Origin of the sequence: Microbacterium sp. IEGM 1404 (assembly GCF_030056775.1) — a bacterium.
Taxonomy (GTDB): domain Bacteria; phylum Actinomycetota; class Actinomycetes; order Actinomycetales; family Microbacteriaceae; genus Microbacterium.
Map to the genome: position 1 here is coordinate 115,344 of NZ_JASHKP010000003.1, position 57,671 is coordinate 173,014.

44 protein-coding genes (1 of these 44 only partly in view) are annotated in these 57,671 nt (G+C 70.2%); 32 read left to right on the plus strand and 12 right to left on the minus strand.

The window, feature by feature from the left end; genetic code table 11:
• A protein-coding gene (gene rpoC, locus QM517_RS11210) for a DNA-directed RNA polymerase subunit beta' (protein ID WP_077050681.1) crosses the window boundary here: on the plus strand, window positions 1-1,342 show its 3' portion. Its footprint begins 2,534 nt before the window's first position; only the last 1,342 of its 3,876 coding nucleotides appear in the window; its start codon lies off the left edge, out of view; it ends in the stop codon at window positions 1,340-1,342.
• 174 nt (window positions 1,343-1,516) lie between these two features.
• Window positions 1,517-2,116: a hypothetical protein gene (locus QM517_RS11215; protein WP_283287486.1), complete on the plus strand. Its 600-nt coding sequence runs from the start codon at window positions 1,517-1,519 to the stop codon at window positions 2,114-2,116.
• A gap of 185 nt (window positions 2,117-2,301) precedes the next feature.
• On the opposite strand, the gene QM517_RS11220 is transcribed toward QM517_RS11215, so the two are convergent.
• Window positions 2,302-2,898: a hypothetical protein gene (locus tag QM517_RS11220; protein ID WP_077050679.1), complete on the minus strand. Its 597-nt coding sequence runs from the start codon at window positions 2,896-2,898 to the stop codon at window positions 2,302-2,304.
• A gap of 127 nt (window positions 2,899-3,025) precedes the next feature.
• Here QM517_RS11220 and QM517_RS11225 point away from each other — a divergent pair, with 127 nt between their 5' ends.
• The 16 genes from QM517_RS11225 (at window position 3,026) to QM517_RS11300 (ending at window position 26,821) form a co-directional block, all read left to right on the plus strand.
• Window positions 3,026-4,069, plus strand: coding sequence for a hypothetical protein (locus tag QM517_RS11225; protein WP_077050678.1), 1,044 nt, complete (start codon window positions 3,026-3,028; stop codon window positions 4,067-4,069).
• Between the two features lie 11 nt (window positions 4,070-4,080).
• Window positions 4,081-4,566 (plus strand): hypothetical protein, encoded by a 486-nt coding sequence (locus QM517_RS11230; protein WP_283287488.1) that lies wholly within the window; start codon window positions 4,081-4,083, stop codon window positions 4,564-4,566.
• A 53-nt stretch (window positions 4,567-4,619) separates the two neighbouring features.
• Complete coding sequence (locus tag QM517_RS11235; protein ID WP_077050676.1) at window positions 4,620-5,282, plus strand: spermidine/putrescine ABC transporter substrate-binding protein; 663 nt, start codon at window positions 4,620-4,622, stop codon at window positions 5,280-5,282.
• Between the two features lie 100 nt (window positions 5,283-5,382).
• A complete protein-coding gene (locus QM517_RS11240) occupies window positions 5,383-6,519 on the plus strand; it encodes a serine/threonine-protein kinase (RefSeq protein WP_283287490.1) in 1,137 nt (378 codons plus the stop codon).
• Window positions 6,516-12,485 (plus strand): Ig-like domain-containing protein, encoded by a 5,970-nt coding sequence (locus QM517_RS11245; RefSeq protein WP_283287492.1) that lies wholly within the window; start codon window positions 6,516-6,518, stop codon window positions 12,483-12,485. The genes QM517_RS11240 and QM517_RS11245 overlap by 4 nt, the downstream gene beginning before the upstream one ends.
• 35 nt (window positions 12,486-12,520) lie before the next feature.
• Window positions 12,521-13,486: an AAA family ATPase gene (locus tag QM517_RS11250; protein ID WP_077050673.1), complete on the plus strand. Its 966-nt coding sequence runs from the start codon at window positions 12,521-12,523 to the stop codon at window positions 13,484-13,486.
• Window positions 13,487-13,530: 44 nt separating this feature from the next.
• The gene (locus QM517_RS11255) at window positions 13,531-14,907 is read left to right on the plus strand and encodes a DUF58 domain-containing protein (RefSeq protein WP_283287493.1); all 1,377 of its coding nucleotides are present in this window, start codon (window positions 13,531-13,533) and stop codon (window positions 14,905-14,907) included.
• Window positions 14,904-17,399, plus strand: coding sequence for a transglutaminase domain-containing protein (locus tag QM517_RS18670; RefSeq protein ID WP_283287495.1), 2,496 nt, complete (start codon window positions 14,904-14,906; stop codon window positions 17,397-17,399). The genes QM517_RS11255 and QM517_RS18670 overlap by 4 nt, the downstream gene beginning before the upstream one ends.
• Window positions 17,396-18,970, plus strand: a complete 1,575-nt coding sequence (locus QM517_RS11265; protein ID WP_283287497.1) for a DUF5684 domain-containing protein — start codon at window positions 17,396-17,398, stop codon at window positions 18,968-18,970. The genes QM517_RS18670 and QM517_RS11265 overlap by 4 nt, the downstream gene beginning before the upstream one ends.
• Window positions 18,967-19,770 carry a hypothetical protein gene (locus QM517_RS11270; protein ID WP_283287499.1) on the plus strand — a complete coding sequence of 268 codons (804 nt, stop codon included), beginning with the start codon at window positions 18,967-18,969 and terminating at the stop codon, window positions 19,768-19,770. The genes QM517_RS11265 and QM517_RS11270 overlap by 4 nt, the downstream gene beginning before the upstream one ends.
• 295 nt (window positions 19,771-20,065) lie before the next feature.
• Entirely contained in the window at window positions 20,066-20,434 is a 369-nt protein-coding gene (rpsL, locus tag QM517_RS11275; protein WP_013584051.1) for a 30S ribosomal protein S12, read from the plus strand.
• Window positions 20,435-20,439: 5 nt separating this feature from the next.
• Window positions 20,440-20,910 (plus strand): 30S ribosomal protein S7, encoded by a 471-nt coding sequence (gene rpsG / locus QM517_RS11280; RefSeq protein ID WP_022878284.1) that lies wholly within the window; start codon window positions 20,440-20,442, stop codon window positions 20,908-20,910.
• A gap of 87 nt (window positions 20,911-20,997) precedes the next feature.
• Window positions 20,998-23,112 carry an elongation factor G gene (gene fusA / locus QM517_RS11285; RefSeq protein ID WP_283287505.1) on the plus strand — a complete coding sequence of 705 codons (2,115 nt, stop codon included), beginning with the start codon at window positions 20,998-21,000 and terminating at the stop codon, window positions 23,110-23,112.
• A gap of 160 nt (window positions 23,113-23,272) precedes the next feature.
• Window positions 23,273-24,466, plus strand: a complete 1,194-nt coding sequence (tuf, locus tag QM517_RS11290; RefSeq protein ID WP_077050668.1) for an elongation factor Tu — start codon at window positions 23,273-23,275, stop codon at window positions 24,464-24,466.
• Window positions 24,467-24,554: 88 nt separating this feature from the next.
• The gene (locus QM517_RS11295; RefSeq protein ID WP_283287507.1) at window positions 24,555-24,839 is read left to right on the plus strand and encodes a hypothetical protein; all 285 of its coding nucleotides are present in this window, start codon (window positions 24,555-24,557) and stop codon (window positions 24,837-24,839) included.
• A gap of 71 nt (window positions 24,840-24,910) precedes the next feature.
• Window positions 24,911-26,821, plus strand: coding sequence for a DUF4012 domain-containing protein (locus tag QM517_RS11300; protein WP_283287508.1), 1,911 nt, complete (start codon window positions 24,911-24,913; stop codon window positions 26,819-26,821).
• A gap of 30 nt (window positions 26,822-26,851) precedes the next feature.
• On the opposite strand, the gene lepB is transcribed toward QM517_RS11300, so the two are convergent.
• Both lepB and QM517_RS11310 read right to left on the minus strand, forming a co-directional pair.
• Window positions 26,852-27,571 carry a signal peptidase I gene (lepB, locus tag QM517_RS11305; RefSeq protein WP_283287509.1) on the minus strand — a complete coding sequence of 240 codons (720 nt, stop codon included), beginning with the start codon at window positions 27,569-27,571 and terminating at the stop codon, window positions 26,852-26,854.
• Complete coding sequence (locus tag QM517_RS11310) at window positions 27,568-28,650, minus strand: ATP-binding cassette domain-containing protein (protein ID WP_283287510.1); 1,083 nt, start codon at window positions 28,648-28,650, stop codon at window positions 27,568-27,570. The genes lepB and QM517_RS11310 overlap by 4 nt, the downstream gene beginning before the upstream one ends.
• A gap of 352 nt (window positions 28,651-29,002) precedes the next feature.
• On the opposite strand from QM517_RS11310, the gene QM517_RS11315 reads away from it, so the two are divergent.
• A complete protein-coding gene (locus tag QM517_RS11315; RefSeq protein ID WP_283287511.1) occupies window positions 29,003-30,550 on the plus strand; it encodes a polysaccharide biosynthesis tyrosine autokinase in 1,548 nt (515 codons plus the stop codon).
• A 6-nt stretch (window positions 30,551-30,556) separates the two neighbouring features.
• On the opposite strand, the gene QM517_RS11320 is transcribed toward QM517_RS11315, so the two are convergent.
• Both QM517_RS11320 and QM517_RS11325 read right to left on the minus strand, forming a co-directional pair.
• Complete coding sequence (locus tag QM517_RS11320) at window positions 30,557-30,874, minus strand: PqqD family protein (RefSeq protein WP_283287512.1); 318 nt, start codon at window positions 30,872-30,874, stop codon at window positions 30,557-30,559.
• A complete protein-coding gene (locus tag QM517_RS11325; protein ID WP_283287513.1) occupies window positions 30,871-31,779 on the minus strand; it encodes a nucleotidyltransferase family protein in 909 nt (302 codons plus the stop codon). The genes QM517_RS11320 and QM517_RS11325 overlap by 4 nt, the downstream gene beginning before the upstream one ends.
• A gap of 329 nt (window positions 31,780-32,108) precedes the next feature.
• Between QM517_RS11325 and QM517_RS11330 the strand changes: the two genes are divergently transcribed.
• The 8 genes from QM517_RS11330 (at window position 32,109) to QM517_RS11365 (ending at window position 43,954) form a co-directional block, all read left to right on the plus strand.
• Window positions 32,109-36,215: a CBM96 family carbohydrate-binding protein gene (locus QM517_RS11330; protein WP_283287514.1), complete on the plus strand. Its 4,107-nt coding sequence runs from the start codon at window positions 32,109-32,111 to the stop codon at window positions 36,213-36,215.
• A 227-nt stretch (window positions 36,216-36,442) separates the two neighbouring features.
• Complete coding sequence (locus tag QM517_RS11335) at window positions 36,443-36,877, plus strand: hypothetical protein (RefSeq protein WP_283287515.1); 435 nt, start codon at window positions 36,443-36,445, stop codon at window positions 36,875-36,877.
• Window positions 36,874-37,785, plus strand: coding sequence for a hypothetical protein (locus QM517_RS11340; RefSeq protein WP_077049597.1), 912 nt, complete (start codon window positions 36,874-36,876; stop codon window positions 37,783-37,785). The genes QM517_RS11335 and QM517_RS11340 overlap by 4 nt, the downstream gene beginning before the upstream one ends.
• 9 nt (window positions 37,786-37,794) lie before the next feature.
• The gene (locus tag QM517_RS11345) at window positions 37,795-39,231 is read left to right on the plus strand and encodes a phytoene desaturase family protein (protein WP_283287516.1); all 1,437 of its coding nucleotides are present in this window, start codon (window positions 37,795-37,797) and stop codon (window positions 39,229-39,231) included.
• On the plus strand, window positions 39,231-40,136 hold the full coding sequence (locus tag QM517_RS11350) for a glycosyltransferase family 2 protein (RefSeq protein WP_077049595.1): 906 nt from the start codon (window positions 39,231-39,233) through the stop codon (window positions 40,134-40,136). Before QM517_RS11345 ends, QM517_RS11350 begins: the two co-directional genes overlap by 1 nt.
• Before the next feature lie 11 nt (window positions 40,137-40,147).
• Complete coding sequence (locus QM517_RS11355; protein ID WP_077049594.1) at window positions 40,148-41,212, plus strand: hypothetical protein; 1,065 nt, start codon at window positions 40,148-40,150, stop codon at window positions 41,210-41,212.
• Window positions 41,202-42,650, plus strand: coding sequence for a lipopolysaccharide biosynthesis protein (locus QM517_RS11360; protein WP_160897641.1), 1,449 nt, complete (start codon window positions 41,202-41,204; stop codon window positions 42,648-42,650). The genes QM517_RS11355 and QM517_RS11360 overlap by 11 nt, the downstream gene beginning before the upstream one ends.
• Entirely contained in the window at window positions 42,647-43,954 is a 1,308-nt protein-coding gene (locus QM517_RS11365; protein WP_077049592.1) for an O-antigen ligase family protein, read from the plus strand. Before QM517_RS11360 ends, QM517_RS11365 begins: the two co-directional genes overlap by 4 nt.
• Before the next feature lie 24 nt (window positions 43,955-43,978).
• Here the strand turns inward: QM517_RS11365 and QM517_RS11370 are convergent, their stop codons facing one another.
• From QM517_RS11370 to QM517_RS11400, 7 genes are all read right to left on the minus strand, one after another.
• Entirely contained in the window at window positions 43,979-45,019 is a 1,041-nt protein-coding gene (locus tag QM517_RS11370; RefSeq protein ID WP_283287517.1) for a glycosyltransferase family 4 protein, read from the minus strand.
• Window positions 45,016-46,185 (minus strand): glycosyltransferase family 4 protein, encoded by a 1,170-nt coding sequence (locus QM517_RS11375; protein ID WP_283287518.1) that lies wholly within the window; start codon window positions 46,183-46,185, stop codon window positions 45,016-45,018. Before QM517_RS11375 ends, QM517_RS11370 begins: the two co-directional genes overlap by 4 nt.
• Entirely contained in the window at window positions 46,182-47,336 is a 1,155-nt protein-coding gene (locus QM517_RS11380; protein WP_283287519.1) for a glycosyltransferase, read from the minus strand. Before QM517_RS11380 ends, QM517_RS11375 begins: the two co-directional genes overlap by 4 nt.
• Before the next feature lie 36 nt (window positions 47,337-47,372).
• Window positions 47,373-48,290, minus strand: coding sequence for an NAD-dependent epimerase/dehydratase family protein (locus QM517_RS11385; RefSeq protein ID WP_283287520.1), 918 nt, complete (start codon window positions 48,288-48,290; stop codon window positions 47,373-47,375).
• Complete coding sequence (locus QM517_RS11390; protein ID WP_283287521.1) at window positions 48,287-49,288, minus strand: GDP-mannose 4,6-dehydratase; 1,002 nt, start codon at window positions 49,286-49,288, stop codon at window positions 48,287-48,289. The genes QM517_RS11385 and QM517_RS11390 overlap by 4 nt, the downstream gene beginning before the upstream one ends.
• A 185-nt stretch (window positions 49,289-49,473) precedes the next feature.
• The gene (locus QM517_RS11395) at window positions 49,474-50,058 is read right to left on the minus strand and encodes an arsenate reductase/protein-tyrosine-phosphatase family protein (RefSeq protein WP_283287522.1); all 585 of its coding nucleotides are present in this window, start codon (window positions 50,056-50,058) and stop codon (window positions 49,474-49,476) included.
• Window positions 50,055-51,479, minus strand: coding sequence for a polysaccharide biosynthesis tyrosine autokinase (locus QM517_RS11400; protein WP_077049586.1), 1,425 nt, complete (start codon window positions 51,477-51,479; stop codon window positions 50,055-50,057). The genes QM517_RS11395 and QM517_RS11400 overlap by 4 nt, the downstream gene beginning before the upstream one ends.
• Before the next feature lie 534 nt (window positions 51,480-52,013).
• Between QM517_RS11400 and QM517_RS11405 the strand changes: the two genes are divergently transcribed.
• The 5 genes from QM517_RS11405 (at window position 52,014) to QM517_RS11425 (ending at window position 57,249) form a co-directional block, all read left to right on the plus strand.
• Entirely contained in the window at window positions 52,014-53,003 is a 990-nt protein-coding gene (locus QM517_RS11405) for a hypothetical protein (RefSeq protein ID WP_283287523.1), read from the plus strand.
• A gap of 105 nt (window positions 53,004-53,108) precedes the next feature.
• A complete protein-coding gene (locus QM517_RS11410) occupies window positions 53,109-55,106 on the plus strand; it encodes an acyltransferase family protein (protein ID WP_283287524.1) in 1,998 nt (665 codons plus the stop codon).
• 263 nt (window positions 55,107-55,369) lie between these two features.
• Window positions 55,370-56,098 (plus strand): helix-turn-helix domain-containing protein, encoded by a 729-nt coding sequence (locus QM517_RS18675; RefSeq protein ID WP_077049583.1) that lies wholly within the window; start codon window positions 55,370-55,372, stop codon window positions 56,096-56,098.
• 162 nt (window positions 56,099-56,260) lie between these two features.
• The gene (locus QM517_RS11420; protein ID WP_077049582.1) at window positions 56,261-56,884 is read left to right on the plus strand and encodes a hypothetical protein; all 624 of its coding nucleotides are present in this window, start codon (window positions 56,261-56,263) and stop codon (window positions 56,882-56,884) included.
• A gap of 149 nt (window positions 56,885-57,033) precedes the next feature.
• Window positions 57,034-57,249, plus strand: a complete 216-nt coding sequence (locus tag QM517_RS11425) for a hypothetical protein (protein WP_077049581.1) — start codon at window positions 57,034-57,036, stop codon at window positions 57,247-57,249.
• Window positions 57,250-57,671: the final 422 nt, after the last annotated feature.

Consider the following 57,671-nt stretch of genomic DNA (forward strand, 5'->3'; position numbering starts at 1 on the left):
CACGGCTCTCCGTACGGCCGACTCGGGTTACCTCACGCGTCGTCTGGTGGACGTCTCGCAGGACGTCATCATCCGCGAGGAGGACTGCGGTACGTCGAAGGGCCTCGAGCTCCCGATCGCCGCGGTCGACTCGACCGGCACCCTGGTCAAGGACGCCAACGTCGAGAACTCGGTCTTCGCCCGTACGCTCGCCACGGCGGTCGTCGACGCGCAGGGCACGGTTCTGGCCGAGGCCGGCGACGACGTGGGCGACGTGCTCATCGACAAGCTGGTCGCCGGTGGCGTCGAGACCATCAAGGTCCGCTCGGTCCTCACGTGCGACTCGGCCGTCGGTGTCTGCGCGAAGTGCTACGGCCGTTCGCTCGCCACCGGGAAGATCGTCGACATCGGCGAGGCCGTCGGCATCATCGCGGCCCAGTCGATCGGTGAGCCCGGTACCCAGCTGACGATGCGTACCTTCCACACCGGTGGTTCCGCGTCGGCCGACGACATCACGCAGGGTCTGCCCCGCGTGCAGGAGCTGTTCGAGGCCCGTACCCCCAAGGGTGCGTCGCCGATCGCCGAGGCCGACGGCCGCATCACGATCGACGAGACCGACAAGGCCAAGAAGGTCATCCTCACGCCCGACAACGGCGACGAGCCCGTGGTCTACCCGGTCCTGAAGCGTGCGACCCTCCTCGTCGAGGACGGCCAGCACGTCAAGGTCGGCGAGCCCCTCCAGGTCGGAACGCTCGACCCCAAGGAGGTCATGCGCGTGCAGGGTGCCCGCGAGGTGCAGAAGTACCTCGTGAACGGCGTCCAGGGCGTGTACCGCTCGCAGGGTGTGCCGATCCACGACAAGCACATCGAGGTCATCGTGCGCCAGATGCTGCGCAAGGTCACCGTCGTCGACCACGGCGACACCGACCTGCTGCCCGGCGAGCTGGTGGACTTCAAGCGCTACCAGACCATCAACCGCGAGACGGTCGGCGAGGGCAAGCGCCCCGCGTCGGGTCGTCCCGAGCTGATGGGTATCACGAAGGCGTCGCTCGCGACCGAATCGTGGCTGTCGGCGGCATCGTTCCAGGAGACCACCCGCGTCCTGACGCAGGCGGCCATGGAGGGCAAGAGCGACCCGCTCGTCGGCCTCAAGGAGAACGTCATCATCGGAAAGCTCATCCCCGCCGGAACCGGTCTTGCGAAGTACCGCAACGTCACGGTCGAGGCGACGGAGGAGGCCAAGAGCGAGCGGTACCCCAACCGCATCTTCGCCTCGGACGGCGCCTACAGCGACGCCGACCTGAGCTACGTCGACTTCGACAGCTTCTCGACGGACGACTTCACGCCCGGTACCTATAACTGAGTGAGACGGATGCCACGCCTCGGCGCGGCATCCTGATCCCCGAAGGCCCCCGGCTCGCGCCGGGGGCCTTCGTCGTGCCCGGCGCGTTTCCGACGGGTGACGTGTCGAGGCGCGCGGCGTGTCGCCGCGCCGACGCGCCGGGGTCGGTCGCCTACCGTGGACGGGGAGGAACGGATGGCTCGAGTCGCGGGACGCAGCGTCTGGATCGCATGGCCGGTCGGCGTGCTGTGCGCGGCCGTGGTCGCGGTGCTCGCGTTCCTCGCTGCGCCGGGGGTGCCCGGAGCGGTGAGCTTCGTCGGCGATACGCTGCGGGCCGGCTCCACGACGACGCCGTGGACGGACGCCCCGCGCGTCCCCGGGCCGGCCACCACGTGCCGTGACCTGTACACGCAGCCGATGTGGTCGGAGTTGGTGTGGTCGCCCGAGGCGCTGCTGACGCAGCGGCACAGCGCAGCCTCGTCGACACCCGAGGCGGTCGCGGCGGCCGCCGGCACGCCCGTCATCACCTGCCACTGGCGCGGCGAGTCGGGCCGGTGGCTGGAGACGAGCGTCGCCACGGTTTCGGCGGAGGGGGCTGCCGCCGTGGTGGCGACGCTGACCGGTCAGGGCTTCGCGTGCACGACCGCGGGGGACACCGAGCATTGCGAGCGCACGGCCGGAGACGTCGTGGAGGTGCACGACGTCCGCGGCGACCGGTGGGTGTCGTCGACCTTCGACGGATGGATGCCGGACGGGTACGTCGCGGTCGTGGCATCCCGCGCCTTCGGCGAGTAGTCTGAGGCGCCGTCCCCGGCACGCATAAACGCGATCCGCACGTATAAACACGGGGAGAACGCGTTTATGTGTGCGAATCGTGTTTATGCCTGTGACGACTCCCGGCCCCGCGGCCGTACCCCGCACCCGGCGCGCACGGACCCCCTCCGCGCCGGAGCGCCGCCCCGGCCGGGCGCGGTGACGCGTCAGCCGTAGATCGCGGAGATGATGCTCGCCGTGTAGCCCGTGGGGGCGAGGTTGGAGTACTGGGTGTCGATGAGGACGTCGTCGCGCCAGAACAGCGTGCGCCCGTCGTTGACGGCGTACGTGGTGTTGATCCAGGTCTTCTCGCAGCGGGTGCCGTCGTCGGGCGTGTAGCAGCTGAACCCCTGGGTGTTGACGAGGTCGTTGAGCATGTCGAGGGCGGGACCCCGGTCGATGCGCGTGATCGTGGTCATGAGGCCGGTCGTGTCGGCGCCGGGGTCACGCCAGATGCAGATGAGGGATCCATCGGGCTGGACGCCCGAGGGGCCCGCCGCCGGATCGTTCAGGGGGATGGACCCGAGCTGCGACAGCACGTCGGGCGTGAGGATCGCGCGGCAGTCGGTGGGGATCGCCGCCGGGGCGACGGTGGGGGTGATCGTGGGGATCGGGGTGCCACCCGGGGTGCCGGACGCACTCGGGGAGGCGGCGGTGGGCGCGGGCTCCGCGGTGCCCTGCTCGGGAGCGCACCCGCTCAGCGCGAGCGCGGCGGTCAGCGCGAGCACCGCGGCGAGGGCCGCAGCGGGGGGTCGACCGGTCATGTCGCCCACCCTAGGCGGACCCGCCGACACGGTCGAGACCGACACACGACGGCACGCCTCCGCCGCGCGGGCCGTGGCGCGGGTTAGCCTGGCGCCGCACCATATCTGCGCGCGTGAGGAGACCCCGATGAGCGACCCCCAGTCGTACGGCGACCCCGTCGACGAGCCCAAGGAAGAGGCGCACGACGTCGTCGGCCGTGCCCACGAGGGGCTCGCCGACGCCGAGGCCGCCCGCCGCGACGCGGTCGACCCGGAGGAAGCGGCCGCGGCCTGGAACGAGCGCGAGGGCGGTCACGACTCGGCGGCCCCCGCCGCCACGACCACCGTGCACGACGCCTCGCCCGTCGAGCCGCGCAGCCAGACCCCCGTCTCGGCTCCCGCCGCGCACCGTTCCGTCGATCTCGAGGACGAGGACGCCCGGTGGGCGGCCTACGCCGCGTCGGCCGAGCCGGAAGCCGGCGCTTCGCACACCGCCACCGCCGAGCCCGTGCGCGAAGAGCACCGTGCCGACGCCGCCCCCGCCGCGGGCGCCGCGGCAGCGGGTGCCGCGTCGGCGACCGCCGTCGCTCCCGCCTACGCGGACGAGACGCGGCCCGTCGGTGCCGCGCAGCCGATCTTCGTCCAGGCCCCCGAGGCTCCGCGTCCCCGGGGCAACCGCGGTGCGGCCGGTGCGATCGGTCTCCTCGCGACCCTCGTCTTCGCCGTCCTGTACCTCGCCGCGACCCTGGGCCTCGGGCTGCTGCTCGGCACGATCCAGACGTCCGACCTGGCAGACGCCGCACTGGCGGCCCTCACCACGTGGAGCCTCTGGGTGCCCACGGTGGCCTTCTTCGTGGGCTTCTGGTTCCTCGGCGCGATCATCAACCGCGGCGGATGGGGCCACTGGGTGGTGTGGGGCCTCCTGGTCGGCGTCATCAGCTGGGGCGGCTACCTCCTGGGAGCCCTCTTCGCCGCGCCGTTCTGGATGCTCACGAACCGCCAGGGCGTCGACCTCCTGCAGGAGAGCGTCCTCGCGCCGCTCGCCATCGTAGCCTTCGTCCTCGGCCGCGAGCTCACCATCTGGTTCGGGGCGTGGGTCGCCCGCCGCGGACGCCGCGTCACGGAACTGAACGACGAGGCGCAGCGCGAGTACGAGCGCACGCTCGAAGCCGGACCCCTGCTGGCCCGCTGAGACCGGATGCCATGACAGACGCGTCGCGACCGGCGGGGGTGACCCCGCCGGTCGCCGTCGTTTTCGCGACGGCCGTCTTCCTCGCGCTGGCCATCGCCGCTCTGGGCGTGGCGAGCCTTGCCCTCGACGCCGATGTGATCCCGGTGCGCGGGCTCGGGCCGCTGCCCGGGGTGGCGGGGATGCTCCTGGCCCTGACGGTGTTCGCCGGCGTGCTGCTGTGGGGCCTGCGAGCCGTCCCACCCGGTTACCTGACGGCGGTGCCGTGCGCGCTCGGTGCGTACGTGGGGGAGACCGTGGGGATCGCCGTCGGCGCTGCGGTCACCGGAGGTGACGCGGCGCGCGGGCTCGCCGCCGCGGGGGCGGTGGCCCTCGGGTGGCCGGGTGCGGTCGTCGCGGTCTCGGCCCTCGTCGCCGGGGCGTTCGGAGTCCTGCTCGTCCGCAGCGGCGGGGAGCGCCCGCACTGGCGCTGGGAGCGCGAAGACGACGAAGATCGCTGATCCGGGGGCCGTGGCATCCGCCGCTCGGGGGTCTGTCGCACTAGCGTAGGAGCGTGGAGCGGTCGCTCGAGACCCAGGTCGGCCAGGCGGTGGACGCCTGGCTCGCGTGGCTGCCCCGATGGGAGCCGGCGAATCATCGCGGGCGCGTCGCCCCGTGCCGTCGGTGCTTCGGTTCGCCGGTGCTGTCGGCGGCCGGCCTCGGGTCCGATGTCCCGCACGGCGTGCAGCACGGCCTCTCGACGCGCGTGAAGTCGATCGTCGACCACGCCGTCGCCGAGTACACGTCGCGGAACCTCCCGATGCTGCAGACCGAGCTCGACCAGCAGGCGGCCCGCAACCGCCGTCGCTCGTACCGTCCCGCCGAGGGCCTCGAGCCCGAGTTCGAGGGGATGCCGCTGGACCCGGAGCCCGAGCCCGGTGCGCCGTTCCTCTTCACGCTGACGGGTCTGGCCGCCGAAGAGGACGCCGCGATCCCCGCGCTCCCGCCGCTGTCGGATGCCGCGAAGGCGGCGCTGCGGCAGGAGGTCGGCCTCGCCGACGACTACGCCAACATGATCGGGCGGGAGGTGTGCGCGGTGCTGCTGCATCATCGGCTGCGCATCCAGGCGGCCGTGGCGGAGTACGTCGAGCCGCAGGTCGCGGCGATGCTCGACGATCTCTCGCGCTCGCTCGACGCCCCGTTCGATCCGCGCGACCCCGGACCGTTGGCATCCTGAGCCCTCTCCACAAGCCCGCGACCGGATCGGGGGGCTTTGTTAGAGTTGCCGGGTTGTCCGCGCGAGGTGTGGCGGACGCGAGTTCCGGGGAGGGGGCACAATGCCGCAGCGCCTGCCCTCGTCACCCCCGATCCTGCCGGGGCTCGCCTACATCCGACCCCTCGGTTCCGGTGGTTTCGCCGACGTCTTCCTCTACGGGCAGGACATGCCCCGTCGCGACGTCGCGGTGAAGGTGCTGCCGAGCGATGTCCGCGACCCCGACCTTCTGCGCATGTTCAACGCCGAGGCCGACGTCCTCGCCCACCTCTCGGCGCACCCCTCGATCGTCACGGTCTACCAGGCCGGGATCTCGGCCGACGGTCGGCCCTACATCGTCATGGAGTACTGCCCCGGTTCGCTCGCGCAGCGGTATCGGGTGGAACGGATGCCGGTGGCCGAGGTGCTCTCGATCGGGGTCCGCATGGCCGGCGCCCTCGAGTCGGCGCACCACGCCGGCCTCGTCCACCGCGACGTGAAGCCCAGCAACATCCTCGTGACGACGTTCGGAGCGCCGGTGCTCGCCGACTTCGGCATCTCGTCGTCGCTGGTGCGGCAGGGGGCCGACGAGATGCTCGCGATGAGCGTCCCGTGGAGCGCCCCCGAGGTCATCGCCGAGCAGACGGCCGGCACGGTGTCGAGCGAGGTCTGGAGTCTGGGCGCGACCGTGTACTCGCTGCTGGCCGGCCACAGCCCGTTCGAGCGACGCGAGCGCGGGCAGAACTCCCGCGAGCAGTTGCGCCGCCGCATCGCCCGCGCGTCCTACACCGAGATCGCCCGCGCCGATGTCCCGCCCGCGCTGCAGGCGGTCCTGGCACGGTCGATGTCGCGCAGCCCCGCGGACCGCTTCGCCAGCGCCCGCGAGGTGGGCGAGGCTCTGCAGAAGGTGCAGTCCGAGCTCGGGCTCCCCGCGTCGCCGCTCGAGGTGCCGGCGGCCGAATGGGCGCCCGCAGCGCGCGCGGTCGACTTCGCCGACGGCGCGCTGCGCGGCCCCGCACGCTCCCGGGTCGAGCGCGAGAGCGTCCGCAAGCTCCGCGACCCGTCCGGGGTCGCGGGCCTCGCCCGTGACGAGGACACCGACATCTCCGCGCCCACGCGTTCGGCCCACCGCGTCCTGCCGTGGGTGCTCGCCGGGGCCACCCTGGTCGCCTCCGCCGCGGTCGTCGTCGTGGCACTGCTGGCCACCGGGATCCTCCGATGAAGCGTCGGACCATCGCGGGGCTCACCTCGACCCTCGTCGCGGCGGCGCTCGTCGTCACCGCCAGCATCGTCTGGCCCGGTCTCGACGCGCAGGAGACCCCCGAGGTCGACACCGCGGTCTGGGCCCTCCAGACCGGCGAGGGGCAGCGCTACGCCCGGGTCAACACCACGGTCGGCGAACTCGACACGGTGCGCACCGCCGGCAACCCCAGCCAGGTCGCGCAGGGTCCGGAGGGCGCCTACCTCTTCACCGACGGCTACAGCAAGATCGCCCGCATCGACGAGGCTCAGCCGGTCGACCTGCAGGAGGAGCAGCTCGATTCCGCTCCCGACACCCCGCCGGGGACCACCTCGGTCGTGACGGCGGGCGACTTCGTCGTCTACCGCACCGACAGCGGAGCCCTGTACGCGAGTCGGCTCAGCCGGGCCGGGCAGTCGGTCACCGAGCTCGACCCGTTCGGGACCGCGGGCGACGAGGACGCGCGCACGTACACCGCGGATGCCGTGACCGTCGATGCCCGCGGCATGCTGTTCGCCTACTCGTCCGTGGACGCCTCGGTGATCCGGTACGACATCGAGGCCGACGAGCTGAAGGGGCGCGACGCCCTCGAGGTCGATGTGACCTCCCCGGTGATCACCGCCGCGGGGGATCAGTGGGTGCTCGTCGACGCCGACGCGGGCCGCGTGTGGGTGCGCGGCCACGACCCGGTCGACCTCGACACCACCGAGCAGCTCATCGTGGGCGACCCCGACCCGCGCGGCAGCTCCGTCTACCTCGCCGACGACCAGTCGCTGTGGAGCATCCCCGTCGACGGCGGCGAACCGCGGCGCGAGGTCGGCGCGGGCGGCAACGTGCTCGGGCAGCCGGCCAAGCCCGTGCAGCACGACGGAGTGGCGTACGCCGCGTGGCTCCTGCCCGGCGACGCCCGCGGAACCCTGTGGCGATCGGATGCCGGCGAGACCGATCTCCCCTACGGCGGGGCGACCATGCCCGATCAGCGCAGGCCCGTGTTCGTCGCGACCGACCACGCCGTGATCCTCAACGAGACCCGCACCGGATGGGTGTGGACCGTTCCGGACGGCACGCTCCTCGCGTCGAGCCAGAGCTGGACGCTCGACGACCGCACCGAAGAGGCCGCGGTCCAGAGCGAGGAGCAGCTGAGCGTCGTGCTCGACCCGAAGCCCCCGATCGCCGAGCCCGACAGCTTCGGCGTGCGTGCCGGTCGGCTGATCACCCTGCCGGTCCTGCTGAACGACCACGATCCCAACGAGGACGTCCTGAGCATCGTCGGCGAGAGCGTGACGGGCCTCGACCCCGGGTTCGGCAGTCTCTCCGTCACCGACGACGGTCAGCGGCTCGCGGTCCGGGTCGCTCCGGATGCCGCCGGCTCGGCGACGTTCTCGTACGCGGTGACCGACGGCACCGCCGCCGACGGTCTCACCTCCCCGTCGACGACGGTGACCCTGTCGGTCGCCCCCGACGATTCCAATGCCGCCCCGGTCTGGTGCGGTGTCGAGAAGTGCCTCCAGGCCTGGCCCACGCCCGAGGTCGCGCGCGGCGGCACCATCACCGTCCCCGTCCTCCCCGGTTGGGTCGATCCGGACGGCGACCCGCTGCTGCTGCTGTCGGTCGACAACCCGAGCGGCATCGGGAGCGTGGCATCCACTCCGGCCGGCGAGGTCGTCTACCAGCACTCCGACGACGGGTCCGGCGGCGAGCAGACCGTCCAGCTCGACGTGACCGTGGCCCACACCCGCGGCGCGACGACGACGAAGCCGCTGCTGATCCGCGTGGCGCCCGACCCGGCGCTCGCGGTGCAGTCCTTCGCGGTCGTCGACACGGCCGGCTCGGCACTGACGGTCGACGTCGGCCCCCACGTGACCGGCACGGCGGGCGACGTGACCATCGGTTCGGTCCGCGTCCTCGACGACGCGCAGGCGACCGCGACCGTCGTCGGCGGCACGACGACGTTCGACTTCTCGGCGTCGCAGCCGGGCGTCTACCGCGTCGACTTCACCGTCACCGGGGCCGGACGCGACGCCACCGGCACCGCGCGGATCACGCTGCTGCCCGGTGACGCCCCCGCCCAGCTGTCGACCGCACCCGTCGTCGCCTTCGTGCGGCCGCAGGAGGACGCCACGCTCGACGTGTTCGCCGCGGTGTCCAACCCGACCGGGCGCGTGCTCCTGTTGAGCGACGTCGTCGCGTCCGCGGAGGACGGCGCGTCCCTGACGGTCGACACGGTCGGCCAGAACGACCTCCGGGTCTCGGGATCCACCGCCGAAGGCGGCCCGGGTCTGCTCGGAACCGTCGCCTACACCGTCAGCGACGGCACCGACGACGAGGGTTCGCGCGTCGGCGGCGAGGCCACGGTCTACCTGCTCCCTCCCGCTCCCGAGATCGCCCCGATCGCCGTCGACGACACCGTCACCGTGCGCGCCGGTACCCAGGCCGACATCCCGGTGCTCGACAACGACGTGTCCCCGGCCGGCGGGCGTCCCACCCTCGACCCGGCATCCGTGCAGGCCACTCCGTCCGTGGACGGGCTGGCGTTCGCCTCCGGCGGTGTGCTGCGCTACCTCGCGCCGACGACGCCGGGATCCTACGAGGTGACCTATCGCGTCTACACGACGGGGACGCCGTCGCTGTGGGACGAGGCGACCGTGCGCATCACCGTCCTCGGTCCCGAGGCCAACCGCGCCCCCGTCCCCGACACGCTGCAGGGACGGGTCCTCAGCGGCGGCACGACGACCGTGCCGTTCCGCAGCTTCGGCGCCGACCCCGACGGCGACGCGGTGGTGCTCGACCGCATCGTGACGCAGCCCGATCGGGGGACCGCCTCGATCTCCGCCGACGGCTCCTCCATCGTGTACTCCTCCGTCGCCGGCGACCGGGGGCAGGTCTCGTTCCGCTACCGCGTGTCCGACCCCTCCGGCGCGACGGGCGAGGGAACGGTCCGCATCGGAGTCCTGGATGCCGAGGCCAACCCGAGTCCCATCACGTTCACCGACTACGTCCAGGTGCAGGCCGGCCCCGACAGCCGCATCCGCGTGAGCCCGCTCGCGAACGACATCGACCCCACGCAGGGCCGCCTGAAGCTCACGGGCGTGCGACCGGATCTGCCGAAGACCCTTGTGGACGGCAGCGACAATCCCGAGTACGCGCGGCTGGACGCGATGGTCGAGAACGTCTCCGAGACGGGGGTCGTGATCCGCGCCGGCGAGGCCTCCGCGACGATGTCGTTCCTCTACGACGTCGAGTCGGACTCGGGGAACACCGGGCGCGGCCTGGTCGTGGTCAAGGTCGTGCGGGAGAGCGTGCCCGACTATCCCGTGGTGTCCGACACCGTCCTCACGCTCGAGGACCGCGACCAGTTCGTCTCGGGCGTCGACGTGCTCGACGGCCGCGCGACCTGGTCGGGGGGCGATGTGGGCGACCTGCGCGTGTCGCTCTGGGGCGAGCCGACCGGTGTCCGCGTCGACGGCCGACGGGTCTCGGGAGAGCTTCCCGCCACGCGGCGCGTCATCCCGTTCGCCGTGACCGGTACCGTCGGCGGCCAGGAGGTCACGACGTACGCCTTCGTCCGGGTCCCCGGCGACGACGACCTCACTCTGGCACTGCGGCCCGGGTCCGCGCAGCGCGTCGACGAGCTGGCATCCGTGGAGTTCGACATGGCGGCCCTCGTCGCCGTCCCGCGGAGGGCGACCCTGGAAGTCGGTCCCGCCGTCACGACGACCGGCGTGCGCCCGGACGGACGCTGCAGCGTCACCGGCACCGTCGTCCGCTACGACGCGGGCAGCGGTTCGCCGTGGACCGACGCGTGCCAGGTGCCGGTGCGCGTCGCGGGCACGGAGGAGTGGACGGTGCTGTCCGTGCCGATCGGCGTCGTGGCGCGCGAGCCCCAGCCGGAGCTGCGTCCCGGCTCGCTCACGGTGGGACCGGGCGAGACGGCGACGTTCGACCTGCGCAACATGACCGGCTGGCAACTGGGTCGCGAGGACTGGGCCGGCATCCGGTACGCGCTCGAATACTCGGGGTCCGCGTTCTCGTCCGTGACGCTCGACGGCTCGATCATGACCGTCACCGGCGCCGACCGCGCCGTCCCGGGCAGCGAGAACGCCGCGATCGTGTCGGTGACGAGCCACAAGGCGGTCGCGCCCGGGCGTCTTCTGCTGCGCGTCGGTGCCGCCCCGTCGACCCTTCCGCAGGGCGGGACGACGACGCTGCAGTGTTCGCAGGCATCCGGCTCGAGCTGCACCATCGACGCGGTGGGGCTGCCGGGCGAGGTGAATCCGCTGCCGCGCACCCCGCTCGAGGTCGTGAGCGTGCGTCCCACGAGCGCGTGCGTCGGGGTCGGATTCGACGTCGTTTCGTCGGCGAGCGTGCGGGCCTCGTGGACGGCCGACGCGCCGGGCGCCACGTGCGCGGCCACGGTCACGCTCAAGGACGCCCAGGGGCGCTCGACGGCCGGGACGCGCGACGCCCGCGTGGTGCTGGATCTCCAGGGCTTCCCCCGCGCGCCCGCGAGCGTCCGCCAGACGGCCTACGCCGACGGATCGCTCACCTTGCGGATCGACCCCGGAGAGGCCCGACGGGCGTATCCCGCGCTGACCGGGTTCCGCGTGCGCTTCGGTGGGCAGGTCGTCGCCGAGTGCGGACCCGACGGGTCGTGCCCCTCGATCAGCGCCCCCAACGGGGAACAGCGCGAGTACGTCGTCACCGCGGTGAACGCGGTGGGCGAGTCGAGCGGCTCGGTGCGCACGAACGGGTGGGCGTACGATCCGCCCGCGCAGCCCCGATCCGGGGAGTTCACCCCCGTCGTCACGCGCGGTGGCGAGGGCAACGTCGCCGACCTCGTCATCCGAGGTGTGGAGTCCGCCGAGACCGGGCAGCTCGAGATCCGCAGCGCGGCCGGTGAGACGCGCACCGTCAGCGTGGGGCGCAACCAGAACGATGTGCGGGTCGACGGGTTCCAGGTCGGCAGCAACTCGAGCACGCAGATCACGGTCACCCCGACGTCGCGTTTCCAGGTCCCGGCGGGACTCGGCGGTTCGGCGCAGGGCGGCGCGCTCACCTTCTCGGCGCACGGTGTGGGGGCGCCGCTCGAGCCGAACATGACGATCACCTCGCGCTCCACCGGCGACGGGGTCTCCACCGTGACGGTCGAGGGAACCGCGCGGCAGAACGGCACCGACTCGAAGCTGCGGTACGGCATCGTCGAGGGCGGCTTCTGCCGGGTCGGCGACGACGGTCCGCGGCGCGACTTCCCCGGCAAGCTCGACGGCGTCGCGTACACCTTCACGTTCTGCGTCGAGTCCAGCTTCGACGGCACCTCGTACGGGTCGCAGAGCGTGACGCAGGAGTACCGCGTGGCCCAGGACACCGCCGCACCGCGCGGGTACACGTTCGAGGTGGCGGCGCGGCCCGACTACGCGGAGAACGGCTCCATCGCGAGGTGGCGCATCTCCGGCATCGACGAGGGCAGCAAGCCCCCGCGGTTCAACGAGGTCAGATACACCAACTTCGACGGCGACCGGTCCTCGGTCTTCGGTTCGGATCCGAACATCGGCGTGTACTTCCAGCACCAGATCTGGGGAACGACGTCCGAGACCGGTCGGGTCGCGCCCGCGTCGGGGAGTGCGCCGTACCAGGTGCAGGCGAGCACCCGGGTGGCATCCTGTGTCGCGGGCGAACGCCTCCAGGTGTCGTCGAGCTCGAGCAACGACCAGGCCGCGATGAGCCTCGACCGCGCGGCCGCCCGCTACACCGACAAGAACGGCAAGGTCCTCACCCCGCCCGAGGGGTCGGACCTGGTCCCCAAGGGCGCGACGACGGTCACCAACGTCCTGGTCACCGTCGACTGGTCCGCCCGCGGCTGGGGCCTCGACACCGCGGTCCTCGAGACGAGCGGCACGTGCCAGCCGGGTACCGCCTCGGACGATCCGTCCGCCCCCACCACCCCCTGACCCTCCCGATCCCCCCGACAGAGAGACGCACCGCCATGACGATCACCCAGGAGCAGGCGACCTGGTACGCCCAGACCTTCGCGCAGATCGCCGACAACGTCGAGCGCGCCGTGCTCGGTAAGCGGCACGTCGTCGAGCTCGTGCTGACGGCCATGCTCAGTGACGGGCACGTGCTCCTCGAGGATGTCCCGGGAACGGGCAAGACCTCGCTCGCGCGCGCGATCGCGCAGTCGGTGCAGGGGACGAACACCCGCATCCAGTTCACCCCCGACCTGCTGCCGGGCGACATCACCGGCATCACGGTGTACGACCAGAAGACCGGCACCTTCGAGTTCCACGCCGGCCCGATCTTTGCCAACATCGTCCTGGCCGACGAGATCAACCGCGCGAGCCCGAAGACGCAGTCCGCCCTGCTCGAGGTCATGGAGGAGGCGCGGGTCACCATCGACGGCGTCTCGCGCGAGGTCGGCGTACCGTTCCTCGTTCTGGCGACGCAGAACCCGGTCGAGCAGGCGGGAACGTACCGGCTGCCCGAGGCGCAGCTCGACCGGTTCCTGCTGCGCACCTCGCTCGGTTACCCCGACCACGCCGCCACCGTCCGCATCCTGGACGGCGCTCCGGTCGCCACCGCGGATCTGCGTCCCATCATCACGCCGCAGGCGCTCGTCGGCATGGCCGACCTCGCCGCGAGCGTCTACGTCGACGCCCTGGTCCTCGACTACATCGCCCGGATCGTGGATGCCACCCGCTCGGCCGACGAGGTCCGGCTCGGCGTCAGCATCCGCGGCGCGCTCGCTCTGACGCGGGCGACGCGGGCGCGCGCCGCGGCGCAGGGGCGCACCTACGCGACACCCGACGACGTCAAGGCGCTGGCCGTCGCGGTGCTCTCGCACCGTCTGATCCTGCACCCCGAGGCGGAGTTCGACGGTGTCACCCAGGAGGCCGTCGTCGGGCAGGTGCTCCTGGACACCGTGCCCCCCACGCAGCGCGAGAGCGCCTGAGTCGTGCACGCCCGCCCGATCCTCCGCCACCGAGGGGTGACGTCGTGCCCGACGTGAGCCTCACCGAGTCGCGGCTGACGCGTACCTCCGCCGGCACGGTCGGCACCGGTTCGCGCACCTCGATCACGTCCACGTCGACCCGTCGCACCCGTCGGCTGGTGCGCGCCGCCGTGCGCACCGCCGAGGTGTGGCGGACGGTGGTGGATGCCGGAGAGGCGGCGGCGCGGTGGGCGGGTCGCACGGTGCGACCGGCGGGCGCGGTCGTGGCGGTCGCGGCCACGGCGGGGCTGGTCCTCGGCCTGGTCTTCGGGTGGGTGGAGTGGATGGTCGCAGGGTCCGTCGCGCTGCTGCTGCTGCTGATGAGCGTCCCGTTCCTCTTCGGGGCACGCGCGTACGACGTCGATCTGTCGCTCACCCACGAGCGGGTCGTCGCCGGGCACGGGGTCACGGGTGAGATCGCCGTCCGCAATTCCAGCGGTCGCCCCGCGCTCCCGGGGCGCCTGGACATCCCCGTCGGCCGGGGTCTGGTGGAGTTCGCCGTCCCGCTGCTGCGGCCGGGCCACGGTGTCACCGAGCCCCTGGAGATCCCGCCCCTGCCCCGTGGGGTCGTGCGCATCGGACCCGTGACGACGGTGCGCAGCGACCCGGTCGGTCTGCTGCGCCGCGAGCACGCGTTCGACGACGTCCACGACCTGTACGTCCACCCGCGCACGGTGGGACTCCCGTCGACGAGTGCCGGTCTGATCCGCGACCTCGAGGGCAGCGCCACCCGGCGGCTGGTGGACGCCGACATGTCCTTCCACGCGATCCGCGAGTACGTCCCGGGGGATTCCCGACGGCAGGTGCACTGGAAGTCGACCGCCAAGACCGGGCGGCTGATGGTGCGGCAGTACGAGGAGTCGCGACGGTCGCGGATGGCCGTGGTGCTGGCCGCGGCGACCCAGGAGTACGCGGATGCCGACGAGTACGAGCTCGCGGTGTCGGCCGCCGCGTCGCTGGGGCTCCGTGCCGTCCGCGACGCGCGCGACATCGACGTGGTGACCGGGACCGAGATCCCGCGGGTCGTCAAGGGCCGGCTCCGCGCGATCCGGCACGTCCCGACGGCGACGCCGCGCGCCATGCTGGACGGCTTCAGCGCGATCGCCCACCACGAGAACACCATGCCGGTCGAGGACGTCTGCCGCCTGGCATCCGAGGCGAACGAGAGGCTGTCGATCGCGTTCGTGGTCGTCGGCTCCGCCGTGTCGATCGGGCGGCTGCGTCAGGCTGCTCTGGCCTTCCCCTCCGACACCGCCGTCGCGGCGGTCGTGTGCGACGAACGGGCCCACCCGCGCATGCGGAGCGTCGCGGGCCTCACGGTCCTGACGATCGGCACGCTCGACGATCTCGCGGGCCTCCTCGTGCGGGGGGCGACCTCGTGAGCGGTTCCGCGCGTCGGACGGATCCGGCCCGACGTGCCCGCGTCGTCGCGGCGGGCGCGTTCACCGGCGTGTCCGTTCTCCTCGCCACCGTCGCGGCGTGGCCGGTGTACGCGTCGCCGACCTTCCTCGTCCTCGTGGCCGTCGCGGTGCCCGTTTCGGCGGGGCTCGTCGGGGTGAGTGCGTGGCGCCGCTGGGGCGGCTGGGTCACCGCCGCCCTCCTCGTCGGCGCGTTCGCGGTGCTGGCCGTGCCGCTGGCCGTGCCGTCGCGTCTGGGTGGTCCCGTGGAGATCCTGCGCGGTCTCGGCGAGGCGTTCGCCGGCGTGGTGCTCGCGTGGAAAGACCTGGTGACGGTCGAGCTCCCCGTCGGCGACTACCGCAACCTGCTCGTTCCGGCCCTCCTGGTGTTCCTGGTCGGGACGGCGGCGACCCTCGGGCTCGCTCTCCGCTCCGATCGACTCGCCCCGTTCGCCGTCGTGAGCGGGCTCGCGATGAGCGGGTTCGGACTCTTCTTCGGTCGCACCTCGACGAGCGCGCCGCTGACGGTCGGCCCGCTATCGCTCGCGGCCCCCGTCGAGACCGGTATCGGGGTCGCGGCCGTCCTCTCGGCGGTGCTGTGGCTCGCGTGGCGCACGCGCGACGAACGCACGCGCGCGCTCCGTCGGGCGAGCGAGAGCGGCGCCGTCGCCCAGCCGCGGCGGCGGTCGCGTACCGATCGGCGCCGTGCGGCGCTGGGTGCGGCGATGGTCGTGGTGGCCGTCGTCGCCGCCGTGGCGGTCGTGCCGTGGGCCGCCCAGGATGCCGATCGCCGCGTGCTGCGATCCGCCGCGGGTCCCGAGCGGCAGATCGCCGAGGCGGTGAGCCCGCTCTCCGAGTACCGGGCGATGTTCTCCGACGCCCGCGACGAGGACGTGCTGTTCCGTGTCGACAGCACCGGCATCGCGCCCGAGCGCATCCGTGTGGCGACCCTGGACGTGTACGACGGCGAGGTCTACCGCTCCTCCGGCTCGAGGCAGGGCGCGTTCGTCCGGGTGCCCTCGAGCCTGCCGGCCGGCTCCGGCCGCGCGGTGGAGGCCGACATCCGGATCGGCGACCTGGGCGGGATCTGGATGCCGACGGCCGCCGGACTCGTGTCGGCGACGTTCGAGGGCGACCGCCGGAACGTCCTCGCCGACCGCTTCTACTACAGCGCGGATGCCCAGGCCGGCGTCGAGATCGCGGACGGCGGACTGATCCCCGGCGACGCGTACACGATCTCCGCGGTGGAGCCGACCGATGTCGACCCGGCGACCTTCACGGCATCCGGTGTCGACGGTGGCGTGGCGGGCGGGGAGAACCTTCGCCGGTGGGTCGACGAGCACGCCACCGGGAGCTCGGGTGCGGATCTGGTCGCGCTGATCCGTCTCCTGCGCGATCGCGGCTACCTGAGCCACGGACTCGCCCCCGCCGCCGGTGCGACGGCACCGAGGTGGACGACGGACCTCGCCGGCTACCAGCTGCAGCCGAGCGCGTCGGGCCACTCGCTGGCGCGCATCGAGACGATGTTCCAGCGGTTGCTCGAACGCGAGGATGACCCGCGCGCGCAGTCGACCGGCAACTACGTCGCCGCCGTCGGCGACGACGAGCAGTTCGCCGTCGCCGCCGCGCTCGTCGCCCAGGAACTCGGCTTCCCCGCGCGCGTCGTCGTCGGCACGCGCCTCACCTCCAGCGACGCCGGTGTGGCGACGTGCGAGGCGGGCGAATGCCGCGCGCGGGATCTGAGCGCGTGGACCGAGGTGCGCGACGTCGACGGGCGATGGGCCGCGATCGATGCGACCCCGCAGTGGGAGCTCTCGCCCAGCCTCGAGGTGACGCAGCAGCGCGACCCCGAGAACGTCACCGAAGTACGCCCGGACACCGTTGACGAGGTCGTTCCGCCCGACCCGGTGCAGGAGGACAACGCGCTCACCGACGACGACAGGAACGACGACGGGCTCGATCTCGCATGGCTCTGGCCGATCCTGCGGATCACCGGTATCGCGCTGCTGGTCGTGCTGATCCTGTTCGGCCCGTTCCTCGCCGTCGTGGTGGCCAAGGCCGTCCGTCGTCGGGGTCGGCGTCGCGACCCGGATCCGCGCGTGTCGATCGCGGGCGGGTGGGACGAGTACGTGGATGCCGGAGTGGATGCCGGCCGCGACCCGCGGCCCTCCTCGACCCGGCGCGAGGTGGCAGAGTCGTTCGACACCCCGTCGGGGAGGCGACTCGCCGACGACGCGGACCGGGCCGTCTTCTCGGCCCGCACCGTGACGGCCGACGAAGCGGCGGAGTTCTGGCGCATCGTGGAGGACGAGCGCCGCGTGCTGACGCGTCAGCGCGGCTGGTGGCGCCGCGTCCGCGCGGCCGTATCGTTGAGATCGTTCCTGCGGTTCTTCGCCCCGAGCCCCATGCGCCGACGGCCGCCGCACCGCGACGAGAGGGGGAAGCGCCCGCCCGCCGGGCGGCGCGAGACGACATGAACGATTCCACGGGTGTACTCCTGGGAGCGCTGACGCTGCTCCTCTTCGTGATCGTGTACGTCTGGTACGCGCTGGCGCTCGCCGCCGTGTTCGCAAAGACGGGGGAGTCGACCTGGAAGGCGTGGGTGCCGTTCGTCAACCTCGGGACGATCCTGAAGGTCGGCGGGTTCTCGCCGTGGCTCGTCCTGCTGATTTTCATCCCCTTGTTCGGTGCCCTGGCCTTCGCCGTCGTCTTCGTCGTCGCGGTGCACCGCGTCAACCGCGGGTTCGACCGTGGGGCGGGCATGACCGTCCTCGGGGCGCTTCTGGGCGTCGTGTGGGCGAGCATCCTCGGATTCGGTTCGGCGCGCTGGGCGCGGGAGAAGCCCGGCGTCCGTCGCTCCGGCGGGGTCGACGAGAACTCCGCGCCGGTGCGTCGCGGCCAGGACTTCGCCGGCCCCTACGTCCCCCTCGTGGGGGGCTGGACGCCCGAGCCGCCGGCGGCACCGGACACCGCGCGCGGCGAGGACGCGTCGGTCGCCCCACCGGTGTCGGAGCCGATCGCCCTGCCCTTCTCGGCGGTGTCCCCGTCGCTCGCTGATGCGCCGCCCCCGCCCACGGACTGGGCGCCGCCCACGCTCCCCGGTGCGCCGGTGTTCGCGCCGCCCCCCTCCGATGCGCGGGTCGACGCGTCGGACGGCCCGCAGACTTCGACACCCGAGGACGCCCGCACCTCCGTGTCCGAGGCGCTGGCGGCCCTGCGGGCACGGGCCGACCCGCCCGCGGGTTCCCGCGAGGAACCCCCCGCCGCGTCGCCCGTTGCCGACGCGGATGCCCCGTGGAGCGCGGCTCCCCTCACCCCGGCCGTCCCGTCGCGCGGCCGCCCCGCCGCGCCGGCCGGAGCCGTCACCCCTTCCGAGCGCGAGCCCGATGCCCCCGTGGGCGCACCGGACGACGCTGAGCCGTGGCGTGCGCCTTCCGCCCCCTCTCCCGAGACGGACGCGGTGATCGACGAACCGCTCACGCGTCCGGCGCCGGGCGGCACCCCCGTGCCCGCGCCCGCGGACGAGGGGCCGGACGAGGATTTCCCCGAGCTCTCGGAGGCGGTGTCCGCCGTCGCCGACGCCCCGCACGCGGGTGCGCCGCGGTCGGCGCGCACGTCGGTGTCGGCGCTCTACACGCAGCCGGAGTTCCCCGCCGAGCCCGATGACGCCGACTTCGACGCCCTCGACCGCACGGTGGTCACCCGGCGCCGTCGGATCCCGTGGGCTCTCGTGCCGCCGAACGGCGTGCCCGTCGACCTGACGTCCGACGTGGTGATCCTCGGACGCCGGCCGGCTCCGGATGCCGCGCACCCCGACGCCCAGCTCGTGCCGATCGCCGACGAGACCCGCACCGTCTCGAAGACCCACGCCCGACTGCAGCTGCGCGGCGAGACCTGGTTCGTCACCGACTTGGACTCCACGAACGGCGTGCTGTTCGCGACGCTCATGGGCACCGAGGTGGAGGCCCCTCCCGGTGAGGAGATCGAGGCGGGCGAGCGGTTCTTCCTCGGTGACGCGGAGGTGCGACTGACGAGGAGGGAACCGTGAGCGGCCCCTACGACGTCCCCGACGATCCGGACGAGGTCACCCTGTGGGCGGGTCGTCTGCGCGCCTGGCCGACTCGTCCCTCCGCTCCGGTCGACGCGGATGAGATCGACGAGGACACCGCGGTCTCCGCCCGGCTCGCCGCGGGGGAGGACACCGTCCGCGTCGCGCGTGATGCCCCGGTGGAGGACACGGTCCGTGTCGTTCGCGATGCGCCGGGGGACGACACCGTCCGCGTGACGCGTGACGCGCCGACGGAGGACACGGTCCAGGTGCGGCAGGTCCGTCCGGCGCCCGAGCCGGAATCCGCCCCGTCGGACGTCCCCGCCGATGAGACGGTCCGGGTGGCGCGCGAACGACGGGCTCCCGATCCATCGGACGGGCCCGCCGTCGACGAGACCACCGCTCCCGGTCGGCGGCGTGCCACCGGGCCCGCGCAGGCCACGCCCGCGAGCACCGAGGACGAGGCATCCACGGTCGACGACGACACCGCGACGGGCACGCGCCGCAGCACATCGCGTGACCGTGCCGAGACGCCCGAGATCCCGTCGGGCGATCCCGCACCCGTGCCCCGCGCGGCGCGTGTCCCCGTCGGCGATCACGAGCTGTACCGGCCCCGTGCGGACGAGGCGATCCGCGTGACCCGCGCCGTCCCGCCCGTACGCCCGACCGACGCGCCGGATGCCGCCGAGGTGCGGCCGCGCACGCCCCGGCGCGCTCGGATCCGCGGTCTAGTGCTCGCGGTGACGGTCGCGGCGGTCGTCGTCGCCGCAGCGATCACCCTGTTCCTGCTGATGGGCTGAGCGTCGGGCCGCGCACGTTTGCCCGCACCCTCCCGGGCGCGTATCATTGAGCGGGTGTGCGTTCACGCGCGCCGTGCGTCATGCCTCCGGGTCTGCGGCACGGAACAACGCTCGCACCATCTCAGGGAAGGGCCTGCGAACAGGTCACCCCCACGGCATATCCACCACAATCGCGTCCGATCATTCTGGCGCGCGGTGGATCACACGTGAGCCCGACACGTCACGAATCGCAAGATCCGCACCGAGTCGGGGGAGACACGACGCTGTCACCGTGCAGCACAAACAAGGAGAGAACGTGCCAACCATTCAGCAGTTGGTTCGCAAGGGCCGCTCGCCGAAGGTCTCGAAGACCAAGGCTCCCGCGCTGAAGTCGAACCCCCAGCAGGCCGGCGTGTGCACCCGCGTGTACACGACGACCCCCAAGAAGCCGAACTCGGCGATGCGCAAGGTCGCCCGCGTGAAGCTGCGCAACGGTACCGAGGTCACGGCCTACATCCCCGGTGAGGGCCACAACCTTCAGGAGCACTCGCTCGTGCTCGTCCGCGGTGGTCGTGTGAAGGACCTCCCCGGTGTCCGTTACAAGATCGTCCGCGGTGCGCTCGACACCCAGGCTGTCAAGAACCGTAAGCAGGCTCGCAGCCGCTATGGCGCGAAGAAGGGCTGAGAACCATGCCTCGTAAGGGTCCCGCCCCGAAGCGTCCCGTCGTCAACGACCCGGTGTACGGCGCTCCCGTCGTCACCCAGCTCGTCAACAAGATCCTCGTCGACGGCAAGAAGTCGCTGGCCGAGTCGATCGTCTACGACGCCCTCCGTGGCGTCGAGGCGAAGAACAGCCAGGATGCTGTCGCCACCCTCAAGAAGGCGCTCGACAACGTGCGCCCCACCCTCGAGGTCAAGAGCCGCCGCGTCGGTGGCTCGACCTACCAGGTTCCGGTCGAGGTCAAGCCGCACCGCGCGAACACCCTCGCGCTGCGCTGGCTCGTGAGCTACGCCAAGGGTCGTCGTGAGAAGACGATGACCGAGCGTCTGCAGAACGAGATCCTCGACGCCTCGAACGGCCTCGGTGCCGCGGTCAAGCGCCGCGAGGACACCCACAAGATGGCCGAGTCGAACCGCGCCTTCGCGCACTACCGCTGGTAACACCCGCGGAGGGTCCGCGACCGAACCCCGGTCGCGGACCCTCCGATGGGCCCGGCATCAACCTCCCAACAGGTAAGGAAGACACCCGTGGCACAAGACGTGCTCACCGACCTCCACAAGGTCCGCAACATCGGCATCATGGCGCACATCGATGCCGGCAAGACGACGACGACCGAGCGCATCCTGTTCTACACGGGCGTCAACCACAAGATCGGTGAGACGCACGACGGTGCCGCCACCACCGACTGGATGGAGCAGGAGCAGGAGCGTGGCATCACGATCACCTCCGCCGCCGTCACCTGCTTCTGGGACAAGAACCAGATCAACATCATCGACACCCCCGGGCACGTCGACTTCACGGTCGAGGTCGAGCGTTCGCTGCGCGTGCTCGACGGTGCCGTCGCCGTCTTCGACGGCAAGGAGGGCGTCGAGCCCCAGTCCGAGACGGTGTGGCGCCAGGCCGACAAGTACGACGTCCCCCGTATCTGCTTCGTCAACAAGATGGACAAGCTGGGCGCCGACTTCTACTTCACGGTCGACACGATCGTCAACCGCCTGAAGGCCAAGCCGCTCGTCATCCAGCTCCCCATCGGTGCCGAGAACGACTTCGTCGGCGTCATCGACCTCGTCGAGATGCGTGCCCTGGTGTGGCCCGGCGACGCCAAGGGTGACGTGACCATGGGTGCGAAGTACGAGATCCAGGAGATCCCGGCCGACCTCGCTGACAAGGCCGCCGAGTACCGTCACAAGCTGCTCGAGACCGTCGCCGAGTCCGACGACGTGCTCCTCGAGAAGTACTTCGGTGGCGAGGAGCTCACGGTCGCCGAGATCAAGGGCGCGATCCGCAAGCTGACGATCGCTTCCGAGCTCTACCCCGTGCTCTGCGGTTCGGCGTTCAAGAACCGCGGTGTCCAGCCGATGCTCGACGCGGTCGTCGACTACCTCCCCTCGCCCCTGGACGTGCCGGCCATCGAGGCCCACGACCCCAAGGACGAAGAGATCGTCATCGAGCGCCACGCCGACCGCGAGGAGCCCTTCGCGGCTCTGGCGTTCAAGATCGTGACGCACCCGTTCTTCGGTCGTCTGACCTACATCCGCGTCTACTCGGGTCACCTCGACTCGGGTGCGCAGGTCGTCAACGCCACCAAGGGCAAGAAGGAGCGCATCGGGAAGATCTTCCAGATGCACGCCAACAAGGAGATGCCCGTCGACTCCGTGACCGCCGGTCACATCTACGCCGTCATCGGTCTGAAGGACACGACGACCGGTGACACCCTGAGCGACCCCTCGAACCAGGTCGTCCTCGAGTCGATGACGTTCCCGGAGCCGGTCATCGAGGTCGCGATCGAGCCCAAGACCAAGGCCGACCAGGAGAAGCTGGGTGTCGCCATCCAGAAGCTCGCCGAGGAAGACCCGACGTTCCGCGTCGAGCAGAACTCGGAGACCGGTCAGACGGTCATCAAGGGCATGGGCGAGCTGCACCTCGACATCCTCGTGGACCGCATGAAGCGCGAGTTCAAGGTCGAGGCCAACGTCGGAAAGCCCCAGGTGGCGTACCGCGAGACCATCCGCAAGGCGGTCGACCGTCACGACTACACCCACAAGAAGCAGACCGGTGGTTCGGGTCAGTTCGCGAAGATCCAGTTCGCGCTGGAGCCGCTCGAGGTCACGGCCGACAAGACCTACGAGTTCGAGAACAAGGTCACCGGTGGTCGTATCCCGCGCGAGTACATCGCGCCGACCGACCAGGGCTTCCAGGACGCCATGAACGTCGGCGTGCTCGCCGGCTACCCCATGGTGGGCGTCAAGGCGATCCTGCTCGACGGTGCCTCGCACGATGTCGACTCGTCGGAAATGGCGTTCAAGATCGCCGGCTCCATGGGCTTCAAGGAGGCGGTCCGCAAGGCGAACCCCACCATCCTCGAGCCGATCATGGCCGTCGAGGTGCGTACCCCCGAGGAGTACATGGGCGACGTCATCGGCGACCTGAACTCGCGTCGTGGCCAGATCCAGTCGATGGAGGACGCCGCCGGCGTCAAGGTCGTGCGGGCGAATGTCCCGCTGTCGGAGATGTTCGGCTACATCGGTGACCTGCGCTCGAAGACCTCGGGTCGCGCCGTCTACTCGATGGAGTTCGACAGCTACGCCGACGTGCCGAAGGCCGTCGCCGACGAGATCGTCCAGAAGAACAAGGGCGAGTAACACCGCTCTCGTGGATGCCGGGGGCCCGCGCCCCGGCCGGGTTCCCGGCATCCGCTCAAACTCAATACCGACTCTCTAGTAACCTGAGAACCATCCCCGTAGAGAACCGGTCGCAATCCAGCGCCCGTCACTCTGCATTGAACGTCCTGAGGAGGACCCAGTGGCTAAGGCCAAGTTCGAGCGGACCAAGCCGCACGTGAACATCGGAACGATCGGTCACGTCGACCACGGCAAGACCACGCTCACCGCTGCCATCTCGAAGGTGCTCGCCGACAAGTTCCCGTCGGCCACCAACGTCCAGCGTGACTTCGCGTCGATCGACTCGGCGCCGGAAGAGCGTCAGCGCGGTATCACCATCAACATCTCGCACGTCGAGTACGAGACCCCGAAGCGTCACTACGCTCACGTCGACGCGCCCGGTCACGCCGACTACATCAAGAACATGATCACCGGTGCCGCTCAGATGGACGGCGCGATCCTCGTGGTCGCGGCGACCGACGGCCCGATGGCCCAGACGCGTGAGCACGTGCTGCTCGCCAAGCAGGTCGGCGTCCCCTACCTGCTCGTCGCGCTGAACAAGGCCGACATGGTCGACGACGAGGAGATCCTGGAGCTCGTCGAGCTCGAGGTTCGCGAGCTCCTCTCCTCGCAGGACTTCGATGGCGACAACGCCCCCGTCGTGCGCGTCTCGGGCCTCAAGGCTCTCGAGGGCGACGAGCAGTGGGTCAACTCGATCGTCGAGCTCATGGAGGCCGTCGACGAGTCCATCCCCGACCCGGTGCGTGACAAGGACAAGCCGTTCCTCATGCCCATCGAGGACGTCTTCACCATCACGGGTCGTGGAACGGTCGTCACGGGTCGCGCCGAGCGCGGTACCCTCGCGATCAACTCCGAGGTCGAGATCGTCGGCATCCGCCCGACGCAGAAGACCACGGTCACGGGTATCGAGATGTTCCACAAGCAGCTCGACGAGGCCTGGGCCGGCGAGAACTGTGGTCTGCTCCTTCGCGGCACCAAGCGTGACGACGTCGAGCGCGGCCAGGTCGTCGTGAAGCCCGGTTCGGTCACCCCGCACACCAACTTCGAGGGCACGGCGTACATCCTGTCCAAGGAGGAGGGCGGCCGTCACAACCCGTTCTTCACGAACTACCGCCCGCAGTTCTACTTCCGCACCACGGACGTGACCGGCGTCATCACGCTGCCCGAGGGCACCGAGATGGTCATGCCCGGTGACACCACCGAGATGTCGGTCGAGCTCATCCAGCCGATCGCCATGGAAGAGGGCCTCGGCTACGCGATCCGTGAGGGTGGCCGCACCGTCGGTGCCGGTACCGTCACCAAGATCCTCAAGTAAGTCCTTCACGGACTGACCGGCAAGGGCCGGGCCTTTGGGCCCGGCCCTTCGTCGTTGCCCCACGGTTGCCGCCGGTAGAGTCGCTCGGGTGAAGCCGCTCTCGCGTATCCTCGGCGTCGTCTCCCTTCTGCTCGCCATCGTGGCGGTGGGGGTTCCGGCGCTCGGTGCGCTGCTGCTGTTGCGGAACGACTCATCCGGTCTGATCGAACGCGCCGCGGTCATCGGACTCGCCGTCGCTGCGGCGGGCGTCCTGTTCGCGGTCGTCGGATACGTCACGGGTCGCCGCGTCGGTGCGACCGCGCTGCCCATCATGGGCGGTCTCAGTTCCATCCTCGTCGCCGCCGGTTTCGCGGTGGCCCCGCTCTTCGTCTGAGGTCCGCGCCCCCGGAGTCGTCGGACGATGCTGGCAGGGGGCGCTCAGACGGTCTGACCTAGGATTCCCCCATGGGTGACAACCTGCGCCGCCACAACCGAAGCCGAGCGACGAGCGGGACGGGCGCCGAGGATGCCGCGATCGCGGACTCCGACGCCACCTCGGTGACCGAGCCCGGCGAGACCGCACGTCGTCGTCCTCGCGTCTGGCCCTGGGTGCTGGGCGGAGCGTTCGGCCTGATCGGGGGAGCGGCCGCGGTAGCCGGCATCCTCGGCGCGACGCTGGCCGTGCAGGCCGTCGAGGTCCGCGACGATCTCCTGGCCGCCAAGGCCACGCTCGGGCGACTCGGCTCGCTGGTCGAGGCGAAGGATGAGGCGGGTCTCCAGGCCGCCGCCGACGATGTGAGCGTCCGGACGGCCCGCGCGGCTCAGACGGTCCAGAGCCCGTTGTGGCAGAAGGCCTCCGAGATCCCCGTCGTGGGGGCCAACATCGACGCCGTCTCGCGCGTCACGCGCGCGGTGGACATCCTCGTGCGCGACGCCCTCCCCCCGGGCATCCAGATGATCTCCGACCTGGACATCAAGAAGCTCGCGCTCGAGGGCGGGGGCTTCGATCTGCAGCCCTTCCAGCAGGCGCAGGCGTCGATCCCCGTGGTCTCGCAGGCGTTCACCGCGGCCAAGGCCGAGACCGACGGCATCCAGTCCGACCAGCTCCTGGATGCCGTCGCCGGGCCCGTCGGAGAGATCCGGGATGTCATCGACCGCACGGCGCCCACCCTCGACGTCGTGAACCGGTACCTGCCGACGCTGCTCAGCATGGCCGGTGGCGACGGGAGCAAGACGTACCTGATCATCTTCCAGAACAACGCGGAGATCCGCGCGACCGGCGGCAACCCGGCGGCGAGCATCATCATGAAGGTCGACCAGGGCAAGTTCGAGCTGCTCGACCAGGCCAGCTCCGCGACCTTCTATCAGGAGGGCACGGCGGGTCAGCAGTTCAGCGACATCCCCGGCGACGCGCTCGCGCTGTACCCGGCGACCTTCGCGCGCTACTCGCAGGACTACACGATGACGCCGGACTTCCCGACGACCGTGCAGCTGTTCCAGGACCTGTGGACGCGCACCAACGGCGAGAGGTTCGACGGCGTCATCTCCATCGACCCCGTCGTCCTGTCGCACATGCTGGCGGTCGCCGGTCCGGTCGACGTCGCGGGGGAGCAGATCTCGAGCGACAACGCCGTGAAGCTGCTTCTGAGCGACGCCTACGAGCGGTTCCCGTCCGGGGCGGACTCGGACGCGTTCTTCTCCGAAGTGTCCCGTGCGGTGTTCTCCCACCTGACGTCGGGCAAATGGGACCCGGCGAAGATGCTGGACGCGCTGACGCAGTCCGCCGACGAGCAGCGCCTCTTCCTGTCGTTCACGGACGAGGCCGCACAGCGACTCTCGACCGAGTTGGGCCTGGACGGCGCGCTGCACGCCGACAACACGACGGCGACCCAGGTGGGTACGTACCTGAACGACTACTCCGTCGGGAAGCTCGAGTATCACCTCGCGCAGGCCGTCTCCGCGACATGCGACGCGTCCGCGCGAACGATCACGACGACCACCACGCTGACCAATTCGATCCCGAACAGCATCACGAGCAAGTACACGCTGGGTGCGCGAAACGGGAACTTCGGGCTGCCTCGCACGTCGATGATGCTCGACGTGCTGTTCTTCGCCCCACCGGGCGGCCAGGTCATCGCCACGGATCCGGCCGTCAGCGAGGTGTCGGGCTTCGACCGGTCGGGGTCGCAGACCGGCAACACCGCGCTCAGTCGGCTCGTGGTGGTTCCCCAGGGCGGCTCTCGAACGGTTTCCTCGACGGTGCAACTGCCCGAGGGGCCGCTCGGCCCGCTGCAGTTGCGGCATACGCCGACCGCTTCGGACACACCGGTCACGATCGACCCGTCCTGCGACGTCCTCTTCACCCCTGCGGCATGACGATGCGCGCGGGCCGGGCCGCTGAGGTGTTCACCCGCCGTCGGTGAACAGCCGGAGGCGATCCAGCGGCCAGACGATCGTCACGACCTTGCCGATGATGTCCTCCCGCGGAACGAATCGAGCACAATCGGGCGGAGGGGTCGCATTCCCGCGACAGGCGATGACCGAATCGGCGGAGTTCGCACGATTGTCGCCGAGGACCAGATATTCGCCCGCGGGGACGGTGATCGGGCCGAAACATCGAGCCGATGCCGGGGAGCTCGAGCAATCGTTCGCCCCCGGGGTGAACGGAAGGTCGGTGACGATGTAGCCCTCGCTCAGCGGAACACCGTCCACCTCGACCTGTCCCGCGTCGGAACAGCAACGGACCGTGGTCCCGGGTTCGCCGATGATGCGTTTTACGAGGGCATCCTGATTGCTCGGACCGAACCCGACGATGTCGCCGATCCATCCCAGTGCGGTGCGCAGCGCGCCGCGCTCGGGTCGCGGGCCCCAGGTGTCCGGACGGGCGAAGACGGCGACGTCCCCGGCGCCGGGCGCGGACACCGTGTATGCACTGCGGCTGGCGAGCAGACGGTCCCCGGCCTCGAGGGTGGGGGACATGGACTCCGACGGCACCTGGAACGGCTTGATCACCAGCCCCTGGACGAGAGCCAGCAACACGAGGGCGAGCGCGAGGTGCGTCAACGGCGACCGACGGATCCGTCGCCAACGGGTCGGTCGGGCAGCGGTCGGCGTCGGCGTCGTCATGCCCGCTCGAGGAGTCCGTGGCCGACGAGCTCGTCGATGGTCTGCGCGATCAGGGCGGCCGGGTCCCCGTCCGCGGGTTCGCCGAACGCGGCGACCGCGGCATCGGTGATCTCCCGTGCGTCCGCCCCCTGGCGGCACAACGTCCACACGAGGCACCCGCGGTGGTCGAGTGCGGTGACCACGCCCTCGCGCAGGATGCACGCGCGACCGTCGACCAGAATGGCGTCCTCGACCGCCGCGCACCGCCACGGCCCCGGTGCGCTCCCCTCGGGCGCGCTCGACCAGGGCTGGGCGGCGGGCGGAGTGGCGGCGAACATCTCGTCCACCACGGCGGGGAGTTCGGTGGCATCCCGGTAGATCAACCGGGTGACGCCTCCGATCCGGTCGATGATCCGGGCGACGTACTGCAGCGGCGAGGGCAGCTCGGGCAGGTAGCTGATCTGCGGGGTCATCTCGCAGATCGCATCGATCAGGTCGACCGGGGAGATACCCGGCGCGTGCGTGTCCGGATCGCGCTCCAGGAGGGTGATCCCTGCGAGCTGCAGCGGAGCCGGGGGGAGGGGGAGGAGCCCGAGGTCGCTCGGGGCGATCTGCTGCTTGAACTGCTCTCCCTCGACGATCACCGAGAGCGGTTTGCGGTACGGCCACACCGTCAGTGCGGCATCCACGGCCACGCTCTCGTCGCTGACGTAGCCGAAACGGGCGCCCAGGTGGCGCGCCGCCGTGGTCTTGCCGCGGCCGGAGGGGCCCACGAACGCGAACACGCGGCCGTCGGGGGCCGCGACACCGGCGGCGTGCAGGAGCAACCGCGAGCCGCGCAACGCGTCCAGAGCGGCCAAGGTGACGTGGGTCGAGAGGTTGGACAGCGCGCCGGCGACGTCGTCCTCACCGGACAGCGAAACCTCGACCGTCCGGAGTTGCGTGTTACCGGGTGAGGAGACGGCGTCGCGCCACGCGGAGCGGCCGCGATCGACGGCCCCGGGTTCCCCGCCATCGCGCACGAGGATGGACACACCGACGCCGAGAGCGTCGACGGACGCGAGCACGGACGTCGAAGGGGCGTCGGACGTCGATCTCATGTTGCTCCTGACTGTGCGCCTGGTCCGGTCCGGTACACGGATCCGGTGCGGCAGCGCCTGAGCGATCATCCTAATCACGGGCATTCGAGCGACTTCGACGCCGTCGAGCGGCGCACGGGGGAGTATCCCGCCTGCGAGGGCTCGGGGCGCTGCGCGGCCACCTCAACGTCGTGAATTCGAGAGGAACGTGTCGTAAATATGACCGGATTGCCCGAGGGCCGCCAATGCATCACCCATAAGGGTGGCTGGAAATCACCTCGTCTACAATCGCCTTGAGCCTTTCTCCATTGCGCGCCGTGGCAATGCAGCATCGGGAAGTCCAGGGGCTCCCAATCGGGGGGATGAATCACCTGTGGAACTGCGAACGTACTGGCGAATCGCCCGCACCGGATGGTGGATGATCCTCCTCGGAATCCTCTTGGGCGTCCTCGCCGCAGCCGGATGGGTCAGCCTCCAGAAGCCGGTCTACACGGCCGACGCCGGAGGCTTCGTGTCGGCATCCACCGGCGCCAGCTCCGACACGGGCTCCGCCCTGATCGCCGACAACCTGGCGAAATCGAAGGTCAAGTCCTACATCGATGTGGGGACGTGGCGGTCGGTGGCCGACGAAGTCATCTCCGACCTCGGTCTGCAGTCTCAGCCCGAGTCGCTGGTCCGTCAGGTGAAGGTCACCAACCCCCTCGACACCGTCAACATCGTCGTCCAGGCCTCCGCCTCGACGCCGGAGGGCGCCCGAGACCTCGCCCAGGCATGGGTGCGCGCCATGTCCTCCGAGATCAACAAGCTCGAGAGCGCCACCGGTGGCGAGGCGCTCGTCCAGTTGGTCCCGGGCGACTCTGCTCAGCTTCCGGAGTCGCCGAGCTCCCCGAATCTGCGGATCGCGCTCATCGTCGGGGCCGTCGTCGGACTCGCGGCGGGCGTGGGAGCCGCGACGACGCGGTACATCGTCGACCGCCGCATCCGCTCGGCCGAGGTCGTGGAGCGCGAGACGGGCCATGCCGTGGTCGGTACCATCCCGTTCGAGAAGTCGTTCACCTCGGCGGGCCGGCTGATCCCTCTCGACGGCGGCTTCGACGAGGGTGCGCGCGCGAAGCACTACCGTGTCGCGGAGGCGATGCGCGAACTGCGGACGAACATCCAGTTCATGGACGTGGATCGACCGCCTCGGATCATCGTGGTCAGCAGCCCGCTGCCCGGCGATGGGAAGTCGACCACGAGCGCCAACCTCGCCATCATCCTCGCCGCGAGCGGACAGCGCGTGGTCCTCGTCGACGGCGACCTGAGGCGGCCCATGGTCGCCAGCATCTTCGGTCTGGTCGAGGGAGTCGGGCTCACCGACGTGCTCTCGGGGCGCGCCGACTTCGAGGACGTGGCACAGCCGGTGGGACTCGACGGAAACCTCCGCGTCCTCGGCGCGGGCAAGCTGCCCCCGAACCCGTCCGAGGTCTTGGGGTCGGCGCGCATGCACGACCTTCTGCACCGTCTTGCGGCGGACGCCACCGTCATCATCGACGCCCCTCCGCTCCTGCCCGTCACCGACGCGGCGGTCCTCGCCCACAACGCCGACGGGGCCATGATCGTCGCGAGCGTCGGGAAGACCACCGTCGAGACGCTGCAGAGGGCGATCCAGAACCTCGAGCGTGCCGGGGCCCGCTGCCTGGGCGTCGTGATCAACCGGGTGCCCATCCGCGGCCGCGGAAAGGGCTACGACGACTACCGCTACGCGGGGGACTATTACGCCACGTCGGCTGCGTCCGCATCGGTTCCGCTCGATACGCCCGCGCCCACGGAACCCCGGACCGCGCGGTCGACGCACGTCGCGGTGCCCGCTTCGGAGGCGCAGACCATCGCCGGATCGACGTCGCGCAGATCTCGCCGAGAGGGTCGCCCCTCCTCCTGAGGCGCCCTACATCGGTGCCGGGGGCGACGTCTCGGGGGCTGTGGCCTCCCATACGACGAGATGCTGATCGGTGAGTTGCCGGAGGAACGAGCGGACGCCTTCGGCGACATCGTCCGTCCCGACTCCCCACTCGTCCGCGACGCGGCGGACGATCGAGGGCACGGCAGCAGCGCCGTCGATATGCATCCAGACGGATGATCCGGTCTCGGACAACTCGACGACCGTGAACGGCGTCGGGCCCGCCGGGGCGACGGCGTAGACGCATCCGTCCACCGCCGTCCACGCGACGTGCGCGGCCCGGTAGGGGATCGCCGTGTCCGTCATCGCTCTTCCTTCGTACGTGCACGCCGGTGGAGTCGGACATAGGCCGACATCTTCGCGGGGGCCAGAGCGAGCCGCGCGAGATAGAACCGGAACAGTCCGAGTGGTCCGTCGCCCACGTCGTGGAACGCGCGTGCGGAGCGGGGTGTCGGCCATGCCTGCCGGAACGCCAGGCGGATGCGTGTCGCACCGCCCGCCTCGCGGAACTGTTCGAGGAACGCGTCCGGGAGGTTGCCGGGGTCGTGGATGCGTCGCGTCCACTCGACGAGAAGGTCGACATCGGATTCCGGGACGACCGGGGACGCCCCGAGGAGTCGCGTCAGCGGCTCCCGCAGCGGTCCGACGGCTCCCAGCTCCTCGGCGCGGGTGAGGAGGTCCTGCTCGCGCCCGCGGAGGACTTCTGCGGCCGCGGTCTCGAGCTCCTGCAATTGCGGCCCGTCGCCGGAGCGGAGGACGTGGAGGGCGGCGAGCAGCCAGTGATCCGTCGGGGAGGGGACATCGCAGTCCGCGTGCGCGAGCTGTGCGGTGTGACGATGTGCCCACAGGCGGTCGAACACGTCCTGCGCCGGACGGAGGAATCCGGGGTAGTACCTGTGCAGGTCCAGCTGGCAGGGCCAGCGGGGGTGCTCGAGCGTCCGTGCGTGCGGCGCGAGCACCGTACCGTCGCGGGGGAGGGGGACCAGGACCTTGCCGTCCCGGTCTCGCCACCCCATCGAGCGCAGGAGTAGCACCAGATCCTCGAACCGCGCAGGGTCCACCAGGACGTCGACGTCCGATGGCCGCCGACGCGAACGCAGACCCTGCTGGGAAAGCACTGCTCCTTTGATCGAGAGCACGCGGATGCCGTGCGCCGCGGCGATGTGATGGATCGCGGGGGGCAGGAGGGCGACGGCGACGGCATGCGGCATGACGACGGACGAGTCCTCGTCCGGCGCATTCGTTGCGGCGCTCGGGCCGTGCGGATCTCTCAAGGAATTCGCCTTCGCGGTCGGCGGTCGATCCGCCGGCCGGGTTTCGATTTGCTTCTTCATCCTAGGAGTCGGGTCGGCTTTCATTCACGCTCTGTGCCAATTGTCCACGCCTGCGCCGCCCGTCAACCATTCGTGCGTTTACGCGTCTTGGCGTAAATTGATGCAAACGCGGTCGCTTTGGGCCGCAATCCCTTCTCTCGTTGGGCATCGATATGCGGGCAGGCATTCGTTTTTCGACCGGAGTCATCGGAGTCGTCTCGGCGCTGGTGGCTACTCTCTTCGTCGCGGTACCGGCGGCGGAAGCGGCCGGACCGCCGCTCCCCGCGGCCGGCGGGCATCCCCGGCTGATCGCTTCGGCGGACCGGATGCAGCAGCTCTCCGCGCAGGTGGCGGGCGATCCCGTCTCCGCCGAGCTCGCGGGCTGGGTCACGGACTCCGCGACGAGTCTGCTCACCGCCGGGAAGCTGAAGTACAACGCCGCCGACGACGGCAACATGCTGGATGACGCGCAGCTGCTCGGCCGTCGCATCCAGGACCTTCTTCTCGCCAAGCGCATCACGGGGGACACGCGTTTCCTCACCCGCGCCTGGCAGGAGGTGTCCCAGGCCATGGCGCTGGCCAACTGGAATCCGGACCACTTCCTCGACACGGCCGAGATGACATCGGCGCTGGCCGTCGCGCTGGACTGGGGGTACGACGACTGGACGGCGGCGCAGCGGACGGCCATCACGAATGCGATCGTGACGAAGGGGCTGCAGCCCTCGCTCGCGGTCTACCGCGTCGCCGACAACAACCCCGGGCCCTATCGCAACATCGGGAACTGGACCGGGCGTGCGGACAACGTCAACGTCATCGTGAACTCGGCCATGATCATGGGCGCGCTGGCGGTGAACGGCGAGACCACGTCGTCCGTCCCCGCCGAGGTGTACGGCGAGGGCATGGACAGCCTGACGAACGGGCTGCGCGCCTACGCCGCCGCCGGCGGTTTCGTCGAGGGGCAGTCCTACTGGGCGTACGCCACCCGTCACCTCGCATCCCTCGCGAACAGCCTGATCATCACGACGGGATCGGACCAGGGCCTCCTCAGCGGGACGGGCGTGCGCGCCAGCGGAACTTTCATGCTCGGCACACGCATGCCCAACGGGCAGTTCGCGACGTTCGCCGACACCCTCCCCACCGTCGATCCGGCCCCCGCCTTCGCGGGGCTCGGGTTCGCCCTGCAGGACACCCAGCTGATGAGCGCCGCCGCGCAGGCCCGGTCGACGCGGTTCGCCTCCCTCACTCTGCTGTGGCGTACGCCGAGCCTGGACGCGGGGTCCTCGGAGGCGCCGCTCGACTACGAGGACCCCGTGACGGGCGTCTTCGCGGCACGCGGCTCGCACACCGACACCGACGCCACTTTCCTGTCGATGCGCACGGCGAGCGATCCGAAGCTCAGCCACCAGCACATGGACGCGGGCGACTTCCTCCTCTCTGCCATGGGGGAGACGTGGGCCGTCGACCTCGGACGCGACGAGGCGACCTACGACCTGCTCAACGACAAGACGAACCGGTGGGACTACTACCGGGTCGGTCCGCAGGGGCACAACACGATCCTCATCAACCCGCAGAAGGGGCAGATCCCGCAACCCGGGTCGCCGACGACCGCCGTCGCATCGGGGTTCTCCGCGGAGTCGGCGTTCGCGGTCTCGGACATCACGAACCTCTACTCCGCCGACGTCCAGAGCTGGCGCCGTGGCGCCAGGCTCTTCGACCAGCGGACCAGTGTGCGCATCCAGGACGAGATCCAGACGTCGCGGACCACGTCGATCCTGTGGTCGATGCATACGGGGGCCGACGTCGAGATCGCCGCCGACGGGAAGACGGCGATCCTGTATCAGAACGGCAAGCGCCTCGCCGCGACGCTCGTCAACCCGTCGAACGCCCGGTTCGAAGTGACGGCGGCGCAGCCCTGGGTGACCATGCCCAACCCGTCGCAGGCGGCCAACACGAACATCCGCAAACTCATCGTGAGAACCGACCTCATCGGTACCGCGACCGTCGCCGTGGACTTCGCCCCCCTGCTCCCCGGCGAGACCAGCTCGGAGCTGCCGCCGACGGAGGCCGTCGTGCCGCTGTCGGCGTGGGCGGCGGCGCCGGCTTCCGCGGAGCTGTCCGGTATCGCCATCAACGGACGTGCCCTGGACACCTTCCGGGCGGACACGCCGAGCTACCGGGTGCCCGTGACGGGCACCGCGGTGCCCCAGGTGACGGCCACGGCGTCCTCCGGCTCGGTGACCGTCACGCAAGCCTCCGGCATCCCCGGATCGGCGACCGTCACCGTGTCCGGTTCGGGGGTGGCGGCGCGCACGTATCGCATCGACTTCTTCCGCGCGCCGATCGCCATCGCGGGGGCGAAGATCTCGGCATCCGACGGGGGTCGCGCGGAGTACACCTACGACAACGACCGCGGGACGAGTTGGTACGCGAACCGGGACCGCGCCGTAGTGACGTGGGATCTGGGCGGACTCAAGCTCTTCAAGGCGGGGCGGTTCGCGTGGGCGCCCGGCGACGGTACTCCCGTGCGGTATCAGATCGAGACGACGCAGGACGGCAAGACCTGGACGACGGTGAAGTCCCTGGTGCACAACGGAGAGACGCAGTGGGACGACGCGGTCCTCGGCGGCGCACGGTGGTCGACCGCGGTGCGCCTGGTCCTCACCGGGCCGGGAAGGCTCCAGGAGGCCCGCCTCTTCGAGTTCGACTACGGCCAGGACTGGTTCTCCGCGCCGACGTCCGTGCTCAGCGGCGCCAGCGTCACGGGGGTCCCGGGCGACATGAAGGTCGGCGATACAGCGACGCTCTCGAGCGCCCTCACGTGGACGGGGACTCCCGGAACGGCCGACAGCTCCTACGTCTCCAGCGACAGTTCGATCCTGAGCGTGGACGCGAACGGCAACGTCGTGGCGAGGAAGGCCGGCGTCGTCCGGGTCGGGGTGTCGGCGCGGTTCGCCGGCGTGGTGGTGTCGTCCTCGATCCAAGTGACGGTCGACGATCCCAACCGTGTCCGGATTTATGTGTCTGAGGATGCGTATACGGACAGTGTGAATTCGTCGACGAATTATGGGTCGTCGTGGTCGTTGCGGGTGAAGGGGGCGTTGGCGACGACGGCGGAGCGGGTGTCGTATTTGAAGTTCGATTTGTCGGCGTTGGCGGGGAAGTCGGTGACGTCGGCGGTGTTGTCGACGAGTTCGGTGATTCAGGAGGCGGGGACGGATCCTGCGGTGATGCGGGTGGATGTTCATCGGGCGACGGGGTCGTGGTCGGAGGGTTCGGTGACGTGGGCGAATCGTCCGGTGGTGGGGGATTTGTTGGGGAGTTTCCTGTCGCAGCGGTCGCAGTCGGTGAACACGACGGATCTGACGGGTTTCGTGAAGTCGTTCGCGTCGTCGGGTGCGGGGGTGTTGTCGTTGGGGTTGACGCAGGACGATGCCGGTAAGGGTGCGTTGTTGGTGAATGTGTCGTCGAAGGAATCGGGGGATCGGGCGTTCATCGATGTCACCCTCGCTCCGGTGACGGCGCCGGTGCCGCCGGGGGTGTTGAAGTCGGTGGCGGTGTCGGGGGTTCCTGCTCCGATGTCGTTGGGGTCGGAGGTGTCTCCGACGATCGCGGTGAAGGACACGATGGGCCGGGATTTCTCGGGTGCTGAGGTGTCGGTGGTGTCGTCGGCTCCGGGTGTGGTGGAGGTGTCGTCGTCGGGGTCGTTGAAGGCGGTGTCGCCGGGGCAGGCGACGGTGACGGTGACGGCGCAGGCGGCGGGGGTGGTGGTGTCCTCGACTGTCGCGGTGACGGTGGTGGATCCGAGTCCGACGTCGTTGCGGATTTATGTGTCTGAGGATGCGTATACGGACAGTGTGAATTCGTCGACGAATTATGGGTCGTCGTGGTCGTTGCGGGTGAAGGGGGCGTTGGCGACGACGGCGGAGCGGGTGTCGTATTTGAAGTTCGATTTGTCGGCGTTGGCGGGGAAGTCGGTGACGTCGGCGGTGTTGTCGACGAGTTCGGTGATTCAGGAGGCGGGGACGGATCCTGCGGTGATGCGGGTGGATGTTCATCGGGCGACGGGGTCGTGGTCGGAGGGTTCGGTGACGTGGGCGAATCGTCCGGTGGTGGGGGATTTGTTGGGGAGTTTCCTGTCGCAGCGGTCGCAGTCGGTGAACACGACGGATCTGACGGGTTTCGTGAAGTCGTTCGCGTCGTCGGGTGCGGGGGTGTTGTCGTTGGGGTTGACGCAGGACGATGCCGGTAAGGGTGCGTTGTTGGTGAATGTGTCGTCGAAGGAATCGGGGGATCGGGCGTTCATCGATGTCACCCTCGCTCCGGCGGGCCGATGAGGAGCGCGTGGATCTGCGTGGTCGGCGTCGGCACGTGACCCGGACTTTGGTCTGCTCGTCATTTCCCCGACATGCGCTGCTGGTAGCGTCTTTGCGGCGGGTGCGACGATGCGGGCAGACGGTCGGTACGTGGCTCGTTGATTCCGCCTCGAAATGACGGAGGGGGAGCCGCGTTGACGACAACGCAATCCACGGAGAAAAAGGCGGGCCGGCCGTGGCGGCTCATCGTGGTCGCCGGATTTCTGATCTTCCTGGCGATCCAGGGCTTCGTCTCCTTCAAGGTGACGCCCGAGCCGTACCCCATGATCCGGATGCCGAGCTTCGGTCTGGCGGCCAGCGCACAGGGCACGTACCCGGTGACGTTCATTTCCGGCGAGGTGGATTTCAGCGACGGCACGACGGCCGACATCGACCCCTACGCGATCGTGAACACGCTGCGGTTCTCCACCGCCCGCCCCTCCCTCGACTACGTGTTCAAGCCTCCGAAGGGCGGCGACGTGTCGGATCACCTCCGTGACTGGCTGCGGGGCCGCGTGGAGTCCGTGACCGGACGCGACGATGCCACCGACCTGCGCCTGTGCTGGGAGGACGTCAGCGTCCACGTGGAGGACGCGAGCATCTCGGACCGCCAACCCTGCGAATGGACGGAGGTCGCGCTGTGATCGCTCGCCTCGAGGGCATCATCGCCCGCGCCGCGGACTCGTATCGCCCCGATGCGCGCTTCCTCGCCGTCCTGCGCATGGCCTACGGGCTGTGGATCCTGCTCTTCCCCGTCGACATCCTGTGGATCGCCGCCGTCCCGAACGAGTTCGTCCACCCGCGGCCGGGGCTGTTCGGCTTCATCCACAGCGTTCCGCCGGAGGGGCTGCTCATCGCACTGACGGTCGTGCGCGCGGTGCTGGCGGTCCTCCTCGCCGTCGGCATCCTGACTCTCCCCGTCTCGATCCTCATGACCGCCGTGATGATCACCGCGGCGGGCATCTCGTACTCCTTCTCGAAGGTGGACCACTTCATCCTCTTCGAGCTCGTGCCGCTGTTCCTCGTGTTCGCCGGCTGGGGGCATCGGTGGTCCTTCGACGCGTGGTGGCGTTCCCGCCGGTCGCGTCCGGCGCAGGGGACGCGCGGGATGCCGGTCCTGCTCTACGCCATGACGATCGGCTGGGCGATGCTTTCGGCGGCCGTGCCCAAGGTCATGGGCGGCTGGTTGGACCCGTCGCGTCAGGCGACGCGGGGGTACATCGCCCGGGACATCGCCATCAACGAGAAGCTCGGACCGCTCGGGCAGTGGCTTCTGCCCTTCGACGTGGACCTGTTCTGGAAGCTCCTGGACTACGCGACCATCGCCGCGGAGGGGCTCCTCATCGTCTTCGTCCTCACACCGACTCTCTACCGGTGCTGGCTCCTGCTGCTGGCGTGCTTCCACACGGGTGTGTATCTCACCCTGGGGATCTCCTTCATCGACTACACGCTCGTGTACGCGGTGTTCTTCTCCCCGGTGGTGATGTGGATCATCCACCGGGTGCGCCGTTCCCGGCGTGCACCGGCGGAAGCGACGGCCCGACATGCGTGAGCGGCGCGCGTGAGGGTCAGCGTCGTCGGGAGCGGGCCGAACGGGCTCGCCGCCGCGGTCGTCATGGCGCGCGCCGGGCACGACGTGACCGTGTACGAGAAGGATGCCGTCGCCGGCGGGGGGCTGCGGACGGAGGCCTTCGTGGGGGACGGTGGGCTGTACGACGTCTGCTCCGCCGTGCATCCGATGGCCCTGGCATCCCGGTTCTTCACCTCGTTCGAGCTGGACCGACGGGTCGACTTCGTCACCCCCGACGTCTCGTTCGGGCACGCGCTGCACGGTCGTTCGGCCGTCGCCTACCGCGACCTCGATCGCACCGTCGAGGAGCTCGGCGGGTCGGGACGCGCCTGGGGTGCGGTGATGCGTCCTCTCGTCGACAACATCGGAGCGGTCCGGGCCCTGAGCGGGCTGGCTCTGCGCGGACGACCGAGCGAGGCCGTCGGTGCGCTGGCGATGGCGGCCGCCGCGGTCGGCTTCTCGGCGCTGACGGGGGAGGCGCGCGCGCTGGCCTCGGGCGTCGTCGCCCACGGGGCGGCCCCGTTCGGATCGATGGCGGCCCGCTTCGTGGGTGCGGTGCTCGCCGCGGAGGCGCACTCCGTCGGGTGGCCCGTGCCGGTGGGCGGTTCCGCAGCCATCGCATCGGCCATGGTCGCCGATCTTCGGGCGCACGGGGGCCGCGTCGTGAACGACACGGTCGTCGATGACATCCGCCAGGTGTGGGCGCCGGGCGACATCGCTCTGTTCGACACCGGGCCGCGCCCGTTCGCCGACGCGGCCGCGCCCCTGCTGTCGTCCGGCTACCGCGACCGCCTGCGGCGTTACCGCTACGGAAACGCCGCGGCGAAGGTCGACATGATCCTCTCCGAGCCCGTGCCGTGGACCGACGCCCGTCTACGCCAGGCCGGTACGGTTCACCTGGGCGGGTGGGAGCGGGACGTGTCGCGCGCGGAGAAGCAGGCCCGAGCAGGTCGGCATCCTTCCGCGCCGTTCGTCCTGCTCTCCCAGCCGACGCGCCTCGATCGCTCCCGCCTTCCGGCCGCGTCCGATCGGGAGATCGTCTGGGCGTACGCTCACGTCCCGAACGGATCGAGCAGCGACGCGACGGAGTCCATCCTGCGCCGCATCGAGACCTTCGCACCCGGCTTCCGCGACACCGTCGTCCACCTCGAGGCGCGCCCCGCGACGTCGTTCGCCGAGCTCAACCCGAACTTCGTCGGCGGGGACGTGCTGGGGGGCCGGGTCGACCTGGCACAGCTGCTGACCCGCCCGACGCTGACCGCGCGACCGTGGCGGACCCCGATCCCCGGCGTGTTCCTGTGCTCCGCCGCCACTCCCCCCGGGGCCGGCGTGCACGGGATGGCGGGATGGCACGCCGCGCGGATCGCACTTCAGGAGAACGGGCAGAAGATGCCCGATCTCTCCCCGACCGACAGGAACCACGAGTAATGGCAGATTTCCTGATTTCGATAGCCACCTACAAGCGGCCCGAACTCCTCGCCGACCTCCTCCGGTCGCTGGAGCCCGAGGTCGTCGGCGAGGACGTCCGGATCGCGGTGGTCGACAACCACGCCGAGGGCACGGGTCGGGCGGTGTGCGAGGCTTCGCCCCTCGACATCGAGTACGTCATCGAACCCCGTCCGGGCATCGCCGCCGCCCGCAACCGCGGGCTGGACCTCGTCCGCGAGGACGATCGCTTCCTCATCTTCGTCGACGACGACGAACGCGTGCACCCGGGTTGGCTCCGCAGCCTCGCCGACGCACAGCAGCGCTACGACGCCGACGTGATCTCCGGACCCGTCGTCTCCGTCCTCCCCGCCGACGCGCCCGCCTGGATCGCCCGGGGAGGTTTCATCCAACGGGCGCGCTTCCGCACGGGCGACCCCTCCCTGTCGCCCGCCACGAACAACACCCTGGTGCGGCTGGACTATCTCCGCTCGCTGGGGTCGCCCCGGTTCGACGAGGGTTTCTCGATGACCGGCGGTAGCGACACCGCGTTCTTCCGCGTCCTCCGCGACGCCGGCGCGCGCATGATCTGGTGCGATGAGGCCGTCGTCGACGAGGACGTCCCGGCGGAGCGCGCGAACTTCGCATGGATCTGGCGTCGCGGCATCCGCGAGGGGAACGTGTCGGGGCGCATGCTCCTGCGTCAGAGGTCGCGGACCAAGGTCGTCGTGGCGGGACTCGCGCGGATCGCCTACGGTTCCGCCGCCACCGCACGGGACGTGGTCCTCGGACGGGGCGTCCAGGCGCGCAGCACCGCGTACATCACACGGGGCCTCGGGTGGATCGGAGCGAGCCGTGGTCGGCTCGTCACCGAATACGCCCGCCCCACGGAATCGGTCGAGGGATAGAGAAACACCGCATGACAACGATCTTCGTTCTGGGTTCCGGACAGGAGGACAACATCGGCGATGTGGTCCTGCGCCGCACCATGTTCGACCAGCTCCGCACCCGCGGACCGCTGCACATCTTCCTCGGGGCCGCCTCGGAGGAGTTCGTGACGGCCCTGGAGCTGTCCGATTCCGACGTCGTCTATCACGACAAAGGGGCCTGGCGTTCTGCGCTGTGGGCGTCGATCCGCCGCGGCCGCGGGACCTGGTTCGTCGACAAGCCGGGCGAGCTCATCCTCGGACGCCGGTACCTGCTGGCGCAGCTGCGCATGGTGCCGGCTGCCATCGCCATCCGTCTGCAACGCGGAAGGGTGCTGCGGCTCGGTCTGGGGCAACGCAGCCCCGAACCGCGTCTGACGCCGATCTACCGCGCGCTGTTCCGGCTCAGCAACGTCGTCGCGTGGAGGGACGCCGACACCTACGCGAGGTTCCGTCTGGGTGAGGTCATGCCGGATTGGGGCTTCGCCGAGCGCGGTTCGACCGAGGTGGAGGGCCGCAATCTCCTGGTGCTGTCCTACCGGTCCGACAAGCCCGCATTCACGCCCGCGCTCGTCGCCGCGATCGGCGACGCGGCCCGCGCCCGGGGCCTCGACGTCGTCGTCGTGACCCAGGTGGGGCGCGACTCGCCGCGGTCGCGCGAGCTGGCCGAGGCCCTCGACGCCGAGCTGGTCGACTGGCCCGACGGTCGTAGCCACGGGGAACAGGAGCGTCTGCTCCGCGACGTCTACCGACGCTCCGCGATCGTGCTCAGCGACCGCCTGCACGTACTGATCGTGGCCATGACGGAGGGAGCCGTGCCCCTTGCGCTCTCGCTCGGGCCGAACTACAAGATCGGACGCCACTTCGATGCGATCGGATACTCCGACGTTTCCGTTCCGGTGTCCGACGGCGACGCCGACACGGTCGACGCGGTGATCACCAGCGCGCTCGAGCGCGGTCCGGAGGCACGGCGCCTGCTGGCCGCAGCGGTGCGACGCATCGACGACGTGGCTCGGGATGCCATGGGTGCCCCGACCGGGGTCGAGAATGGCGACTAAGAGTCTCGGCCGGTCAGCGCTCGGAGGCGCGGGGGCCACCATCCTCTGGCAGGGCGTGCGGCTCGTGCTGCTGGCTCTGAGCATCGTCATCCTGGCGAGGCTTCTGGACCCGGCCGACTACGGTCTCGTCGCGATGGTGACCGCCCTCATCGGGATCGGCGAGTTGCTGCGCGACATGGGACTGTCGATGGCGAGCGTCCAGGCCAAGACGGTCTCCGCGGAGGAGAAGTCGAATCTCTTCTGGGCGAACACCCTGATCGGCGCCGTCCTCACCACCGTCGCCTACCTGCTGGCCGAACCCATCGCCGCACTGTACGGACGCGACGAGCTGGTCGGCATCACCCATGCGTTGGCGTTCACGTTCCTCATCAACGGCATCGCGACCCAGTTCAAGGCGCAGATCAACCGCGATCTGCGCTTCATGACGCTCGGCTTCACCGAGGCGCTGCCGCAAGCGGCGGGTCTGGCCGCCGCGATCGTCTGGGCCGTCAGCATCGGTGGCTACGGCGCGCTCGTCGTGCAGGCGCTGGTCATCGCGGTCGGCGGACTGCTCCTGGACCTCGTCTTCGCCCGGTGGTGGCCGCGGGGCTACTTCCGGAGGACGTCCATCCGCCGCTTCCTCCGTTTCGGCGGGGCGCTCGCGGGCACCCAGACTCTGGCCTATCTCTCGAAGAACCTCGACACCGTCGCGCTCGGTCTCACCGTGGGCAGCACGCCGCTGGGATGGTACAACCGCGCCTACCAGATCACGGTCCTCCCGCTCACCCAGCTGACGGCACCCATGTCGCGGGTTGCCGTGCCGATCCTCTCGCGCGTCCAGGACGACGCGCGCGCGTTCGGTCGGTTCCTGCGGGCCGGGCAGTTCTTCAGCGTCGGGCTCGCGGCCGTCTGCTACGGAACGATCGTCGGCATGGCCGAACCGCTCGTGCGGGTCGTCCTCGGCGAGACCTGGCTGCCCGCCGCCCCCGTGCTCCAGGTGCTGGCGATCTCCGGCGTCTTCCGCGCGATGGGGCAGGTGCCGTACTGGCTCTTCCTCTCGAAGGGGCACGCGGGACGGCAGTTCCGCTTCTACCTCGTCGCGCAGCCGGTCATCATCGTCGGCATCCTCGCGGGCCTGCCCTTCGGCCTCATCGGTGTCGCGTGGGGTGTCAGCGCGGGCTACGCGATCTTCTGGATCGCGCAGATGCTCTGGGCGGCGCGTGCGACGGACACCCCCACCGGTGGCCTCATCGTCTCGGCGTTGGCGATCGTCCTGTCGGTGGGCGTTCCGATCGCCGGGATCGGCCTTCTGGTAACCTCGCTGCTGGATCAGCCCGTCGTCGTCATCGCCGTCGGTCTCGCGGCATCCGCCGTCTATCTCGCCGTGCTGCTGTTCGCTGTGCCGATCTACCGCAGCCAGGTTCGGGAAGTTCTCACGTTGGCACGGAGGCGCCGATGACATCCACGGTTCCCCGGGCGGGCAACCGTCCGTCGACGCCCCTCGAGCCGGCGCCCCGGAGGCGCCGCCACATCGTCGGCATCCTGCTGTTCAGCGTGATCGCAGCGCTCCTGCCGCTGGACCGCTTCCTCCTCACCGACGCGACCGTTTCCTCCCGCGTCTCGTGGGGTGTCATCATCCTCCTGGCGCTGTGCGTCATCGGAGGGCGGGTGGCGCGGCCGCCGTTCCCCTTCGTGTGGATCTCCGCGCTCGTGCTGATCCCGCTGGGTGGTCTTCTCTCGGGGACGACGACCAACGTCAACTCGAGCCTGCAGGTGGCCATCCCGCTCGCCCTGATGGTCGGATTGGCGCCGTTCGTCCTTCGCTACTACGTCCTGAACAGCCGTGCCTTCCTGTGGGTGGTCGGCGCCGCGTTCGTGGCCGCGCAATCCTTCTCCGCCGCCATGGGCATGTGGCAGTTGCTCGGCGGCACCCCTTTCGAGACGAAACTCATCTTCGGGCGCATCACGGGTCTCGCCGGACACCCGAACGTCCTGGGCATCATGGGCGTCATCTCGATCCTCGGCCTGCTGGCCGCCCTCCCGCGCGCGCGGCGCGGGGCGAAGGTGCTCGTCGTCGCGCTGCTCGGCTTGAACGGACTCGCGCTGGTCTTCAGCGGCAGCCTGAGCTCGATGCTCGCCGCCACGACCGGGCTCGTCGTGATCCTGGCGGTCAAGCGGCGTCTGGTCGCGACGTTCGTGACCATCGTGCTGGGCGGCACCCTCGTCGCGATCTTCGCCGGCGCCGGTGGTCTCGATCCCTTCGGAGCGCTCTCGCCCATCACGACCCGGGTCGAGGTCGTCCTCGGAACGGCCGAGGTCGACGGTGGTGCGGCGTCGGTGAGCACGCGCATCCTCACCTACGAGTGGGCGTGGCGCTTCATCAGTGCCAATCCCCTCATCGGTGTCGGCATGGATGCCACGAACGCGGGCACCTACAACGGCTACACGCCGGTCCACAATTACATCCTGCACGCCTGGTACCGCGGCGGACTCTTCTTCTTCATGTGGCAGGTGTTCGCGACGGTCGGCTACCTGCGCCTGCTGATCCAGGCGATCCGGACGAAGACGGAGGCTGTGCCGGCCGGGCTCATGATGGGGATCGTCGTGTTCGCGGCCACCTCGGCGTTCTACGACCAGCAGTCCTACTGGCTTCCGCTCCTGCTCGCCGTCGCCTGCCAATCCGGAGTGAAGAAGATCGCCGCGCCCGCGCCCGGTCCGTCGCGGCCCGCGCTGCGCGGGACGTCCGCCGGGCGCTGGAACTGACCCCCGACGGGCGCTGCGGCACTCTCAGCGGTGCAGGACGGCTTCGGCGGCGGTTCGCACGTTGTCCACCGCCGACTCGACCGTGAGGCGTTGCGCGTTGGACTGCGCGTGCGCAGCGACCGCGGTGTAGAACGCCTCGTCGGCCGTGAGGCGGGTGATGGCGGCGGTCCATGCAGGGACGTCGGCGGGGTCGAGGACCAACTGCCGCGACAGGGTCTCGTCGGTGTAGATCATCTCCGCGCAGCCGAACGCCCGTGACATCACGACAGGGATGCCGAGCATGGCGGCTTCGACGGCGCTGCGGCCGAAGGCCTCGCGCGTGGACGTGCCGACGTAGACCCGGGCCGACGCCCACACCTCCTCGCGCGACCGCCAACCGCCCATCCGGACGTTGGTGGGGACCTCGGCGCCGACCTGCTCCTCGAGCGGCCCCGATCCGTACATCACGCCCTGCACGGGCGTACCACGAAGCGCGTCCAGGAACAGCGACGGGTTCTTGTCGCGCGAGAACCGCGCCGCCCACACGACGTCCCCGGTGCTCGCCTTCGCGGACGGGGCCCGGGGCGGAACGAGCCCGGGCGGAACGAGACGATCCACGGCAGCGCCGACATCGTCGGCGAGCGTCGGCGTCGTGGCCCACACCTCACGGGCGCGCCGCAGCGCCGCCAGCTCGAGCGTGCGCCAGGCGGCGGTCTTGAGTGCGGAGGCCTCGGTCGGAGCGGGCCAGGGGAGACCGCGCAGATACGCCACCCACGGCGCGCTGCGGAGGCTCAGAGCCATGTCCGTCTGCGGGACCATGCTGACGCGGAGGTCGGCCGCAGCGACCTCGGGGAGCTCGCTCAGATCGCTGCTCAGACGGCGCACACCGCCCAGCCCCGATGGTTCCCGTGCGAACTCCCGGATCCCCTCCTCGACGAGGGGCGATCCCCCGGCCTTGGTGGAGACCCCGAGCACGGCCGTCCACTCCAACCCGGCCTTCCGGCCGGCTCGGACGAGTTCCACCGTGGAGTTGTAGACACCGCTGCGGGCGATGAGAGGTGCGGCGATGAAGCAGATCCGGGTCATGTCGATGCGCTCCGTTCCGCGACGGAGAAGATCCGTTCGCCGACCTGCTGGTCCGACAGGAGGGAGGGGGTCGCTGCGGCGCCGGAGGCGAGCCGGCGACGGAGGGCGAGGTCCTCGACGAGGGAACGGATGGCCGAGGCGAGCGCGTCCGCATCCCGGGGGGTGAAGACGAGACCGTTCTCGCCGTCCGTGACCCACTCGGACGGTCCGCCTTCGCCCGAGACGATGGTCGGCTTCCCGGCGGCGAGGTACTGCAGGACGTTCTGTCCGAGCGGTTCGGGTCGGAGCGAGCACTGGACGCAGATGTCGAGACTCGCGATGGCTGCGTCGACGTCGGCCCGGTGTCCCGCGAACTCCACGCGATCGGCGACACCCAGGCTGACCGCGAGCGCGGCGAGGTCGGAAAGGAAATCCTCGTGTCCGAACGACGGTCCGCCGAAGAAGACGAGTGACGCGCCCGCATCGGGACAGGCGGTGGCGAAAGCGCGCAGCAGCAGCTCCTGACCCTTCCAGGGGTCGATGCGCGCCACCAGGCCGATGCGCGTCACCGGGTCCGGGACGCTCAGCGCCGCCGGGTCGACGGGGTGCAAGCCGGAGGGGCTCGGGATCACTTCGACGACTTCCGTCCGGAGGTACGGGCGGACGGTCTCGAGCGACGCGCGGGAGTTCGCGATGACACCCGCCGCCCGAGGCAGGACGAAGCGGCGCATCAGCCGCGTCGCGGTCCCTCCGATGGCATCCGGGGTCATGAGGTCTCGGATGTGCACGACGAACGGCGTCCGCGTGAGCGCACCGGCGAGGGCCACGTAGACGGCGGCCCGGGTGGTGTTGGCCACGAGGACGTCGGCGTCTCGCACTGCGCGGAGTCGGGCAAGGGACACCCCGGATGCCACGATCTTCAGCGCGAGACGGGCGGCGGCGACCGCTCTTGAGCCTCCCTGCCGTCGGGCGACGTGTCGCGGTCCGACGTGCTCGATGGGGACGCGGGACCCGAGGGACTCGGTGAAGACGTCGGTGCCGTCCGTCACCGGGGGCAGCACCACGGCGGGCGACCACGGTTGGTCGGTCTGCAGCAGGCGGACGAGGGCGAACTCCGCACCTCCGCGCTCACTGGAGTGGTCGGCGAACACGACGCGAAGGGGGGCCGATGCCCGCTCAGCCGTCATGAGCTCGCCCGGTCCTGACCGCCTGCGGAGAGCGCGTCGATCCGGGCGATCTCCTCGCGCAACCGAGCCGCGAAGTGCTCTTCGGTGAAGCGCTGCGCGTGGTTCTTGATCGCGTCCTCGTCCCAGCTCCGCGTCTCGAATCCCCGCACTGCCTCGATGACGGCCGCGGCGTCGGGGGAATCGAAGTAGACCCCGGTCGTGCCCTCGTCGATGGTGTCGAGGAATCCGCCCCAGCGCAGGACGATCGAAGGTTTCCCGTGGACGGCGCCCTCGATGGGGGTCAGGCCGAAGTCTTCGAAGCTGGCCGACACCACCGCGCGGCACCGCGCGTAGAGCCACGCGATCTGACCGTCCGTGAGGTCCTTCACCATGGCGACGTTGTCGCCGCGCAGACCGGCCAGCCGGCGCTCCTCGGGGCCGGCACCCACGACGACGAGCGGCAGCCCGAGCTCGTTGAACGCCTCGATGACGACATCCACGTTCTTGTAGGGGAGGAGCCGGGAGATGCAGAGGAAGAAAGGTTCCGCGGCGATGGCGTCGGGCAGGGGGACGGGCTCTTCGGCGATGCTCGTGTCCACCGTGTGCGGAGCGGGGAGTACCTCGGCATCCAGGCCGTAGGTCTCCTTGATGCGCTGCTGGACGACCGTGGAGATGGCGAAGTAGGTCGTCGCGGTCGTCGAGGCGCGCCGGTCCCAGCGCTTCAGGAACGGCGAGAGGACGTCGAGGACGATCCGGCGCGGCGAGAGGCCCGAGGAGCCCATGTAGGCGTCGCGCTGGTACAGCCATCGGGCGGGGGAGTAGCAGTAGACGATCTTCGATCCGGTCGCGGGGAATCCGTGCGCCCACCCGCTCGAACTCACGATCGTGTGCTTCGCGCGCACGCGCATGCGGCTCGCCGCCCATGCCAGGAACGGCAGCGCGAGGCGGTGCGAGCGCCGCAACGGGCCCACCGCGTTCAACGGCGACGTGATGATCCGCGAGTCGGCGAACTCGGGGTACGTCGTCGACGCCTCGTACAGCGTCGTGTAGATCGGAGCGGACGGGAATGCCCGCTGCAGAGCCAGCACGACCTTCTCAGCGCCGCCGCGCTGGGTCAGATAGTCGTGGGCGATGGCCACGTCCACGGTCTCGTCCGACTGGTGTGTGGTCACGGAGGGCTCCTCGGAGTGGGCGCGTGCGAGCGGATGTCAGGCGGCGGCGGAGGCGATGTACTCCCGCACGGAGTCCTCCCACGCGATGGTGGGAGCCCACCCGAACTCCTCGCGGAGGCGGGAGGAGTCTCCGGCGATGCGGGGAGGGTCGTTCGGACGCATCCGCGCGGGGTCGATCTCCACCCGGAAGTCGTCCCGATGCAGGGTCTCCCCGATGACCCGGAGGAGGTCCTCGCCGCTCTGGGACGTGCCGGTGGAGATGTTGTAGAGGTCGTGCGCGTGCGAGGGGGCCGTGGCCAGGGTGAGGTACGCGGATGCCACGTCGCGGACATCCGTGTAATCACGGCGGGCGGCGAGATTGCCCACGCGGACAGGGGCGTCGTCCGTCGCCGTCCGCACCGCGGCCGTGAGGTCGGGGACGATGAATCCCCGGCTCTGCCCCGGGCCGATGTGGTTGAACGGTCGCGCCGCCACCACGTCCAGGCCGCGCCCCGCGTAGTAACGGCACTGCTGCTCGACGAGCAGCTTCGCGACGACGTACGGGCTCGACGCGAACGTGTCGCTCCCCTCGTCGACGGTGCCGGAGGGCGTGGGCTTGTAGACGGCGCCCGAACTGACCACGATGAGCCGCGGACGTGTCTCCGAGGCCAGGACGCTCTCGCCGAGATTCGTCATGATCCGGCTGTTGATCTCGATGTACCGCTGAGGCTGCGCGAAAGACGGTCCGACGGCGGCGAGTCCCGCGAGGTGCACGACCGCATCGACGTCGCCGTCCACGGGCCAGCCCTCGGCGAGGTCGGCGGAGAAGTACCGGTCTGCGTGGGCGGCGACGGCGGCGGTCGGCTGCGCTTCACGCCCGACCGCCCACACCGACAGGCCCCGCTGCGCGGCGAGCGCGACGACGTGGGAGCCGACGAAGCCGTTGGCTCCCGTGACGACGAGCGTCCGCGTCATCGGTTCTGCAAGCGGCCCTGTTCGGCCAGGTCGTGGGCGACCATGAGCTTCACCAGTCCGGGGAAGTCGACTTCGCGACGCCACCCGAGCTCGTTCTCCGCCTTCGAGGGGTCGCCGAGCAGGATGTCGACCTCGGCGGGACGCAGGAAGGCCGGGTTCTGCACCACGTACGGGCGCCAGTCGTCGATGCCGATCTCGGCGAACGCCAGGGTGAGGAACTCCTCGATGGAGTGGGTCTCTCCGGTCGCGAGGACGAAGTCGTCGGGGGTTTCGTGCTGCAGCATCCGCCACATGCCCTCGACGTAGTCGCCGGCGTAGCCCCAGTCTCGCTTGGGCCACAGGTCGCCGAGCTCGATGTTCGGCTGCAGGCCGAGCTTGATGCGGGCCACGGCGTGGGTGATCTTCCGCGTCACGAACTCGACGCCGCGACGCTCGCCCTCGTGGTTGAACAGGATGCCGCAGGATACGAACATCCCGTAGCTCTCGCGGTAGTTCTTCGCGATCCAGTGGCCGTACAGCTTCGCGACGCCGTAGGGGCTGCGCGGGTGGAACAGCGAGTTCTCGTTGTAGCCGGCGCCGGGACGGTTGTAGTCGAGCCCGCCGAACATCTCGGAGGTCGACGCCTGGTAGACCTTGGTACGCTCGGCGCGACCGGTGATGCGGACGGCTTCGAGGACGTTGAGGACGCCCTTGGCGGTCACGTCGGCCGTCAGCGTGGGGTTCTTGAAGGAGTACCCCACGTGGCTGACCGCGGCCAGGTTGTACACCTCGTCCGCGTCGCTCACCTCGACCGCGCGCACCAGCGAGGTGGGGTCGATCAGGTCGCCCTCGATGAGCGTCACATAGGGGAACTCGGCGACGGTCGCCTCCTTGCGCGGGTTGTTCTGCCCACGGATCAGACCGAAGACTTCGTACCCCTTCGCGTGCAGAAGCTCGGCGAGGTGCCCTCCGTCCTGGCCCGTGATGCCTGTGACCAGCGCGCGGCGGGGAGTTGTCATTGAGGATCTCCAAGGAAATAGCAGGTTCGGATCCGGGCGTCATTTCGCGGGGAGGTCCGCATCATCCCGATGTGCGAAGCGATTCGCTCTCGTTGATCAACGCGTGCCCCCGTCGACCCGACTCGGTGGAACAGTAACAGGTGCGCTGTGCGGTCACGTCACGCTCAGGTGAACCGCACGTTTCGTCATTTCCCGGCTGACCGGGAAAGAAAGGCGATGACGCTCGCCACGGCGGGCGTCAGCTGGGCGAAGGATTCGCGGAACACTTCGTCCGACTGGCGATAGGGGTCGATGACGTCCAGATCGCGCGGATCATCCGGTTGGGGGATCATTCCCCGAACACCCGCCGCATGGAGGACGGCCGCGCGCATCCGCGCCGACTCGTCGTCCGCCTCGATCCGGGGCCCGGGTTCTTCACGGAGGGATTCCGCGACCCGCGCCAGCTCCCGCACCGTGAAGGTGCGTCGCGTCGCCGCGGGCACCAGCTCGACGACCGCCCGCCGGTGCTCCCGGGCCATGGCGAGCACGAGGTCGGCTTCGCGGACGAGCGCGGGGGTCAGCTGCCGGGAGTGATGACCGGCGCCGTCGACACCGTCGGCGCTCAGCAGGCGCAGTGCGGGCTCGGGTATTCCCGCGCCGACGAGCGCACCGGTGCCGGCGCTTTCCACGGCGACGTCGGGGAATCCGGCGAGTCCGCGCGCCAGCAGCAGTTCGGCCACGGGGGAGCGGCAGATGTTGCCGGTGCAGACCGTGAGGATCGTGAACGTCACTCTTCGTCGGGCTTCCGTCGGCTGCGCGCGGACCGGGTCTTGCTCCGCGAGTCCGCGGATGCCGTCTCGGCGTACGAGTACGACCCGTAGGAGTAGCTGTCCGGTCCACGGGAGGGGAGCATGGTCACGATCACGCCGAAGAGGCGCGACCCGATGGCGTCGAGCTTCTCGACCGCCGCGGTGAGCTGCGGCTTCTTGGTCGTGCCTGACGCCGCCACCATGAGCACGCCGCTGGTGAACCGCGAGACCACGGCCGCGTCGGTCACGAGCAGCAGCGGCGGGGCGTCGATCAAGACGTAGTCGAAGGCCGACGCCAAGGCCTCGAGCGTCCGCTGCATGGCCTGGCTTCCGAGGAGCTCAGAGGGATTGGGGGGCGTCCGACCGGACGGCAGTACGAAGAGTTTGCCGGTTCCCCACTGCTGCAGGACGTCGACGAGCTCTGCGCGGCCGATGAGGACGTCGGTGAGCCCGACTCCGCCCTCGATGCCCATGTAATCCGCGACGCGGGGAAGGCGCAGGTCGCCGTCGACGAGAGCCACCCGGGCACCCGTCTCGGCGAGGGCGATCGCCAGGTTCGCGGTCGTGGTCGACTTGCCTTCACCCGGCCCGGCGCTGGAGACGACGAACGAGCGCGTGTCCCCGTCGACATCGATGAACTGCAGGTTGGTCCGCAGGCTGCGGAACGACTCGGCGCGCGGGTTGCGCGGATCCGCGTGCACGATGAGCGGGCGCTTCTTGGCATCCGGGTCGAGGGCGATTCCTCCCAGGACCGGTGCGGCCGTCGCCGCTTCGATGTCGTGCAGCGAGTGGATCCGGGTGTCGAGGACGGACCGCAGGATCGCGATACCGAGTCCGAGAGCGAGGCCGAGGACCACACCGAGGACCACGTTGAGCGGGACACGCGGGGACGACGGCGAGACCGGCACCAGCGCGGGTTCGATGGTTTCGACGCGCACCAGGCTGGCCGTGTCGCCCTCCGGCTTCTCCAGACGGTTCACCACGACGTCGGCGAAGTTCGTGCCGATCGAATTCGCGATGGATGCCGCTTTCTCAGCGTCGGTGTCGGTCACCTTGACGGAGATGATCACGGAGTCGGTCGGCGAGGAGGCCTGAACCGACTGTGCGAGCTGCTGGGCCGTCGTGTCCAGGTCGAGGTCGTTGATGACGCGATCCAGCACCAGAGCACTGTCCACGACATCCACGAAGCTCACCACGGCCTGCCGGGCGAACGTCGTGCCCTGAGCGAGCTCGCTGACCCCCGCGCTGTCGGACCGTACGGAGACGTAGAGCTGGGTGCTCGCCTCGTACGTCGGGGTCTGCAGGAGAGACCATCCGAACGCACCCGCCCCACCCAGGACGGTCAATGCAAGAACGAGAATCCAATTCCGATGCAGGATTCGGAGATAGTCGCGCAGTTCCAAGCCTCGTCCGTTCGCCGATTTACGTGCCGCGGGAGACTCGAACAGATTGCACGAGAAGCGGCCCGAGGTATTCTTCCAAAGACGTTCCGCTGCCTGAGGCACCCACCGACACCATACGACATCTCACCCGCGCACCCGAGAGCAGCGTCCTGGAGACCCCCACACATGGACCGCAAAACAGACTCGTCCGACGACCCTTTCGCGCGCGAAAGGAAGGTTCCTTCCGGGCGCAGCGGTGACGACCTCCGCGCATTGGTGGGTCCCGCGGCGGCATCGACGAGCGGGTCTCCCTCTCCGCGAGATGCCGATCTCCGAGCCCTCGTGGGGCCCGGGGAAGCCGTGCGGGGAGCCGAGGCGAACACGTCGGACACGCCGGACACGCCGAGCGGCTCGGACCTCCGAGCGCTCGTCGGATCGGGCGACTCGACGCGCAGCGTCCGGCCGTCGTCGACCGCGGGGCTCTCGGATCGGGGCGGGAGGTCGACGCCGTCACCGAAGGCGGGGACGGAGCTCGCGGATCTGGTAGGCGCCGCGATGCCGCGCAGTGACGACCGCGGCTGGATGGCCCCCGAACTCGCCGAGGCCGGTCGTCGACCCCGGTTCCCCCGCGGGGGCCGCGGAGGGTCGGTGGGAGCGTTCAGCATCGTTGTCGCGATCGCCGCCGTGGCGATGCTGGCGGGGACCACGACTTTCGCCCTGGTCCAGCGCGCAACGGCGAATCCCGCCGTGGAAGCGATGGACGGCCTGCGTGAGCGCGAGGCGGAGCTGCGCAACGAGATCAAGGGTCTGCAGACTTCGAGCGACCTTCTCACGGCGGTGATCGAGGATGCTCAGGCGGTGTCGCAGTCGGCGGCAGGCGTGTTGCCTTCCCTACGGGGGCGCGTCGAGGACGCGCCGCTGGACGCGGCGGATTCCGCTCGCACGACGCTCGATTCGACAGTCGCCTCCGTGCCGACCGTCGTCGTACCCGACTACCAGCGCGGCGCCGTGGATGAGCAGTCCCTGCAGGCGGTGGGGCACGCGCTCGACGAGGTGCGTCGCGAACGCGACGCCCTGCCCGCCCTCATCGCCCAGGTCCGCACGAGTCGTTCCGGGGTGACGTCGGCGCTCGATGACCTCCGGGCGCGCCTGCGCGATCTGGGTGCGTCGATCGAGACGGCGGCTCAGAGTGTCGTGCAGAGCGAGGACGCCGCGGGCGAGAGCTTCCGTCTCGCCGTGATCGATGCGGCGAGCGAGGTCCGTGCCGCGCAGCAGACCGGTGCAGACGGCCTGACCGAGATGGCAGCCTTCGTCGCGGCCGTCGACGCGCTCACGGCCGAGAACACCCGCGTCCTCGACCAGCAGTCGGGGCGCGTCCCCTCCCGCACGCCCTCCGTGGGGACGCCGTCGCCGACCACTCCCGCGGATTCCGGCGGCACCGGCACCACCGATCCGTCGACGTCCGCGCCGACCGACCCCGCCACGGCTGAGCCGAGCCCGACCTCGAGCAGCACGCCGCAGCCCGGAGACACGGCGACCCCGTGATTTTGGCCGTCCGTTTGCGACGGTTCTTCCCACCGGGGAAACACGCTGTTAACCAGTGTTCTTTACTGTCGCCCTCACGGAGGTTCGCGGCGCACGAGGAGAATCATGTCTGAAAACGCCGCGGGGGCTTGGTATCGGCGCGATATCACCGGAATGCGCTCATTGGCGATCATCCCGGTCGTCGCATTCCACGCGGGAGCGACGGTAATTCCCGGTGGATTCATCGGCGTCGACGTGTTTTATGTGATCAGCGGTTTCCTGATCACCACCATTCTTCTCCGCGAGGCGGAGAAGACCGGTCGTATCGCACTCGGGCTGTTCTGGGCGAAACGCATCCGTCGTCTGGTTCCGGCGCTGGTCGTGACGGTCGTGTTCACCCTCGTGGTCGGGGCGCTCGTCGGCTCCGTCCTCGGGTGGGATTCCCTCGCGCTGCAGGGGGCGGCTTCGGTCTTCTACGTTGCGAACATCCTGTTCTGGCGGGAGTCCACCAACTACTTCGACACCGGGAGCGGGTTGAGCCCGTTCCTCCATATGTGGTCGCTCGGCGTCGAGGAACAGTTCTACGTCGTCTGGCCCCTTATCTTGATCGCCGGCATCTGGATCGCGGCTCGGCGGTTCACGCTGCGGTCGGTCCTCGCCGTGGCGTTCTCGATCGTCTTCGTGGGTTCGCTCGCTCTGTCGGTGTTCCTGACGCCGGTGAGCCCGAACGCGGCCTTCTACCTCCTCCCGACCCGGGCGTGGGAGTTCGCCGGCGCGGGTCTGCTGGCGCTCCTCCCGGTGACGGCGGTCATCCGGAGTCGGGTCGTGGCCACGGTCGTCGGTCTCACGGGCGTCGCCGTGCTCGTCGCCGGTTTCGTGTTCCTGTCCGAAGCCGACGCGTACCCGGGTTACCTCGCCCTCGTGCCCTTCGTGGGGACGATGCTCCTCATCGTGGCCGGCGGCGGAGCCCGTTCCGCTCTCGCGCCCGCACTGGAGAGTCGGCCGGCGGTGTGGATCGGCAATGTCTCCTACTCCTGGTATCTCTGGCACTGGCCGCTGATCGTGTTCGCCAAGGAGCTGTTCCCCGGTTCGGCGCCGGCGATGGCCGTCGCCGCGGTCCTCTCGCTCGGCGTGGCAGCCCTCAGCTACTCGTTCATCGAGCAGCCGCTGCGCTTCCGGCCGTTCCTGGCCGCCTCCGTCCGTCGGACCTATTTCGTCGGACTCGCGGCCACCGTGGCGACGGTCGTCGTGGCGTTCGGGGTTTTCGCGGCGGGCTCGGCGATGTTGCGGACCGAACCGATGCGCACGTACGCGAAGGCCGCCGAGACCCTGCCGGCGCGCGACTGCTCCGGTGGCACGGTCGAGACATTCGGCTCGGTCGACGCCTGCATCCTCGGAGACCCGTCGGGAGAGAAGACGATCGCCGTGATCGGAGACTCGCACGCCGGCCACTGGCGTGGCGCGGCCGAGGCGCTGGCAGAACAGGCCGGATACCGTCTGGTCTTCCGCTGGCTGAGCTCCTGCCCGTCGATGGACGTGCCGGTGACCGACCTGCAGGGTGTGAAGGATCCCCAGTGCGAGCCCTACCGCGCGCAGACGACGAAGATCCTGGATGCCGTCCGTCCCGACGCGGTCATCATCTCCAACGCGAACGCCTATGACGGCCGCATCCGGGGAGCGAACGGCGAGCACCTCGCTCTGAGCGACCAGCAGGAGCGCTGGCGCGACGCCCTCGGGAAGCAGATCGAGTGGGCTCGCGGCCTCGGGGCGCAGGTGGGGGTCGTCCGCGACAACCCGCGCATGCTGTTCAACCCGACTGCCTGCCTGTCGACTCTCCACGGCTCCCAGTCGGAGTGCGAGTCCGACTGGGACAGCGCGCACGAGTTGATCCGCACGTTCGACGAGGCGACGCAGGAGGCGATCGCGGACGAGTCCGTGGCGTCGGTCTTCTCCACGGACGACGCGATCTGCACCGGCGACGTGTGCCGAGCGGTGGACACCTCCGGCGTTCCGATCTACCAGGATCAGTCCCACCTATCGGAGATGTGGACGATGACGCAGGTCTCGCGCCTGGCGCAGTTCGTCGCCGCCACCGAGCGGGGCGAGGCGTTCCCCACCGACTGATCGCACCTCCCGGCGCACGAACACTCGTCGCTGGAGGGTGAGGTTCGGGGTGAAACGCGCCCAGAGCATCGTTTCGTGCGCTTGCATGAGCGTAAGCCGGCACCCGAAGCCGGCGCCGCGGCACGTGCTCCCGAACACGTCGTCGCGACCTCAGTGATGCGTGGAGTGAGCGTCTTTTGTCGACGACACAGCACGGGTATTCGCCGTCGGCGACGCCCTTCGGCAGTGTGCGGGTACGTGCCTACAACGACCCGCGACCCGGCGTGCCCGTTTTCGACGCGCGCGAGGGCGAAGCCTGGATGGTGGTCTCCCTCGACCGGCCCCCGTCGGCCCAGGGAGGCCTGCACGAGCAGCGGAGCTGCGTGGCGCTCGTCGTGTCGGACCGCGATGCGATGCCGTCTCTGCTTCCCGCGCGGGCCTACGTGACCATGGCCTTCCCGGAGCAGGTGCTGCAGGGGATCGGACTCGAGGGTGTCGGAGCGCTCGCCGTCGACGTCGGGTCCGCGCTCTTCTGGCCGTTCCTCACCTTCGCCTGGGTCTGCGCGACGGCGGACCGTCGGCAGACGGGCCTGACTTTGTACTACACGGAGCGCCTGCTGCAGGAGATGCTCGTCGGGGTCGTCGTCGCTTCGTTGCGCGGTGAGCAGAGCCGAACGATCGGCGAGGGTTACTCGGCGGCGCTGTCGATCATCGCGGCGCGGGTCGGGGATCCGGATCTGACGCCTGCAGCCGTCGCTGCGGAGCTCAACACGTCGCTCCGATCCCTCCAGCGCCAGTTCGCCGCGCACGACACGACGATGGACCGCAGCATCCGTGCCGCGCGCGTCGCGCACGCCACATCGCTGCTGGAAGACCCCGTCTACCGGTCGTTGACGATCGAGCGAGTGGCGCACGCCTGCGGGCTCGCGAACGGATCGAGTCTCGCCCGTGCCTTCGCCGCCGAGGGTCTTCCTTCGCCGGCGGCGGTCCGCGCGGCGGCGCGCCGACGCTGACGCGTCAGGGCCCGTTCCGCTCCTGCGCGACAACTTCCATACTCGGCGCGCCAGATCCGGACGCTCTTCGCGAAATCACCCGCGGTACTGGAAAACATCACCTTAGTTCGCACTCGACGCACCCGATCGTGCCGTGTGCATCACCGAACCCTAGGGGGGAACATGACCACCGAGAACATCCCGTCGGTCGGCGCCGGGCTCAGCCGCCGCGCCGTCATCAAGACGGCCGCGTGGGCCACGCCCGTCATCGCCGTGGCGGTCGCCGCGCCGCTGGCGTCGGCGAGCCCGGGCACCGCCCGCACCAACGCCTTCGTCGGCAGCAACATCTCCGCCAACCAGTCCGCGGGTACGGCATCCGGGTCGCTGACCGGCTCCGGCGGCAGCATCACCAACGTCAGCGGTTCGTGGGATTCGGGCAAGTTCACGGGTGTCTACCGCCTCCGCGGGCCCTGGAGCACGGCCACGCTCACCAAGCCCGACGGCTCCAGCTTCGTTCTGGGGGAGACGATCAGCTACTCCGGCACGGCGTGGGTCGTCACCGGCCTCAACATCTCGGACGACGATGCGGAGTGGTTCGTCGAGTTCGAGGCCCCGTCGATCACCGTGACCTCTGACACCACCGTCCTGCTGCCCGGAGCCATCTACTCGGGCACGTTCGTGCCGGGCACTACCGGACCGGGCCGACCCACCAAGTCCAACCCGATCCAGGCCGCCGTCGCCTTCGGCGCCGAACATGTCAACAGCGGCGCCCTGGTGGGTTCGTCCTCCAACTTCCCCGCCGGTTGAGTCGACTCCGTCTCTCCCGCCATCGCCCCCTCCCGGTTCGTTCGGGAGGGGGCGATGTCGTGGGGTGGGAGACTTCCCTCCCTCTCCCTCAGTCGGCACAATGGGCCCACCAGCGGAGAATCAGGTCCGCCCGAACGAGGGGAGCCGCCATGGGCGTCGACGACATCATCAACAAGGGCAAGCAGCTGTTCGAGGAGAACCGCGAGAAGATCGAGGAGGCGCTCAAGAGCGAGAAGGCCGAAGAGGTCAGCGACAAGCTCCTCGACGGGGCCGCGGACGCCATCAAGAAGGTCGTCCCCGCTGAGCAGCACGCCAAGGTCGACGAGGTGCGGGCGAACGTCGACAAGAACATCGGCAACGCCTGACCGCACCCTGCTCTGCGCGGCGCCGCTCCCGGGAATCGGGGGCGGCGCCGTCGCGTTCCCGACCGGGGGCTGAGGATATGCCGCACGCGACACGCCCGGGTTTGCGACACGCCCGGGAGCCCCGTAGACTAACCAGGTTCCACATTCCGGCGTGCGCTCGGCGCGCGCCAGGATCACTGCCAGGGCAGTGCACAGGCGGCGCGGAAGCGCAGGGTCCTGGGCCGCGGGCAGCAGAACGCACACCGAACCCCTCATCCTTCCCGGGATCCGCACGCCTGCGTGCGGGGGGCGGGCCGGATGCCATGGCATCCGGTTTGACAGCTGAACAGCGGTGCAGCATCTCTCGCGCGAGCGAGGGGAAGTGCCAGGGCGCGAAAGCGCCACCGTGCGTCCGATGCCCTTGGTCGGGTAAGACGCGAGAA

Excerpts from the sequence above, each read along its gene's own strand:
- QM517_RS11215 (WP_283287486.1), top strand. The coding sequence starts at position 1,517 with ATGGCTCGAGTCGCGGGACGCAGCGTCTGGATCGCATGGCCGGTCGGC.
- QM517_RS11220 (WP_077050679.1), bottom strand. The coding sequence starts at position 2,898 with ATGACCGGTCGACCCCCCGCTGCGGCCCTCGCCGCGGTGCTCGCGCTG.
- QM517_RS11225 (WP_077050678.1), top strand. The coding sequence starts at position 3,026 with ATGAGCGACCCCCAGTCGTACGGCGACCCCGTCGACGAGCCCAAGGAA.
- QM517_RS11230 (WP_283287488.1), top strand. The coding sequence starts at position 4,081 with ATGACAGACGCGTCGCGACCGGCGGGGGTGACCCCGCCGGTCGCCGTC.
- QM517_RS11240 (WP_283287490.1), top strand. The coding sequence starts at position 5,383 with ATGCCGCAGCGCCTGCCCTCGTCACCCCCGATCCTGCCGGGGCTCGCC.
- QM517_RS11245 (WP_283287492.1), top strand. The coding sequence starts at position 6,516 with ATGAAGCGTCGGACCATCGCGGGGCTCACCTCGACCCTCGTCGCGGCG.
- QM517_RS11250 (WP_077050673.1), top strand. The coding sequence starts at position 12,521 with ATGACGATCACCCAGGAGCAGGCGACCTGGTACGCCCAGACCTTCGCG.
- QM517_RS11265 (WP_283287497.1), top strand. The coding sequence starts at position 17,396 with ATGAACGATTCCACGGGTGTACTCCTGGGAGCGCTGACGCTGCTCCTC.
- rpsG (WP_022878284.1), top strand. The coding sequence starts at position 20,440 with ATGCCTCGTAAGGGTCCCGCCCCGAAGCGTCCCGTCGTCAACGACCCG.
- QM517_RS11300 (WP_283287508.1), top strand. The coding sequence starts at position 24,911 with ATGGGTGACAACCTGCGCCGCCACAACCGAAGCCGAGCGACGAGCGGG.
- lepB (WP_283287509.1), bottom strand. The coding sequence starts at position 27,571 with ATGACGACGCCGACGCCGACCGCTGCCCGACCGACCCGTTGGCGACGG.
- QM517_RS11310 (WP_283287510.1), bottom strand. The coding sequence starts at position 28,650 with ATGAGATCGACGTCCGACGCCCCTTCGACGTCCGTGCTCGCGTCCGTC.
- QM517_RS11320 (WP_283287512.1), bottom strand. The coding sequence starts at position 30,874 with ATGACGGACACGGCGATCCCCTACCGGGCCGCGCACGTCGCGTGGACG.
- QM517_RS11325 (WP_283287513.1), bottom strand. The coding sequence starts at position 31,779 with ATGCCGCATGCCGTCGCCGTCGCCCTCCTGCCCCCCGCGATCCATCAC.
- QM517_RS11350 (WP_077049595.1), top strand. The coding sequence starts at position 39,231 with ATGGCAGATTTCCTGATTTCGATAGCCACCTACAAGCGGCCCGAACTC.
- QM517_RS11355 (WP_077049594.1), top strand. The coding sequence starts at position 40,148 with ATGACAACGATCTTCGTTCTGGGTTCCGGACAGGAGGACAACATCGGC.
- QM517_RS11360 (WP_160897641.1), top strand. The coding sequence starts at position 41,202 with ATGGCGACTAAGAGTCTCGGCCGGTCAGCGCTCGGAGGCGCGGGGGCC.
- QM517_RS11365 (WP_077049592.1), top strand. The coding sequence starts at position 42,647 with ATGACATCCACGGTTCCCCGGGCGGGCAACCGTCCGTCGACGCCCCTC.
- QM517_RS11370 (WP_283287517.1), bottom strand. The coding sequence starts at position 45,019 with ATGACCCGGATCTGCTTCATCGCCGCACCTCTCATCGCCCGCAGCGGT.
- QM517_RS11375 (WP_283287518.1), bottom strand. The coding sequence starts at position 46,185 with ATGACGGCTGAGCGGGCATCGGCCCCCCTTCGCGTCGTGTTCGCCGAC.
- QM517_RS11385 (WP_283287520.1), bottom strand. The coding sequence starts at position 48,290 with ATGACGCGGACGCTCGTCGTCACGGGAGCCAACGGCTTCGTCGGCTCC.
- QM517_RS11390 (WP_283287521.1), bottom strand. The coding sequence starts at position 49,288 with ATGACAACTCCCCGCCGCGCGCTGGTCACAGGCATCACGGGCCAGGAC.
- QM517_RS11405 (WP_283287523.1), top strand. The coding sequence starts at position 52,014 with ATGCCGCGCAGTGACGACCGCGGCTGGATGGCCCCCGAACTCGCCGAG.
- QM517_RS11410 (WP_283287524.1), top strand. The coding sequence starts at position 53,109 with ATGTCTGAAAACGCCGCGGGGGCTTGGTATCGGCGCGATATCACCGGA.
- QM517_RS11420 (WP_077049582.1), top strand. The coding sequence starts at position 56,261 with ATGACCACCGAGAACATCCCGTCGGTCGGCGCCGGGCTCAGCCGCCGC.
- QM517_RS11425 (WP_077049581.1), top strand. The coding sequence starts at position 57,034 with ATGGGCGTCGACGACATCATCAACAAGGGCAAGCAGCTGTTCGAGGAG.